56 protein-coding genes, 1 tRNA gene and 1 pseudogene (1 of these 58 running past the window's edge) are annotated in these 57,671 nt (G+C 45.6%); 42 read left to right on the top strand and 16 right to left on the bottom strand.

Annotation, left to right across the window (positions count from 1 at the left end; all coding sequences use genetic code 11):
- The 6 genes from A3GK_RS0103115 to A3GK_RS0103085 form a co-directional block, all read right to left on the bottom strand.
- Positions 1-590, bottom strand: partial view of an ABC transporter ATP-binding protein gene (locus A3GK_RS0103115; protein ID WP_018028030.1) — the 5' end (the start) only. It extends 1,195 nt beyond the left edge of the window; only the first 590 of its 1,785 coding nucleotides appear in the window; the start codon lies at positions 588-590; its stop codon lies off the left edge, out of view.
- Positions 590-2,980, bottom strand: coding sequence for an efflux RND transporter permease subunit (locus A3GK_RS0103110; RefSeq protein WP_018028029.1), 2,391 nt, complete (start codon positions 2,978-2,980; stop codon positions 590-592). Before A3GK_RS0103110 ends, A3GK_RS0103115 begins: the two co-directional genes overlap by 1 nt.
- Before the next feature lie 369 nt (positions 2,981-3,349).
- Complete coding sequence (locus A3GK_RS0103100; protein WP_026161679.1) at positions 3,350-3,982, bottom strand: TetR/AcrR family transcriptional regulator; 633 nt, start codon at positions 3,980-3,982, stop codon at positions 3,350-3,352.
- Between the two features lie 213 nt (positions 3,983-4,195).
- Positions 4,196-6,199: a conjugal transfer protein MobC gene (gene mobC / locus A3GK_RS0103095; RefSeq protein WP_018028026.1), complete on the bottom strand. Its 2,004-nt coding sequence runs from the start codon at positions 6,197-6,199 to the stop codon at positions 4,196-4,198.
- A 313-nt stretch (positions 6,200-6,512) separates the two neighbouring features.
- Positions 6,513-7,796: a conjugal transfer protein MobB gene (gene mobB, locus A3GK_RS0103090; RefSeq protein ID WP_018028025.1), complete on the bottom strand. Its 1,284-nt coding sequence runs from the start codon at positions 7,794-7,796 to the stop codon at positions 6,513-6,515.
- Positions 7,796-8,173 (bottom strand): plasmid mobilization protein, encoded by a 378-nt coding sequence (locus tag A3GK_RS0103085; RefSeq protein ID WP_018028024.1) that lies wholly within the window; start codon positions 8,171-8,173, stop codon positions 7,796-7,798. Before A3GK_RS0103085 ends, mobB begins: the two co-directional genes overlap by 1 nt.
- Positions 8,174-8,801: 628 nt before the next feature.
- Here A3GK_RS0103085 and A3GK_RS0103080 point away from each other — a divergent pair.
- The 18 genes and pseudogenes from A3GK_RS0103080 (at position 8,802) to A3GK_RS0103000 (ending at position 21,910) form a co-directional block, all read left to right on the top strand.
- A complete protein-coding gene (locus tag A3GK_RS0103080; protein WP_018028023.1) occupies positions 8,802-9,593 on the top strand; it encodes a ParA family protein in 792 nt (263 codons plus the stop codon).
- Entirely contained in the window at positions 9,590-10,117 is a 528-nt protein-coding gene (locus tag A3GK_RS0103075) for a DUF3408 domain-containing protein (protein WP_018028022.1), read from the top strand. The genes A3GK_RS0103080 and A3GK_RS0103075 overlap by 4 nt, the downstream gene beginning before the upstream one ends.
- The gene (locus A3GK_RS0103070; RefSeq protein ID WP_018028021.1) at positions 10,114-10,869 is read left to right on the top strand and encodes a hypothetical protein; all 756 of its coding nucleotides are present in this window, start codon (positions 10,114-10,116) and stop codon (positions 10,867-10,869) included. Before A3GK_RS0103075 ends, A3GK_RS0103070 begins: the two co-directional genes overlap by 4 nt.
- Before the next feature lie 66 nt (positions 10,870-10,935).
- Complete coding sequence (locus tag A3GK_RS0103065; protein ID WP_004330933.1) at positions 10,936-11,241, top strand: DUF4134 domain-containing protein; 306 nt, start codon at positions 10,936-10,938, stop codon at positions 11,239-11,241.
- Complete coding sequence (locus A3GK_RS0103060) at positions 11,241-11,567, top strand: DUF4133 domain-containing protein (protein ID WP_018028020.1); 327 nt, start codon at positions 11,241-11,243, stop codon at positions 11,565-11,567. Before A3GK_RS0103065 ends, A3GK_RS0103060 begins: the two co-directional genes overlap by 1 nt.
- Positions 11,567-14,083 carry a TraG family conjugative transposon ATPase gene (locus A3GK_RS0103055; RefSeq protein WP_026161678.1) on the top strand — a complete coding sequence of 839 codons (2,517 nt, stop codon included), beginning with the start codon at positions 11,567-11,569 and terminating at the stop codon, positions 14,081-14,083. The genes A3GK_RS0103060 and A3GK_RS0103055 overlap by 1 nt, the downstream gene beginning before the upstream one ends.
- Positions 14,084-14,109: 26 nt before the next feature.
- Positions 14,110-14,739, top strand: coding sequence for a DUF4141 domain-containing protein (locus A3GK_RS0103050; protein ID WP_004330928.1), 630 nt, complete (start codon positions 14,110-14,112; stop codon positions 14,737-14,739).
- A 32-nt stretch (positions 14,740-14,771) separates the two neighbouring features.
- Positions 14,772-15,809 (top strand): conjugative transposon protein TraJ, encoded by a 1,038-nt coding sequence (gene traJ / locus A3GK_RS0103045; RefSeq protein WP_018028018.1) that lies wholly within the window; start codon positions 14,772-14,774, stop codon positions 15,807-15,809.
- A gap of 66 nt (positions 15,810-15,875) precedes the next feature.
- Positions 15,876-16,025, top strand: a complete 150-nt coding sequence (locus A3GK_RS11405) for a hypothetical protein (protein ID WP_155799417.1) — start codon at positions 15,876-15,878, stop codon at positions 16,023-16,025.
- Positions 16,026-16,147: 122 nt separating this feature from the next.
- Positions 16,148-16,771, top strand: a complete 624-nt coding sequence (gene traK, locus A3GK_RS0103040) for a conjugative transposon protein TraK (RefSeq protein WP_018028017.1) — start codon at positions 16,148-16,150, stop codon at positions 16,769-16,771.
- A gap of 4 nt (positions 16,772-16,775) precedes the next feature.
- Positions 16,776-17,063, top strand: coding sequence for a hypothetical protein (locus A3GK_RS10335; protein ID WP_013760812.1), 288 nt, complete (start codon positions 16,776-16,778; stop codon positions 17,061-17,063).
- Positions 17,053-18,300, top strand: a complete 1,248-nt coding sequence (traM, locus tag A3GK_RS0103030; RefSeq protein ID WP_018028015.1) for a conjugative transposon protein TraM — start codon at positions 17,053-17,055, stop codon at positions 18,298-18,300. Before A3GK_RS10335 ends, traM begins: the two co-directional genes overlap by 11 nt.
- A gap of 36 nt (positions 18,301-18,336) precedes the next feature.
- Positions 18,337-19,278 carry a conjugative transposon protein TraN gene (traN, locus tag A3GK_RS0103025; RefSeq protein ID WP_026161676.1) on the top strand — a complete coding sequence of 314 codons (942 nt, stop codon included), beginning with the start codon at positions 18,337-18,339 and terminating at the stop codon, positions 19,276-19,278.
- Positions 19,278-19,859 carry a conjugal transfer protein TraO gene (locus A3GK_RS0103020; protein ID WP_018028013.1) on the top strand — a complete coding sequence of 194 codons (582 nt, stop codon included), beginning with the start codon at positions 19,278-19,280 and terminating at the stop codon, positions 19,857-19,859. The genes traN and A3GK_RS0103020 overlap by 1 nt, the downstream gene beginning before the upstream one ends.
- 12 nt (positions 19,860-19,871) lie before the next feature.
- Positions 19,872-20,333 (top strand): DUF3872 domain-containing protein, encoded by a 462-nt coding sequence (locus A3GK_RS0103015; protein ID WP_018028012.1) that lies wholly within the window; start codon positions 19,872-19,874, stop codon positions 20,331-20,333.
- Positions 20,334-20,344: 11 nt separating this feature from the next.
- A pseudogene (locus A3GK_RS10330) lies at positions 20,345-20,682 on the top strand (lysozyme); the annotation flags it as partial.
- Positions 20,683-20,811: 129 nt separating this feature from the next.
- Positions 20,812-21,537: a class I SAM-dependent methyltransferase gene (locus A3GK_RS0103005; protein WP_018028010.1), complete on the top strand. Its 726-nt coding sequence runs from the start codon at positions 20,812-20,814 to the stop codon at positions 21,535-21,537.
- A 10-nt stretch (positions 21,538-21,547) separates the two neighbouring features.
- Entirely contained in the window at positions 21,548-21,910 is a 363-nt protein-coding gene (locus A3GK_RS0103000) for a VOC family protein (protein ID WP_018028009.1), read from the top strand.
- Between the two features lie 161 nt (positions 21,911-22,071).
- On the opposite strand, the gene A3GK_RS0102995 is transcribed toward A3GK_RS0103000, so the two are convergent.
- From A3GK_RS0102995 to A3GK_RS0102955, 9 genes are all read right to left on the bottom strand, one after another.
- Complete coding sequence (locus tag A3GK_RS0102995; protein ID WP_018028008.1) at positions 22,072-22,302, bottom strand: hypothetical protein; 231 nt, start codon at positions 22,300-22,302, stop codon at positions 22,072-22,074.
- 4 nt (positions 22,303-22,306) lie between these two features.
- Positions 22,307-22,561 (bottom strand): hypothetical protein, encoded by a 255-nt coding sequence (locus A3GK_RS0102990; protein WP_018028007.1) that lies wholly within the window; start codon positions 22,559-22,561, stop codon positions 22,307-22,309.
- A 27-nt stretch (positions 22,562-22,588) separates the two neighbouring features.
- Positions 22,589-23,863 carry a PcfJ domain-containing protein gene (locus tag A3GK_RS0102985; RefSeq protein WP_018028006.1) on the bottom strand — a complete coding sequence of 425 codons (1,275 nt, stop codon included), beginning with the start codon at positions 23,861-23,863 and terminating at the stop codon, positions 22,589-22,591.
- Positions 23,860-24,300 carry a PcfK-like family protein gene (locus A3GK_RS0102980; RefSeq protein ID WP_018028005.1) on the bottom strand — a complete coding sequence of 147 codons (441 nt, stop codon included), beginning with the start codon at positions 24,298-24,300 and terminating at the stop codon, positions 23,860-23,862. Before A3GK_RS0102980 ends, A3GK_RS0102985 begins: the two co-directional genes overlap by 4 nt.
- A gap of 22 nt (positions 24,301-24,322) precedes the next feature.
- A complete protein-coding gene (locus A3GK_RS11800) occupies positions 24,323-24,991 on the bottom strand; it encodes a hypothetical protein (RefSeq protein ID WP_394358174.1) in 669 nt (222 codons plus the stop codon).
- A 127-nt stretch (positions 24,992-25,118) separates the two neighbouring features.
- On the bottom strand, positions 25,119-25,451 hold the full coding sequence (locus tag A3GK_RS11795; protein WP_018028003.1) for a hypothetical protein: 333 nt from the start codon (positions 25,449-25,451) through the stop codon (positions 25,119-25,121).
- Between the two features lie 167 nt (positions 25,452-25,618).
- Positions 25,619-26,092 (bottom strand): DUF1896 domain-containing protein, encoded by a 474-nt coding sequence (locus A3GK_RS0102965; protein ID WP_018028002.1) that lies wholly within the window; start codon positions 26,090-26,092, stop codon positions 25,619-25,621.
- Between the two features lie 27 nt (positions 26,093-26,119).
- A complete protein-coding gene (locus tag A3GK_RS0102960) occupies positions 26,120-27,364 on the bottom strand; it encodes a site-specific integrase (RefSeq protein WP_018028001.1) in 1,245 nt (414 codons plus the stop codon).
- A 355-nt stretch (positions 27,365-27,719) separates the two neighbouring features.
- Positions 27,720-27,806 (bottom strand) — tRNA-Ser (locus A3GK_RS0102955).
- A gap of 228 nt (positions 27,807-28,034) precedes the next feature.
- On the opposite strand from A3GK_RS0102955, the gene A3GK_RS0102950 reads away from it, so the two are divergent.
- The 4 genes from A3GK_RS0102950 (at position 28,035) to A3GK_RS0102935 (ending at position 33,274) form a co-directional block, all read left to right on the top strand.
- Positions 28,035-29,504, top strand: a complete 1,470-nt coding sequence (locus A3GK_RS0102950) for an MFS transporter (protein ID WP_018028000.1) — start codon at positions 28,035-28,037, stop codon at positions 29,502-29,504.
- A 25-nt stretch (positions 29,505-29,529) separates the two neighbouring features.
- Positions 29,530-30,684: a M20 aminoacylase family protein gene (locus A3GK_RS0102945; RefSeq protein WP_018027999.1), complete on the top strand. Its 1,155-nt coding sequence runs from the start codon at positions 29,530-29,532 to the stop codon at positions 30,682-30,684.
- Between the two features lie 147 nt (positions 30,685-30,831).
- Positions 30,832-32,070 (top strand): GTPase HflX, encoded by a 1,239-nt coding sequence (gene hflX, locus A3GK_RS0102940; protein WP_018027998.1) that lies wholly within the window; start codon positions 30,832-30,834, stop codon positions 32,068-32,070.
- A gap of 40 nt (positions 32,071-32,110) precedes the next feature.
- The gene (locus tag A3GK_RS0102935; RefSeq protein ID WP_018027997.1) at positions 32,111-33,274 is read left to right on the top strand and encodes a glycosyltransferase; all 1,164 of its coding nucleotides are present in this window, start codon (positions 32,111-32,113) and stop codon (positions 33,272-33,274) included.
- Positions 33,275-33,722: 448 nt separating this feature from the next.
- On the opposite strand, the gene A3GK_RS11400 is transcribed toward A3GK_RS0102935, so the two are convergent.
- Complete coding sequence (locus tag A3GK_RS11400) at positions 33,723-33,878, bottom strand: hypothetical protein (RefSeq protein WP_155799416.1); 156 nt, start codon at positions 33,876-33,878, stop codon at positions 33,723-33,725.
- Positions 33,879-34,599: 721 nt separating this feature from the next.
- On the opposite strand from A3GK_RS11400, the gene A3GK_RS0102930 reads away from it, so the two are divergent.
- The 20 genes from A3GK_RS0102930 (at position 34,600) to A3GK_RS0102835 (ending at position 57,390) form a co-directional block, all read left to right on the top strand.
- Positions 34,600-34,995 (top strand): rhodanese-like domain-containing protein, encoded by a 396-nt coding sequence (locus tag A3GK_RS0102930; RefSeq protein WP_026161675.1) that lies wholly within the window; start codon positions 34,600-34,602, stop codon positions 34,993-34,995.
- 369 nt (positions 34,996-35,364) lie between these two features.
- Positions 35,365-38,769, top strand: a complete 3,405-nt coding sequence (gene ileS / locus A3GK_RS0102925; RefSeq protein ID WP_018027995.1) for an isoleucine--tRNA ligase — start codon at positions 35,365-35,367, stop codon at positions 38,767-38,769.
- Between the two features lie 30 nt (positions 38,770-38,799).
- Complete coding sequence (locus tag A3GK_RS0102920) at positions 38,800-39,177, top strand: TraR/DksA family transcriptional regulator (RefSeq protein ID WP_018027994.1); 378 nt, start codon at positions 38,800-38,802, stop codon at positions 39,175-39,177.
- 32 nt (positions 39,178-39,209) lie between these two features.
- Positions 39,210-39,890, top strand: a complete 681-nt coding sequence (locus A3GK_RS0102915) for a lipoprotein signal peptidase (RefSeq protein ID WP_018027993.1) — start codon at positions 39,210-39,212, stop codon at positions 39,888-39,890.
- Positions 39,877-40,731, top strand: coding sequence for a DUF4296 domain-containing protein (locus A3GK_RS10960; protein ID WP_081605306.1), 855 nt, complete (start codon positions 39,877-39,879; stop codon positions 40,729-40,731). Before A3GK_RS0102915 ends, A3GK_RS10960 begins: the two co-directional genes overlap by 14 nt.
- A gap of 165 nt (positions 40,732-40,896) precedes the next feature.
- Positions 40,897-41,511 carry a hypothetical protein gene (locus A3GK_RS0102905; protein ID WP_018027991.1) on the top strand — a complete coding sequence of 205 codons (615 nt, stop codon included), beginning with the start codon at positions 40,897-40,899 and terminating at the stop codon, positions 41,509-41,511.
- A 22-nt stretch (positions 41,512-41,533) separates the two neighbouring features.
- Entirely contained in the window at positions 41,534-42,502 is a 969-nt protein-coding gene (locus A3GK_RS0102900) for a DUF2764 family protein (protein WP_040575900.1), read from the top strand.
- Positions 42,503-42,526: 24 nt separating this feature from the next.
- On the top strand, positions 42,527-44,293 hold the full coding sequence (locus A3GK_RS0102895; protein ID WP_018027989.1) for a V-type ATP synthase subunit A: 1,767 nt from the start codon (positions 42,527-42,529) through the stop codon (positions 44,291-44,293).
- A gap of 26 nt (positions 44,294-44,319) precedes the next feature.
- Complete coding sequence (locus A3GK_RS0102890; protein WP_018027988.1) at positions 44,320-45,648, top strand: V-type ATP synthase subunit B; 1,329 nt, start codon at positions 44,320-44,322, stop codon at positions 45,646-45,648.
- A gap of 22 nt (positions 45,649-45,670) precedes the next feature.
- Positions 45,671-46,288, top strand: coding sequence for a V-type ATP synthase subunit D (locus tag A3GK_RS0102885; RefSeq protein WP_018027987.1), 618 nt, complete (start codon positions 45,671-45,673; stop codon positions 46,286-46,288).
- Positions 46,285-48,144, top strand: a complete 1,860-nt coding sequence (locus A3GK_RS0102880; protein ID WP_026161673.1) for a V-type ATP synthase subunit I — start codon at positions 46,285-46,287, stop codon at positions 48,142-48,144. The genes A3GK_RS0102885 and A3GK_RS0102880 overlap by 4 nt, the downstream gene beginning before the upstream one ends.
- A 58-nt stretch (positions 48,145-48,202) precedes the next feature.
- Positions 48,203-48,652, top strand: coding sequence for an ATP synthase subunit C (locus A3GK_RS0102875; RefSeq protein WP_021903543.1), 450 nt, complete (start codon positions 48,203-48,205; stop codon positions 48,650-48,652).
- A 242-nt stretch (positions 48,653-48,894) separates the two neighbouring features.
- Positions 48,895-50,370, top strand: coding sequence for a cardiolipin synthase (gene cls, locus A3GK_RS0102870; protein WP_018027984.1), 1,476 nt, complete (start codon positions 48,895-48,897; stop codon positions 50,368-50,370).
- A 215-nt stretch (positions 50,371-50,585) separates the two neighbouring features.
- The gene (gene pstS / locus A3GK_RS0102865) at positions 50,586-51,653 is read left to right on the top strand and encodes a phosphate ABC transporter substrate-binding protein PstS (RefSeq protein ID WP_018027983.1); all 1,068 of its coding nucleotides are present in this window, start codon (positions 50,586-50,588) and stop codon (positions 51,651-51,653) included.
- 61 nt (positions 51,654-51,714) lie between these two features.
- Positions 51,715-52,566 (top strand): phosphate ABC transporter permease subunit PstC, encoded by an 852-nt coding sequence (gene pstC, locus A3GK_RS0102860; RefSeq protein WP_026161671.1) that lies wholly within the window; start codon positions 51,715-51,717, stop codon positions 52,564-52,566.
- A 14-nt stretch (positions 52,567-52,580) separates the two neighbouring features.
- A complete protein-coding gene (gene pstA, locus A3GK_RS0102855) occupies positions 52,581-53,423 on the top strand; it encodes a phosphate ABC transporter permease PstA (RefSeq protein ID WP_018027981.1) in 843 nt (280 codons plus the stop codon).
- Between the two features lie 7 nt (positions 53,424-53,430).
- The gene (gene pstB, locus A3GK_RS0102850) at positions 53,431-54,270 is read left to right on the top strand and encodes a phosphate ABC transporter ATP-binding protein PstB (protein WP_018027980.1); all 840 of its coding nucleotides are present in this window, start codon (positions 53,431-53,433) and stop codon (positions 54,268-54,270) included.
- A 14-nt stretch (positions 54,271-54,284) separates the two neighbouring features.
- On the top strand, positions 54,285-54,989 hold the full coding sequence (locus tag A3GK_RS0102845; protein ID WP_018027979.1) for a phosphate signaling complex PhoU family protein: 705 nt from the start codon (positions 54,285-54,287) through the stop codon (positions 54,987-54,989).
- Entirely contained in the window at positions 54,973-55,674 is a 702-nt protein-coding gene (locus A3GK_RS0102840) for a response regulator transcription factor (protein WP_018027978.1), read from the top strand. The genes A3GK_RS0102845 and A3GK_RS0102840 overlap by 17 nt, the downstream gene beginning before the upstream one ends.
- Positions 55,675-55,686: 12 nt before the next feature.
- Entirely contained in the window at positions 55,687-57,390 is a 1,704-nt protein-coding gene (locus tag A3GK_RS0102835; RefSeq protein ID WP_018027977.1) for a sensor histidine kinase, read from the top strand.
- The last annotated feature ends 281 nt before the right edge of the window (positions 57,391-57,671 follow it).

The raw sequence follows: 57,671 nt of genomic DNA, 5'->3' as shown, positions 1-57,671 counted from the left end.
TCCCGCAATTTCTTGCTCTTTGGGGTCGCCATAGTCGCCATCAATAGCACGGTTATGACCATCGGAACAAGGCTCACTAGACCAAGCCGCCAGTCGAAAAGGAAGAAGAAGACCAATAGCACGATGGGCGAAACAATCGTCATAGCGAGGTCGGGCAACTGATGTGCCAGCATCGTGTGGGTCTCTCCAGCCCCATCGACAATCGTCTTGCGGAGACTGCCACTTTCGCGATTGGCAAAGAAGCCCAAAGGTTTCGCCATCATCTTCTTCACGCTGAGTTTGATGATGTTGGACTCTACCTCAAAAGCGAAGAGGTGGGATACCATTAATGCACAGAAATAGAGTAGCATTCCTGCTGCAGCAAAACTCGCTGCCAGAATGGCGTAGTATCGTATGGCTTCCCCATCAACACTACCACTCAAGATAATCCCGCTGACAATCTTATGGATATAGACCATAGGCATCAGCACCAAAATACCCGAGAGGGCCGAGAAAACCATCGCCAGCGGAAGCATATACCTTTTCTTACCTGCGTAGTGGAGTGATCGCTTCAATACCGACGGCTTCTTCTGTTTGTTTGTATTACTCATTATGATTCAATTATGTTTGTTTGTTCTTTTGGTCTTTCAATAGTGTTCGTCTCCTTGCCAAACAGACGGAACTTCTGGATGAGTATAGGCGTCACAAAGAGGTCAGCAAGCAGTGCCGACAAGATTCCTAGCACAGATAGTATGCCCATATGTACAAAGGAGAGCCCCTCTGATGTGGTGTATACAGCGAAATTGGCACAGATTACTACGCTTGTTAAGACGATTGGAGTGCCAATAGTGTGGAATGAACGAAGGATCGCATTCCTATAATTGCCCTTACGGTCAAACTCAAGATGACTATGATTGATGAAGTGTATGGTATCGTCCACAGCCAAGCCGAGGATCATCGGCATAATAGTGGCCGTCATCATATCCAATGGATAGCCCAGCCACCCCATTAGTCCGCCAACGACCAGTGCCGGGGTGATATTGGGGATTAAACCGACAAGCCCTATGCGTACACTGCCGAAAACGATCATCATCAGTATACCTATAATAAGGAGAGAAATGGCGAACGAAACCATTTGCCCGCGTGCGATATACTGCATCATTACGGTAAACTGTGGGATACTTCCAACGGTAGTGACCGCTGCATTGGGGAAGAGCCTCTGTGCGTAAGCAATTATATCGTTCAACTCTCGCTCCGTTTCCCCAGAATCGTATGAATTCATCTCCACCATCAGACGAAGACGGCGGTAGTCGTAATCTATCCAATACTCAGCTTCACTACCTCCCGCATTTTCGTAAAGGAGCAACAGCTGTGCAACCTCATCAGGGTTATGGGGGATGGTATAATAAGAAGGATTACCGTCATGGAGCGTTTGATTTAGGTCTTTGAGTATATTCAATACCGAGGTCGTTCGTTTGGTCAACTTATACCCACCAGCATGCTGTGCAAGGGAGTCCAATCGTAGTAGCATTGCTGGAGACTTTGCCAATCCATCTTCTGGGAAGTCAATCATTACATCGTAGGTATAAACAGACCCAAGTTCGCTTTCTCCCACCTCCAATAGGTTGTTAACGTAATCAATCTTTCGTCCCATCGTTCGCTCTACATCAAAAGCTGTCTCTATTTTGGTGAATTGGTAGATAAGAACCACAGAGATAATCCCAGTGAGCCATAGTATCAAAGTGCCATGCCTGAGTACACTCTTACCTAAGCTTTCTAGCTTCTGATCCATCCACCTTCCACCAGTCTCCAGCACCTTGGGGTGAGGTTTTCCGTCCTTGCCAAAACTGAGGAGAATGGGCATCAAGGTGATGGAGAAAAGAAATGACAGCATCACACACGAAGAGGAGGCTATTCCGATAAAACGCATCGGCTGCATAGGAATGGCGAGGAATGAAAGCAAGGAAGCGAAAGTGGTGAGTGCACTGAAAAGCACTGGCCACCCCATTTCCCCTACCGTTTCCTCTACGGCTTGTTTCCTTATTCCATGAATGAGGAACCTACGCTTGAAATAGGTGTATACGTGAATATTGTATGCAATGGAAACGGCAAAGACCAGCAACATAGGGATCATTACCATACCGCTGTCTATGGTCATACCAACATACCCCAGCACCCCATACACCACGATGATGGAGCTGATAGCGGTGAGAAGAGGGACGACGACCCCTCTAAATGAACGTGTCACCAGTAGGAGAATAAGAATGGAGACGAGGACTGCGATACCCATTACACGTGGCATTTCCGTCCCAATCCATTTCATTTTCATCGCTGTCACATAGGGTAGCCCAGTTCCTTTGGGATGAAGTGCCTTGTACTTGTCCTTGGTAATAATATGATCTAGTTCATTGCCCGTAAGGACCTCGGGAGAAACAGGATTCTTCCCCTTATTCCAAACAGAGTCTTCGGGAAAAGTACGTAGCTTAAGTATAATCCACGAGAGCGTCCCATCTTTGGAAATTAATCGCTCTGCTACGTGAGGTTTCATATAAGCCTTGCGACGAATCTCTTCCAATTGCTTGGGATCCGTAGGGATCGTATCGGGGACTATCTGCTCAATGGCGATACCATCTTCGCCTCCCATCATAAACTCGATGTCAGTAAGAGAGGTGATTTTGTCGGCGTACGAAAGGCTGTCCACCATCTCGTTCGTTAGTTCACGAATCAGCTCCAGATTGTCTTTCGTAAACGAATTGTCACACCTAGTCAGCACGGCTGCGAAGTTGTCATTCCCGAATATCTCCTTGAATTCTTCGGTCTTGACAAGCATCGGATCGTTTTCGAGGAAGTAGTCTTCCCATGAGGCACTTACCTTGAAGTACCTAAGTCCCGATACGCCAATGGCAAGGATCAGGATAAACCCTCCCAGCACTACCCAGCGATTACGCATCATTCTTTTGCCACGTAAGGCAAACCAATTGTTAATTCTTTCTATTTTCATATCGTTTCATGTTATATTGATCTTGAAGTGTCTTTACTCCTAAGTGGCAATAGTCCAAAAGAGAACGGGAAGACGTTTTGTTCAAAAACAAAGCGAGCCGCCTCTGTAGGCGACTCGCTCGATAGGATGATTTCCTAAAATGAAATCTCTTATACTGCAGGACTCTAGAATAAATCCCCCCGCTACTTTGTATTTGGATAGTCTGTATCATTCATTTCATTCTTTATTGTCATTGACCACTCGTACCAAGCTTTAGTGCAATAGACATTGCCACGGCTTTGCCCACACTTATCAGCATCAAAGAGAGAAAGCCCATCAACGCCCTCTCCAAAATCATATTTCTTTCATTGCTAGTACTATATGTAATGCTCATAATCCGCTCTGATGATCTACCTTCATAAGTCGCTTCCACCCACCGATACTGAAGTGGATATATTCACCGATAAAGCATTCGATATCCTCGGAGGAGAGCTCCTCGTGCAATACAATCTCTCTCATCATACTGATCCACCAAGAGCTGATGAAGTGTATGAAAAAAGGGGAAACACTAGTATGTAGATCTGGATATAATTCTTTCATCCTTTCTAGATAGTCGATTCCGGTTATCGTGCTTTTATCAATCCATCGCTCCCAATAGTCTTCAAATCGTGTATCTCGAGTATCGAGAAATAGCAACCTAAGCTCCTTGCGATAACGAGTAATCACACCCATTACCTCTTGCATATATTGACGGTGATACTCTTCTGAGGTAAAGATCTCAAGTGAAAGTTTTTCATCACTATTATGGTTTTCCAGCATATTAGTCATCGCCTCCAAAAGTGGACGCAAGACGATTGCCAGCAAATCATCCTTGCAGGGATAATAATTGTATATGTTGCTTAGCCCAACACCAGACAGCTTGGAAATCTCACGCATAGACACCGCTCTGAAGCCTTTCCTTAGAAACGCATCTCGAGCTGTATCTTGCAATAGTCTGCGAGTATGTTCCTTTGTCGTCTGCATAATAACAACTTTATCCTATCTTCTGCGAGCAAAGTTCGCAAAGTTTTCCAGGACACACAATACCTAAAAATAGGGATTTTCCGATCAGCTTTCTTGTTATTTATGACACGATAGAACTGCGAGATGAATGATTATTAATACTTCCAACTAGTTCATTCCTCTCGTAATCTCTCCAATAGCAACCTTGAAGGCATTGGCATCTATCTTTACGAATCACTCTTTGATGAGGTGTGAGAGTGAGGGGTCAGCTTTGATACGAGCAGTCTCAGAGTCTACGAGGGATAGCACCTCTTGCTTGACTTGGCGATAATTGCCTTCAATAGTCTCACGCAGACTGTTGGAGCCATTTTCGTTTGTAAAGTCCTCTATGATGGGGATAGGCTGGTAAGCTTTCGTTTCAGCAGAGACCTTGGCAACATCCACAACGATCTCAGCGTGAAAGATTTTCTGATCGATGCGTTCATCGAAATTGTCTGAGACAGCCCCAACGAACATACCTTGTGTAAGATTACTAATCTTACTCGCAGGAATCAAGCTATCCATCTGCGTAGATATAGATGTGGACTTGTCGTTACGATTGATGGTCATGGACTGCCGTTGCTGAAGCACTTTGCCGAAACGCTCGGAAAGCGTCTTAGCCGTTTCTCCCACGACTTGTCCGCTAAAAACATTGCCCACCGTATTCTGTATCACCTTACTCTCCTTATCCCCATAATCACGGGTCAGCTGAGAGAAGTCCTGAAAGCCTAGACACACAGCAACCTTGTTACTACGAGCTGTGGCGATCAGGTTATCTAGACCACGAAAGTAGATGGTTGGTAGCTCATCTATAATCACCGAGCTTTTAAGTTGATGCTTCTTATTGATAAGCTTCACAATGCGACTATTGTAGAGACCGAGCGCAGCCGAATATATGTTCTGTCGGTCGGGGTTGTTCCCTACCACAAGCACTTTCGGCTCATTGGGGTTATTGATGTCGAGCGAAAAGTCATCGCCCGTCATCACCCAGTATAAGGCGGGAGAAATCATTCGTGAAAGCGGTATCTTGGCACTAGCTATCTGCCCCTGTAATTGGTCTTGTGCTCCACCCTCCCAAGCGTCCATAAAAGGCGAAAGGTAGTTCGCCAGCTCATCGTAAGAGGTGAGTATCGGGAATATCTGGGCATACGGTCTATTCAAGAATTCTATGGCATGTGGAAAGGTGCAATACTTCCCCTCCTCGTATATCTTCAAAAACCAAATGATAGCCGCAAGCAAGATAATTGGCGACTCTACGAAGAAATCACCCTGCTTCTGAATCCACGAGCGGTTCAGATTGAGCATGATGGTGTAGGCACTCTCGTAAGCATCTGATATATCCGTCATAAAGGCTGGATTGATGGGATTACAGCGGTGCGACTTACGAGGGTCATCAAAGTTTATCACAAAGAACTGTGGTTGTACCTTATAAGCATCCAAATGGGTACGTAAATGGTTATAGGCAATCTCCGATAAGTCGGGGAACTTGTAGTCGTAGATGTACATCGCAAAGCCTTTCTCAATCTGCTGCTTGATGTAGTTATTCACGATAGCGAAAGACTTGCCCGAGCCAGGCGTACCCAAGACCATTGAAGCTCGAAACGGATTGACCACATTGATCCAGCCATTGTTCCATTTCTTCTTGTAGTAAAAGCGTGTCGGCAGATTGACCGAGTACTCGTTCTCCATCAGTCTCGTCTCCTGCATAAAACTCTCATTCTCTGTATTGAACACATCGTCCATAAGGTTGTTTTTCAGCAGGCGACTCATCCATACGCCAGCCATCAGCAGGCAGATATACCCTGCAGAGAGTGTGAATATGTAGAGCGACGCTGCACCAACGACTCCAATCGGAAGTGCCAGTAGCCACCAATTGAGGAAGAAAAGTACAAACCCAATGGCTAAGACCGTCCAAATCTTCGCCCAAGTAATCTTCTCTTCCTTTACACCACGAGTCCCTAAGCAAGAAAGAGCAAGGAACAGCACACAAAAGAGCTTCGTCCAGAGAATCGAGGAGAAGAGTCCTGCTGTACGTTGAAAGTTCATCAGAATCTTATTGAGTACCGAGAGCGTCAAGCCCCAGGTGTGGAATGCTTCATAGCAAAACCAGTAACAGTTAATGAGGAGGAACAGTACAGAGATCCCTCTCATAAAGTCCATAATCTTGCCCAATGCTCTCAAATCATCTTCTTGTGCCATAGTTATCTGTTGTTTAATCGTTGTCTAATCACTATTTCGTCAAAGTCAAATGCGTAGGCTTCGCTGCTTCCCCTTTTCACCGAACTGTATCGTCACGGAGAAAATGCTAGATACCTACGTGACCATTTTCTATTTTCCACGGAGGGGCGATCTATTTCCTCGGAAGTTTCATTTCATTCTTCCGAAGTTTGATTTCATTCTTCCGAACTATTACTTTGTCCTTCCGTGGAGATTTCTTCTTTCCTCCGTCTCTATTTTCGATTTCCTCCGTGAAGAGTGCGATGCCCTCCTCCTTATCATACCCTGCCTTGACTTACCTCTTCCTTCGTCTGAGATGAACCTTGCTCTGTCTGCGAAGTTTCCGTTGCCAAGCCGCCTCTTTCCAATCATCGTTGCTACTACCGAGTGGAAGGTCACCGACAATGTCATCTACCAGCTCATCGACAAGGTTGTCTCCCTCGTCCGCATCTGACTGTAACGGTTGAATAGTTGGGATTTCTTCTTTCAATTGAGAGGAATAAGTGCCATACAATGTTTCATCCATAAACGGATTGTAGGTCGGGTTGGTGAGGTAGGCATTAAATGTATTGGCCGAGTACCCCTTGCCTAGTCTGGAGCCATTGAGTGCAATGCCATTCGCATCGTCTATGAACGTAATACCATAGATACGCCCGCTCTCATTCTTTCGGATAACCGTTCGCAAGCCTTGTTCTTCCAATCGATGTCGCAGTGCTTCCTCTGTCTGGGGCGAAGTACGCATTACTTGTAAGACTTTCTCCCTTACGGCTGGTATCAGTGGCTTGATAGCTTGCTTGGACTGTTGCATCCTATTCTGTACGGCTGCATAGCCCACACCACGACCGATCTCCGAGGCATGGATGGGTGTACTTACCTTATCGCCTTTATCATCAGTCGGTACATAGACCAGTCCATCGTACTTCTTCCCTCGAAACTCTGTCTTGACCTCTTCTACAGCAAGATTATAGTGAGAAAGAATGGCATTGAGTTCTCCCAACGAACAGAAGCGATAATGCTTCAGAACAGAACGAGCTATAGATGCTACCTGCTCTTTGATATTTCCTTTTGCCACATCCACCTTTGAGAGCTCTTGTAGTGGATTGTCTGTAACCTCTGTGCTGGGAATTAGATGGTACTTCTTCTCCAGCGCATCCGTAATTTTCTTGCTTCGTCTGCCCTCGAACTTGTCATTGATCTTTCTACCATAACCATCTACTCTTAGCGATACGATGTGTATATGCTCACGGGCGATATCATTGTGCTTGAACACAATATAGGGTTGCTTGCCATAACCCAGAGCCTCCATATACTCCTTAGCTATCTGCGAGAGCGTTTCATCGGACAACTTCTCGTCTGGATGGGGATTGAGCGAGCAATGGAAGACCGTTTTCTTTGTTCGACACTTTTCGGGTATCAATGCCTGCATATCTGCAAGCACCTCCGACATCGTATATTCGCCCGCTCTGTTTTGGTACAAGCCATGTGCCAGCAGGAGTGTCGCTTCCTTCTTATTCACCTTCTTGAAGTTGTAGCCGAGCGCACCTCCGAGGTTCTCCGTTGCTGAAATCTTGGCAATCATTACTTGCGGTAATCAATGGTCAGAGAGATAGCCTGCTCCTGCAAAGCAATTATCTGAACTGATAGTTGCTCCAGTTTCTCAAGCAGTATCTGAGCTGTCTTCACGCTATGATAGCTGTTGATGGCTCGTACAGCTTGGTTATACAGCACGCCTATCTTATGTATCTGGGCAGTCAACTCGGAGAGCTTACGATAGTACTCCACGGCAGACTTATCTACCGTTATCACCTTGAAATGCTCCCCCAATATCCTTGCCCGCACGAAGTCGGACTTTGTTGCCGCCCCTGACTTATGGAACAAGTCAATCGCCCGTTGCTGGTCTTTCGGGTTGGGAAGACGCGTATCCCATCTGTCCCATCGTTCTATCTTTCCATTCATTGTTTTTATCCTTATCTAATTACGACTTTGGAGTAATTCTCTCCCCTTCGGGGCAAGGGTCTTTGTCGGCAGAAACGGAGTTTGTCGGACAAAGACACACCTTGCCAATATCAAGAAGTGATACGATGAAGTATCCACCCCTCGGGGGTGTCTACTTCGGGGAGAAAAGCTCCACGACTTCTATCTGCTTGCAAAGTTACAGCGACCTTGTAACTAATTCACTATAAACGACATTCCTATGATTTCACTCCTTTTCCTCATGCTTCACTAGAGGTTGAGACTTAGGTTAAGAGCTAGTTATTTTGCAACCAAACTCAGTCTTGAGTTAAGTCAATCTTGAGTTAAGTCAAAACCTAACTCTTGAGCTAAGTCAATTTTGAGTTAAGTCAAAACCTAACTCTTGAACTAAGTCAATTTTGAGTTAAGTCAAAACCTAACTCTTGAGCTAAGTCAATTTTGAGTTGAGTCAAAACCTAACTCTTGAGCTAAGTCAATTTTGAGCTAAGTCAAAACCTAACTCTTGAGCTAAGTCAATTTTGAGTTGAGTCAAGACCTAACTCTTGAGTCAGATCTAGAGTGAAACAATCGCCCCATAGGCTTATAACATAAGTAGTAATCAAAGAACGATATGGACAGACCAAACAGCCGCCCGCTCTACTTAGGCTTCGCTTCACAAAAGGGAGGAGTCGGTAAGAGTACGCTAGCCGAAGTGCTAGCATCTATTTTATACTACGAGAAGGATATCCCTCTTGTCGTAGTGGACTGCGATGGCACGCAGGAGTCATTTTTCAAGCTCAGAGAGCGTGACAGAGATCTTATTGGAACCTCTCCAGACATAGGGAAGGCACTTCACGAGCGACTTGCCCAATATGGGAAGAAGTCTTACCAGATTATCCGAAGTAATCTAGAGCAGGCGATAAGCAATACAGAGCAATACTTGAGTAAAGCACCGACAGCTCCCCAACTCGTCATATTCGACTTCCCAGGTCATGTAGCTACCAGTGCTATGATGGAGCTATCCATTATGATGGACTATATCATCTCCCCCATAGAGGCTGACCCGCAATCGCTGGCATCAAGCTTTGCTTATGCCAAGACAATCCAAGAGCTAGGTGTAGGCTTTGCAGAGTCTCAAATCCAAGATCTCTTTTTGCTTTGGAACAAAGTAAATCGCAGTGCCAGCACTATGGTGATCGAACTGTTCAGTCAGCATGCCCAAGAGCAGGGCTTGAAGATCCTAGACACTCGTATCTACCATTCTGTTCGCTTCAGTCGTGAGCTAGCTCAAGGGGGTGTCAAGGGAGTCTTTCGTTGCTCTTACCTACCTCCAGCTACCACGCTACGCCCTCAGACAGGTGTGGATGAATGGGTCGAAGAGGTGATGCAGAAGCTAGGTCTACAAAAAGGTACAAGCGTATGAGCTCACTTAAAGAACAGCGAGAGCGACTGCTCCAAGCAAAGATGAGAGAGATGGCAAATATAGGGGTCACCAAGCGTACCGCAGATAATATCCCAGACTTTGATGAGCCGATAGATTTGGATGAAGAACCAACGCTTGAAGAGAATCCAACGCTTGAAGAGGAGTGTAATGCCGTCTCAGAGACCGAGGAGACAACAGCCTCTACTTCGACCACCTCTTCTCAAGCATCCCAGCGTCACAGCTCCAAAAAGAAGCCTAATCCTAGGAGTTGCTCATCAACACTAGAGTTTGCAGCGTACGAAGAGCGTTTCCTGACATCTGTACGAGATGGACGCAACAAGTCTGGCTTCAGCATTCATACCGAAGTGCTACAGCTACTTCGAAATGTGGTGAGTGACCTCCGTGTAGAGACCTCCATCACAAGCTATATTGAGAACATCATACTGGATCACTTGAAAACGCACCAGGAGCTATTAAACCAAACCGCCTCTCAGCGGAGACGGAATAAGACTATTGACCTATGATTGAAGAGACATTGAGATGCTTATTGCTCTTATTAGGGATTGTGTGGGTGATCTTTGGCATCGCATATTGGCGAAGACTCTTGAACAGCTCTAAGCAAGACCCTAAAAGAAAGGCTACAGCCAAGAAAGAGAAGACGGAAAAAGCAGACTCCAATCAAGAGCGTAAGGAGCTTGCGAGAGACGAACTGGTCGGCAAGAGCAAGCCTTTTATTTCCTCATCTTTCCCTACGGTTCCTAAGAGTTCCTCGTCTGAAAAAGCGGACGATAATCCCGCTACATTTGCAGAGTTAGATAGTGATAAGTCAACGCAAAGAGATGACGCTACAGAGCCTTTAGAAGCGGAAAGCGAAACTATCCCTGAGGCAGAAAACGAGATACAAGTTGCCTACACGATGGAGGATCCAGATGAGGAGAGCATCCTGCGGGAGGAGTTACAGATTGCCAGCGAGGCACTGCCCGAACTCTCCCCGACCGCCATCCTAGCAAGAGATTTATCTCGTATTAGCCAATGGAGTAAGCAAGAGGATTCACTGACTAATGAAAATGAAGAGGAGGTGTGCCAGACGCTCCGCACCTTGCGAGGAACGGAGCTTATGGATCGGCTCAAGGAGTATACGCTACAAGTGGAGGAAGCTCACCGCAATCTCTTTGCAGCCCTGCGGAAAGCTGAAGAGCTAGAAGAGGAACCCGCACCTTCCCAAGTAGAGTCTGAAGCGGGTGAAGAAGAAAAACCGCTCTCTTACTACTTGTAACCCAACAATAGAACAGCAAGATTATTCTTTAACAACTTGATATAACGACAGACAATGAACAGACGAATGATTAGCAAGGAACGCCTAGCGATGCTTGCCCTGACCCTGATGATGACAGGTGCGACAGCCTTTGCCCAAGGCAATGGAATGGCGGGCATCAACGAAGCGACCAAGATGGTCACTTCCTATTTTGACCCAGCCACCAAGCTCATCTATGCCATTGGGGCAGTGGTGGGCTTGATAGGCGGTGTCAAGGTGTACAATAAGTTTAGCTCAGGAGACCCCGATACGAGCAAGACAGCTGCAAGCTGGTTCGGAGCTTGTATCTTCCTCATCGTAGCTGCTACCATCCTGCGTAGCTTCTTCCTCTAATGGCTAGTTGGGAAGTAAATAAAGGAGTCGGTCGGACGGTGGAGTTCAAGGGTTTGAAGGCTCACTACCTCTTCCTATTTGCAGGAGGGTTACTGGGTATCTTCATCCTTGTAGTGGTTCTCTATCTCTGTGGCATCAGTCAGATCATCTGCTTGGGCATAGGCGTAGTGGGTGCCACCGTTGTGGTGTGGCAAACGTTCGCCATGAATCGCAAGTATGGTCAATATGGATTGATGAAGCGAGGAGCTATAAGAAGACACCCGAGGTATCTCTTGAACCGCCGTTCGGTCTATCAGCTTTTTCACCAACTCAATAGCGCTAGATGATGAGAAACAGAAGCAAGATAACCACCTTAGAGTCAAAGTTCCCCTTGCTGAGTGTAGAGCATGGGTGCATTGTCAGTAAGGATGCTGATGTGACGGTTGCTTTTCGAGTGGAGCTACCCGAGCTTTTTACTGTCACATCCGCAGAGTATGAGACGATGCACTCTACTTGGCATAAAGCCATCAAGGTGCTACCCAACTTCACGATCGTTCACAAGCAAGATTGGTTCATCAAGGAGTGCTACCATACGACTTGCAAGCGTGGTCAAGAAAAGCCTTTGAGCTTTCTCGCTCGAGCCTCTGAGAGACACTTCAATGAGCGACCCTATCTAAACCATACCGTCTACCTCTTTATCACGAAGAGCAATAGACAGCGTATGGCACAGCAGAGTAGCTTCTCAACGCTTTGTAGAGGTCATCTACTCCCTAAAGAGATTACCAACGAAGAGGAGATGGTGAAGTTTATGGAGTCGGTGGATCAGTTCGAACGCATCATCAATGACTCCGAATTGATAAAGCTGGCTCGAATGAGCGAGGCTGAGCTGGTTGGCTCTAGGGAGCAAGCTGCTCTATTAGATCGCTACTTCTCTCTATCAGATAGCAGACACGGCACATTGGAGGATATACGTTTAGGGGCAGACCTTGTACGTGTGGGAGACAATATGCTCTGCCTGCATACGCTCTCGGATACGGATGATCTACCCACTACGGTCAGTACCGATGGTCGCTATGAGCGATTATCAACAGACCGCTCGGACTGCCGCCTCTCTTTTGCTTCTCCAGTGGGGCTGATGCTCCCCTGCAACCATATCTACAATCAATACCTCTTCATTGAAGATAGCGAGGCTAACTTGCAGCGTTTTGAGAAGCAGGCTAGGAATATGCACTCTCTAGCGCGCTACAGCCGTAGTAATCAAATCAACGAAGAGTGGATACAGGAGTATCTCAACACAGCACACTCTCAGGGACTCACCTCCATCAGAGCTCACTTTAATGTCTTGGCATGGAGTGACGATGAGGAGGAGCTACGACAAGTCAAGAATGATGTGGGCTCTGCCCTGGCCTTGATGGAGTGCCGTCCTAGACACAACACCATCGATACAGCGACCCTCTATTGGGCGGCTATTCCGGGTAATGCAGGTGACTTTCCCGCAGAAGAGTCTTTCTACACCTTCATTGAGCCTGCTCTCTGCTTCTTCACGGCAGAGACCAACTACAAGGACTCGCTCTCTCCCTTTGGGATTAAGATGGCAGACAGATTATCTGGTAAGCCGATACATCTCGACATATCTGATCTGCCGATGAAGCAAGGAATCATTACCAACCGCAACAAGTTCATCCTCGGTCCCTCGGGCAGTGGCAAGAGCTTCTTTACGAACCATATGGTACGACAATATTACGAGCAGGGGGCACATGTTCTCTTGGTTGATACGGGTAATTCGTATCAAGGGTTGTGCGAACTAATCCATCGTAAGACAAAGGGAGAGGATGGAGTCTACTTCACCTACACCCATGACCATCCTATCTCCTTCAATCCTTTTTATACGGATGACAAGTTCTTTGATGTAGAGAAGCGGGAGAGTATCTGCACCCTACTGATGACGCTTTGGAAGAATGCTGATGAGCGGGTCACCAAGACTGAAGCTGGAGAGCTGGGCTCTGCTGTCAATGCCTATATCGAACTCATCTGCTCAGATGCCAGTATTGTCCCGAACTTCAATAGCTTCTACGAATACCTTAGAGATGTCTATCGTAAGGATATGGAGCAACGAGATATCAAGGTGACGCTCTCAGACTTCAATATCAATAACCTTCTGACTACGCTCAAGCAGTACTACAAAGGTGGGCGTTACGACTTCCTACTGAACTCGGATAAGAACATAGACCTGCTCTCTAAACGGTTTATCGTCTTCGAGATTGACCAAGTGAAGGACAATAAAGACCTCTTCCCCGTGGTGACCATTATCATCATGGAAGCCTTTATCAATAAGATGCGCCGACTGAAGGGTATCCGCAAGATGATCCTCATCGAGGAGGCCTGGAAGGCGATTGCTTCGGAGAATATGGCGGACTACATTAAGTATCTCTACAAGACGGTCAGAAAGTATTTCGGAGAGGCTATTGTGGTGACGCAGGAGGTAGACGATATCATCTCTTCACCCGTAGTGAAGGAGAGTATCATCAATAACTCTGACTGCAAGATCCTCCTAGACCAGCGTAAGTACATGACCAAGTTTGATGGCATCCAGTCGATGCTGGGTCTCTCCGAAAAGGAGAAGAGCCAAATCCTCTCAATCAACCAGAACAATGATCCTCACCGACTCTACAAAGAGGTGTGGGTCGGTTTGGGAGGTATGCAGAGTGCCGTCTATGCTACAGAGGTGAGTATGGAGGAGTATCTCACCTATACGACAGAGGAGCGAGAGAAGCTGGAAGTAATGCAACGTGCGGAGCAGCTGGGAGGAGACATTGAGTCGGCCATCCGACAACTCGCCATAGAGAAAAGAGATAAGCAATAATAGTAACAATCAAATACCTAGTGACAATGAAAAAGTATCTGCTGATGGCTCTCTTTGCAATGAGCCTATTTATCCCTCAAGCTCACGCTCAGTGGGTGGTTACCGACCCTGGGAACTTTGCTGGCAACATAGCCAACTCCATTAAGGAGATTGCCACCGCCTCGAAGACGGTCAAAAACACGCTAAGTGGTTTTAAGGAGGTGGAGAAACTGTACAACGACACCAAGAAGTACTACGATGCACTCAAGCAGGTGAACAACCTTATAGGCGATGCTTACAAGGTGAAGGAGTGCATCCTAATGGTGGGAGACATATCAGAGATCTATGTAACCTCCTACAAGAAGATGCTAGCGGACCCGAACTTCCGCCCCACAGAGCTAGCTGCTATGGCTGCTGGCTATGCCAAGCTTTTGGAACTGAGTGGCGAGAGTCTTAAAGAGCTCAAGTCTGTAGCTAAGAGCAAGGTGTTCTCGATGAATGATAGCGAGCGTATGCAGATGATAGACCGCATCTATACGACACTACGTGAGTATCGATCGATTGTTTCTTACTACACCCGAAAGAATATCTCCGTGAGTTATGTACGTGCTCACGAGAAGAATGATCTGGCATCGGTCAAAGCGCTTTATGGAAATCCAGAGAGCCGATATTGGTAAGACCATCTACGTAAAGATAGCCGTTAGGATCTATGGACTTTGCATCACTACATGAATTACTCCGCTCCACCTATCAGGAGATGATGCCTCTCTGTGGAGAGATGACGGGCATTGCCAAAGGGTTTGCGGGATTAGGAGCGCTCTTCTATGTAGCCGTAAGGGTGTGGTCTTCGTTGTCTCGTGCCGAGCCGATTGACCTTTTTCCCTTACTGCGACCTTTTGTGCTGGGCTTCTGTATTATGTTCTTCCCAACGATTGTGCTGGGTACAATGAATACGATTCTCTCTCCTGTGGTACAAGGTACAGAGCGAATGGTCAATAAGCAGACGGTACAACTAGACAAGTTGGTTGCTAAGCGAGACAAACTACAAGAGGCTGCCTATCTCCGTAACCCCGAGACGGCTTACTTGGTTTCCAATGAAGCTTTTGACCAAAAGATAGAGGAGATGGGGATCATCGGGCCGAGCGATGCGGTGACCATCGCTGGAATGTATGCCGAGCGTGCTGCTTACAAAACGAAGCAATGGCTGATGAAGCAACTCCATGACCTCATAGAGTTGCTATACCATGCAGCTGCTCTGATTATTGATACGCTCCGGACCTTCTTTCTTATCGTGCTGAGCATACTGGGACCAATCGTCTTTGGTATTGCCGTTTGGGATGGCTTGTCGGGGTCGCTTACGGCTTGGTTCTCCCGCTACATATCGGTCTATCTGTGGCTACCCGTGAGCTCTGTCCTCTCGGCTCTCCTCACAAAGATACAGGTGTTGATGGTGCAGAAGGATATTGCAGCATTGAGTGACCCTAACTATCTGCCTGACTCGGGAAGCTGGTACTACATTGTCTTCTTCCTGATTGGTATCGTAGGGTACTTCTGTGTTCCTACGGTCGCGGGCTGGATTATAGAGGCTGGTGGTGGTATCGGGGCATACGGACGCAATGTCAATCAGACGGCGCAACGAGGTGCCCAGGGTGCCTATACGGGAGGTAAGGCGGTCGCTGGTGCCACCGGATCTATAGCTGGCAACGTAGGCGGACGTATCAAAGGGGCACTTATCAAGGGCAAATAGCGTCCCTTCAGCCGAAGGGTGGCTATGACACGCTTGATGAGGATGCGATGACCACGTGACGGTCGTATGACGGTCAGGTGGGTAGGATTAGCTCCTCCTATGTGTGTCAATGTAGTAGCTGGGGAGGTAAGCGTAGTGCCTGCCGTGTGGCACTACAGTTTCCTACCCATGGCACTGGAGTTTCCTGCCTATGAAACTAGAGTTTCTTACCTATGAAACTGCAGTTTCCTCCGTATGAAACTGCAGTGCCAAGTGGGGTTGGCACTAGAGTTTCACCCGTATGGCACTAGACTACCCCTCAGAAGTTTTTAGATATAAGACAATTAGAATAATGGAATATGGAATTCAAATCACTCACAAACATAGAGACCTCTTTCAAGCAGATTAGGCTCTACGCTATCATCTTTGCGATAGTCTGCATAGCGGTCAGTAGCTATGCGGTCTATGCTTCGTACAGCTTTGCTAAGAAGCAGCGTGAGAAGGTGTACGTACTAGACCAAGGGAAGTCTCTGATGCTGGCTCTGAGCCAAGACGCTTCGATGAACCGTCCGGTGGAGGCTCGAGAGCATGTAAGACGCTTTCACGAGCTTTTCTTCACGATTGCACCCGACAAGGATGCTATCGAGAAGAATATGGAGCGTGCTTTCCAACTATGCGACAAGTCCGCTTTTAACTACTACAAGGACCTAGCGGAGAAGGGGTACTACAATCGAGCTATCTCGGGCAATGTCAACCAACGTATAGAGATTGACTCCATACGGTGTGACTTTGCCTCATACCCCTACGAAGTAACCACCTTCGCTCGGCAGTTTATTATCCGACAGAGCAATGTCACGGAGCGGAGCTTGGTGACTAGTTGCTCGCTACAAAACTCGGTTCGCTCGGACAACAATCCACAAGGGTTTCTGATGGAGCACTTCCTCGTACGAGAGAATCGTGACATCCAAACTTACAAGCGATAAGACTATGAAACGGAGAAGTAGACCTACCCTCAGAAGAAGCTATTTGAGAGGGCAGGTACGGCTAAGAGAGCGATGTAATATGCTAACGAACAGACAGCGACAGATTATTGTCTACGGACTGAGTTTCGTCTACCTAGTCTGCTCAATCTGGATGGTGGCACAGTTCTTCCTCCCGCACCGTGAGGAGATGCCACCTATCCCTATGGGAGAGCTGGTGGACAGCCCGATACAGAGGGATACAACCTACATCAAGAGAATGGAACATTTAGCGATTAGTAACTATGGAGCATAAACAGAAAGAACAATTGAAGAAGGTGTTAGTCTTCGCAGGGCTGGGGATTATCTTTGCCCTTGCTATGTGGTTTATATTTGCACCCGCCACAAAGAAACAAACGGACGCTGGTGAGGGGTTGAATGACAACATACCACAAGCTACGACCGAAAAGCTTACGGAGAATAAACTCAAAGCCTATGAACTAGTTGACCATACAACTCAAGAGGAGCAAGCACGTGAGGAAGTGGGGAGACTGGCGGAGTACTTTCAGCAGGAGGGTAACTCGTCTGAGAGCGAGCCGCAGGAGGCGGTCGTTGGAAATAAGATTGAGTCTTCGATGCAACGCTACGAGGAGAACAACCGTTTGCTAGCAGACTTCTACGGCTCTGACCCTTATGAGGAGGAGCGAGAAGCTATGCAACAGGAGATTGATGACCTCAGACGTGAACTGCACGAGCTTAGCCAACAAGACGATGACGAGGAAGCTAAGCAACTAGCTCTTATGGAGAAGAGCTACCAAATGGCGGCTAAGTACTTGCCCGCAGCTGGTGCCTCTTCTGCCCATGGAGCTATGCCTATGGGTGAGCAGTCTCAGATGGTCTCTCCGCCTAGCGGTGGAGCTGCCAAGGACGAGGCTCCAATGGAGATAATAGCTGACCACAAGCCGTTGGTCTCAGCACTGGACCAGCCAATGAGTGACGAGGAGTTTATGGAGATGTACGGAGCCAAGGAGCGGAATATGAGCTTTCACTCGCTCTCTAATAGCTCCGCACGCTCTAGCGAGCGCAATACCCTTTGCGTAGTGGTGGACAAAACAACGACCCTCAAAGAGGGAGACTACGTTGCTCTTCGCCTGCTGGAGACCGCTCGTGTGCAGCAAATATCAATTCCGAAGCATAGTATCTTAATGGCACAAGCAAAGATAGATGGCAACCGAATGCAGCTACTGATTAAGAGCATAGAGGTGAATGGTCGCATTCTGCCGGTCAAACTATCTGCCTATGATACAGACGGACAGATGGGAGTCTATATTCCTGGCTCTGAAGAGGTGTCAGCACTCAAGGAGATGGGGGCAAATGTTGGGGGATCGATGGGGACCTCTTTCACCTTTTCCTCTTCGGCTAAAGACCAAATCATCTCAGAGGTGACTAGAGGAGTAATGCAGGGAGCTGGACAACTACTACAGAAGAAGCTCCGCACGATTAAGGTGACGCTCAAAGGAGGATATAGACTATTCCTTGTACAGACGAAGTAAGCTTTTAGAACTCTAACAATAACAACTGATATACCTATGAAGAAATGGATTTTATCTATCGTAGTTTGTGCTACGATAACGCTCCCCGCTATGGCACAACAAGTAGATGGAAACAATCAACTACTGAGTAGCGGAGACCTTTACCAAGGGATGAGCCGATCGATACCGAATGGGCGGGTCGTATTGCCCTACGGGCTGGAGGTCACGTTTGAAAAGACGGTGCATCTCATCTTTCCTGCAGCTATACGCTATGTAGACCTCGGGTCGCAAAACATTATTGCAGGGAAGGCTGACGATGCGGAGAATGTGCTGCGTGTAAAGGCTGCCGTCCGTGAGTTTGAGACGGAGACCAATATGAGCGTTATCTGTGAGGATGGCTCATTCTACGCATTCAATGTGAAGTATGCGGATGAACCAGAGAAGCTCAGCATGGAGATGAAGGACTTTCTATCTCCTACGGAGGGAAGACTGCCGAGCAATCGTGCGGACATCTACTTCAAAGAGCTGGGAAGTGAGTCGCCCATATTGGTTAAGCTGATTATGAAGAGCATCTACCAAAATGATAAGCGAACCATCAAGCATGTTGGAGCAAAGCAATTCGGGATGCGCTTCTTACTTCGTGGATTATATGCCCACAATGGGTTGCTTTACTTCCACGTCCGTATGGATAATGAGTCTAATATGCCGTATGCGGTGGACTTTATCACGTTCAAGGTGGTGGACAAGAAGGTGGCGAAGCATACAGCTATACAGGAGCGAATGCTACAGCCACTACGTGCCTTTCATCAGGTGATGTGGATTGGAGCGGGACGCTCTGAGAGAATAGTCTTTGCCTTGGAGCAGTTCACACTATCAGAGGATAAGCAGCTTGAAGTGACGCTTTACGAGCGAAACGGCAGTCGCACGCTCACTTTCTATGTGGAGCCTGAAGACCTTTTGCTCACTAAGAAGATTGACAACCTTAAACTGAAGTGGTGATGAAGAGATGGTTATCTATGATGGTCTGCGTGATGGTGGCTATGACTGCTGCTATGCCATCGTACGCACAGAGACTAATCCCTAGGCAAAATAGCGTTGAGCTGGTCGGCTCTATTCCGATTATCAAGGGGGAGAGACTATTCGCAAAGGAGAGTTTTGGGGTAGGTCTAGCGTTCGCACACTACTTCAAGCGGGCGAACTACGCTTTTCTCTTGGCGGAATATGAGCAGCAAGGGTTGACTTATCGCTCTTACAATGTTCCACTGCGTGATGCACTCCTGCATTTCGGCTATATGCACCCGATACTCTCGGATCGGGGGAAGAATGTCTTTGGCTACTTGGGACTATCCGCTCTCTGCGGTTATGAAGAGCTGAACGAGGATAAACGGTTGCTACCCGATGGGGCTACACTCCTGGACCGATCTCGCTTTACTTATGGTGGAGCGATACATAGCTCGGTGGAACTGTTCCTTACTGACAATCTGCTCTTCGTCCTCAAAGCTCAAGGGAGACTGCTCTTCGGCTCTGACCTGCATCGTTTTCGGCCTGCTATCTCAGCAGGACTCAAGTTCAATATCTAACTACCAACAACAATGAAAAAGTTCCTAGTGAATACGATATGGGCTGTGGGAGGGGTTGCCCTCGCCCTCTTTTGTCTATCTGCTTGTACTCGTGAGCTGGATGTGCAGCAGGCTTACGACTTCTCGCTTGAAGTGATGCTGGTGCAGAACTCCATAGCTAAGGGGGAAACGGCTGAAATACGCTGTAGTTTCAAAAGAAGTGGTCGCTTTGCCAATACGCGCTACACGATCCGTTACTTCCAGCCGGATGGCAAGGGTTGCTTGAAGATGGATGATGGCACTGTATTCAAACCGAATGACCGATATCCGCTCACAAGAGATGCCTTCCGTCTCTATTACACTTCACTCTCCACTGACCGCCAAACGATTGACATCTACGTGGAGGACAACTTCGGACAGCTTCAGCAACGGACTTTCAACTTCAACAATGAGCGGGAAGATGACATTGATAAGCCGGGATCTTCTCGCCCTTAAGAACGGAATAAATTCGAACGATAAATTCTTTCATTTTACTTTGTGTATTCTGCCTGTTCTGTCAGCCGACCCTTGCTCAGCGCAGGGTGCGGTTGGCAGACTTGCCACCTTTTGAGCGTACGGTAGTTGTTGTGAAATACTTTGAGGGCATGCACGGCTGGCAGAATTATCCGTATGTTGGATATGGGCATCAGCTGCAACGGGGCGGGGAGAGCATTTTACGGCAGATATGACAGAACGACAGGCGGACTCCCTGCTCCGTACCGACCTTTGGAAATGCTTTGAACACGCGGAGGGATTTGGCAAGGATGCGCTGCTGCTGACCTTGCTTGCCTACAATGTGGGTGTGGCGATTGCTTGCCGTTTTATTCGCCTTTTCCGCTATAAATGAGTAACTTTGCAGAGTTATATAATAACAATTCTATGAATTGTGAGGAAACCCACAAAAATGGTTTCGTGAGATAATAAATCATTTCATATGGAAAAGAATTGGGAGAGGAACTTATCCGTATATATCAACAGAACAATTAGTCCTGACGGTAGAGATACTTTTGAGTCCACACAAGCATTGAGCGAACGGATGTTTGAATTTGCGAGTGTCAAGAATGGAGATAAAGTGTTGGATTTGGGGTGTGGTTGGGGAAAATCCCTGGATCTGTTCGTTCCTCATTTTCTATCCGCTCTCGGAATAGATACGAGCCAAGAGAATATTGCACAGGCAAAGGATGCTTATAAACGCTATGATAATGTTTCGTTTCAGTGTGGTAGCATTCAAAATTTAGAACTGTCGGCAGAAAGTGTGGATTTAATCATTTCCTCGCTTGTTCTGCATCAAGTGGAATGGAATGAGCAGGAAAGACTGTTTGAAGCTGTGAAGCAGGTGCTGAAAACAGATGGCGAAATGATAATGGCAGATGAAATCATCTTGTTCAATCCAGACGCATCTCCCGAAAAGTTTAATGAAGTCTATCGCTATCTGTTGGAACATACTACCCCGAAAGAAGTGTATGAAAATCATATCAAACCATATCTGCAAGAGGGACATATCTATACTTGGCAGGACATGAAAGAGAACACTCCTCCCGAATATTGGTTCCACTCTATCGAAGATTTGAAAACGACATTGCAGAAAGTTTGTCTGAAACTTGTGGAGGTTCAAGAAATAACCCCGTTTTTCGGTCTGCTCAAAATCAAACATCAATAATATCAAAAGAATGAAACCGAGGAAGATATACGCCTGTTGGATTTATGTAAGTGATTTGCAAAAGTCAAAGCAATTTTATAAGGACATGGGCTTTGAGGTTAAACTAACAGATGGAGATTGGATAGAGTTTGATTTAGGTGAAACTTCATTCGCCATTCTTCAAAGACCAGCACATAAAGGTGATGTGATTGCCAGCAAAACAAGGATTATGTTTGAAACCGACAACATAGAACTTGTATATGAGGAATTGAAGAACAAAGGAGTAAAGACGATTGGAGAAATAAGAACAGAATCCTACGGAAAGTTGCTGACTTTTGAAGACCCTGACGGACACTGGCTGGAATTTTACCAAAGACTTTCTTTTAGTGATTAAAAGGAATATGAGTATTTGGTAATGGCTTTTTGTTACTTTTGAGCCGTCTCAACTCACTGTCAAAAGTAACGAGGTGCTTTTTATCGGGGTTTCTTTGCTCCTTTCTTTTTCTGCCCAAAGCTCACGAAAGAAAGGAGCAGTCGGCAAATCTGCCAGCTGCATTACTCTATCTGTTTGTCTTGAGCGATTATCCGTCCCGTCCTTACTTCGGGATGAGTGGGGAGAGCCCAATTTATTTCATCATCGGGCAAAGTGCTGTGAATGCTGCCACCCATAACCAACCCACAATTCTGCAGGACTTTCTCTCGTGCTTCTTCCTTGCTCTCCGCAACAACCTCGAACACTCCTTCAAATATGTATTGCGTCCGTACTCTATAAACTTTCTCCTTCATAATCTTAAAATTCAACTTTTAATAATCTGAATTCCTTTGGTTCTCCATTGGATAATCTGCGGTGGGTAAGCCAAAAGTGATGTGCGCCATAGCCGTATGCAAAGAACTTGTCAAGTTCTGTTTCTCCGGCTATTTTGTTGATAGCCGACCTTAACTCCTCTTTGTTGTCAGATAGGGTTATTGCGTTGATAACCCTAATGAGAATATGCGGTATCTCATCTGCCAAGTTGTAGATAATATTTTCAATCTCAGTTTTCATATTTCTAATAATTTAATGGTTCATACTTTATGCTGTCGCTTTCATTCTTCGACTTATAAGACCTCGATTGGCATTCACAAGGTTTACTATCTGCTCGTGATATTCCGTATTCTTGTTGCATTTTCCACGACTTTGCACCACTTCCAAAGTTCGTAATGATACTTCAATAGTCTCTATTCGCTTGCCTTCAATGGTAGCCGATAGGATAAGCGAGTCTTCTTTGAGATAGTACTCGTTAGAGAATACGCAATGGTGCATTGATACACCTTCTTCCAAATGTTCCTGCACGCTCTCCAATACGTGGACTTGGATTGTGCCGTCCGTGAAATGGATACCGAAAAACTTGGATTTAAGTTCTTTGAAACGCTTTTCATCTTCCATTGCCTTTTCCCGTTTTCGCTCCATCGCCTCCCGCTCACGCTGTCTGCGAAGCTCCACTTCTCGTTTGTTATGCTCTCCTCTGAGGTCGGAGGGGCAGATGTATTTCGGGTTGTGGATGTCCTTACCCAATCGTTTGAGCATATCTACATAGTCACACCACAAGGCAATGTCGCTTATTATGTAGTGGTGACGAAGTGTCAACTTGTATGAGCTCCAATAGTTGTCAAGCCCTTTGCCCCTTGATAGGAGGTATCTTAAATCCTTATATCGTCCTGCTTTCATCATTGTTTCTGCACGACTATCAGTAAGTAAAGCTGAGATGAGTCGAGTAGGAGCTATGCCGTGAAACTCTCGATTGAAGCCATTTCTATAAAGCGTATTCGTGACCTTTAGCTTAGGATATATCTGAAAAGAGGCTACATATCGGTAAGCTTCGCTATCGTTACGGATAGCCATCGGGGAGCAAAAAGAAAAGCTATCAATGTAATGTCCAAAAGTACGCTGTATGGCTACTAATGCTTGTCTCCCTGCATCGTTCCACCAATAATGCCCAATCTCAATGACAGAGCTCTGTGCTCTGCAACCTTTCTCCATACCTACAACAAGGAGAAACATTCGCAACACTTGATACTCTCCACAAGTGGTTAGTAGCGTGAAGTACTGCTTCTGTTGTAGCTTCCGCATTCTTGTTGTCTTGACTTGCAGCCTTGCCCTACATTGAGGGCAAGTGCAAGTATCTATAGGTTGCTCTAAAGTCCAACTATAACCACAATCCATACAAGTCGTACGACCTTTAGGTAAGCGGAAGGCAAAGTGGTCTATGCACTCTCGGAATGCCCACTGATGCTGCGCTTTTGTTATCGGGCATAGTTTCGTACTCAGAGCCAATACGGCTTTCTCAAACTTGTTCCTAGGTTTCATAAGGCAAGGGTGTCAAATAGTGTGGGTTGCGGTTGTGTAGAAGATGTTGTCTCGGTTCTTTCAGCTCTCTTGGGTCGCTCGTATCTCTTCTGCAATTTGACAAGTTCCTCTTGTTGGTATTGCTTGATAGCTTCCTGCCGTGCTTGCTTTTTCTCTTCTTCGGAGAGCTCTACAACGTGATTGACCACAACATTGCAACCAGATACTTTGTCCACCTCTATATTATCTTCGTCATAATAGTGAACTGCCATTGAGTATATCTCCTCATCGGCAAAGCCATTACAACCACTTCTTTGCACCTCACTCAAGATGTAGAGAATGCACTCCTCTATGTTCTTATGGGGCTTCTGTAGATTGGGCGCAAACAAAGGGTCTGTCATCGCACGTCCATTAAGATACTCGGCTATCGTTCGGGTAAATTGTTCTGTTCCTTTCATTGTCTTATCTCTATTAGTGCTGTTACTGCTTGGGTATCTCTACGATTTGGTTGATAGGTCCATAGAGGTAGTTGAGTAGGCTGGTGCGGTCGGGAGCATAGTACTCTGCCCACTGTCCATATTGATTGACGAGGTACTTCTTCAATACATCGATGAAGTCAAATCGCCATCCTTGTAGCGGTACGGCAGAGCGGAAGTAGGTATTGTTATTCACCGCTTCACAGAGCCAATCCTTATCCTCATGGCTCATTCGCTCGCCACGATTAAGCTTTGCTCTCAGGAGATATACAGAGCTGTCACAAAGGCTTTCCAATGGGGGTACGTCCCAATGGACGAACTTGGTAGCCAACGCCTGCTCACTTTGTTCAAACTCAGAACTTATGCGGTAATGAGAGGAGGAGCTATATCCTTTTTCTTTCGTTGATGATGTCATGTTTACTTTCTGCTTATTCATAAGAGACCTTTTTTTTATGCGTTCAAAGATCGGAGTATGCTGATTCCTTTTTTCAAGCAAAAACAAGGTAGCGGGGCGAGACTTACACATGGTTTTGGCGGGAAATACTACCCGAAGCAAATAGCATAGGTGTGGAGATTTTCCAGACAAACCGAATGGCCTGACCTTGGGAAAGTCTTTAAGCCCCGTACTACCTTTGCGATGAAAAAGAATCAGCGTCCGATTTGACCCCTGCATAACTGGGGAGCTATGACTGAAAAGCAGAAGTGCAATGCCTAAACAGAAGAAGCAAAAAGGGTGACCAGCCTCGCAAGAGAGCCAGTCACCCAAAGAGTTGTTTCTCTGAAGTGAGAGAGGTGCTATATCATAGCACGCAAAGCAGTATTACGGCTAGTACAACAATCCAAAAGAGGTAGCGTAAAAGCGTAAATGTGATTTGTAGAACGGTACGAACGATAAATCGTAGTACCACAAAACCAATCAGTATCAATAGAGCTGTTACGACCTGTGCTGTGACTAACTTAGAGAGTAAGTACACTCCACCCGATAGGATACCCATAAGTAAGGTAAGTCGGAAGATGCGAGACCATTTGATCTCGTTGCTCGGAGTAGTTTTGGACGCAACTTGTAGTGGTTCCTCTTTATCTGCAGGAACACTTGCCCGTATGAAGGCTGGACTGTGCAGGTCTTTGTTCATGAGAGATCTATTCATATTCGGAGTCTTTTAGAGTTTTCAAGAGCAGAGCCAAGAGACTATGCGACATAAAGACAAGAGATAGACTATGCTCTTGACGTATGGAGCAGAGAGACTATCTTGGCTCTTGAAGCTCAAAAGGCGCACGAGATAGGGATAATCTACATTGTCTACTCTAATGCACTCACATCGCCTATCGCGAGAAGTTGATTAGCTTCGATAAGAAGTACAACTGTTCCTGTCAGTTCTGTGTAGAGCGTGTCATACTCAGGTGTTGCAACAAATTCATCCGTAAGGTTATACTTGTCAAATAGGTTCTGTATCGCCTTGTTCCCGAGAAGTATCTGAGAGAGCCGTTCGGGGAGTGGGGAGGGGAGCTCCTTTTCAAATTCATTCTCCAAGACAGACACAAGCGTGTCGTATTTGGAGAAATGCAGGTCACGATACAGCACTTCACTAGCCATACTCTCTGCTTCGGGATACGAGAATCCTTCTTCCACAGCATCACAGTAGGTAGTAAGAGCTTCATCAGCTCGTGCCTTGATAAATGGTTTGTCTTCCACCTTTTCAGGGAAATGCTCACTAAGGTAGCTCTCTAGCTTTAAGCGGAAGTAGGATAGTTCTTTCTTATTCGTTGTCTTCATCTTCTTATTTGGTTTTAATGGTTGCACTTATTGCCAGCTATTCTCTCCGATACCCATTGCCGTATTGAACTTGCCTAGCTTGTCAGCAAACTGCTCCATGTCATGTTCAATCTTCTTATTGGTGATACGGGCATAGATTTGCGTTGTTCGGATATTGGTATGCCCCAGCATTTTAGAGACACTTTCCATAGGAACGCCTTTACTGAGACAGAGAGTAGCAAAGGTATGTCGAGCTAAGTGAAAGGTCAAGTTCTTGCTGATACCACAAATGTCTGCAATCTCCTTCAAATACGAATTCATCTTCTGATTGCTAAGGATAGGGAAGAGCTTGCCATCTCTATATGTATCATGGTTGTACTTAGAAATAATGGCTTTGGGAAGATCAAGGAGTAGGACATTAAATGCAATGTTAGTCTTTTTCCTTTTTGACATAACCCATTCTTTGTCATCCATAACTACTATATCCTCGGGCGTTAGGTTGCGTACATCAATGTAAGCCAAACCAGTAAAGCAAGAGAATATGAATATATCTCTTACAAGCTCCAACCGTGGCAGTCTTGTTAAATCTTTGGCAACAATAAGGGATACCTCATCTTCCGTTAAAAACCCTCTGTCAACAGGTTTCGTGTGGAATTTGATGTCAAGGAAAGGGTCATGCATGATTATGCCCCTCTTTTGTGCGAATATTGTCATTGTCTTAAGAAGTTTGAGCTTCTTCTGTGCCGTGTTATGAGCTAAATTAGCTTTTGTCTTAAGGTAGAGTTCAAAGTCCATAACCACTGAGGGTGTAAACTCTAAGAGACCTATATCCTCTCGGTTGTAGGTGGATTTTAAGAATCGCACGAAGTGTGTCTTAACCACGGTGTATTTCTGCAAGCTGTCTTTACTGAGAGACTTTCCCACTTGTTGTGCTACATGGTCTAGATATCTATCTATGACTGGGAGTAAAGTAGTAAACTCCTTGTCTCTGCCAAGATATACTTGCTTTAGTCTTTCGACTGTTAAGTCCTCCTCTTCTTTCATTTTCCCAAACATCTCATATAGAGAGGTGGAAAGTGAGTCTAAGGAGGCGTTAAGGGTTAGTGCTTCAGCCGTACGTCCTTTCATCCGACTGGTGGAGTTATTCCACATACTCTTCTTTACAAAGAGCTTTGTAGTGCCAAGGTTTGCCATTTCTCGATTGAGAAAGATCCTAAGCATGATTGGAGATTTCCCTTCTTTATTCTCGTAGTTAGAGCGTAGGTAGAAGGATACCTTAAACTGTCTTCTCATGTCACTTAGTTTTGTGTAGCAGAAGCACACTAATTCTGTAGCAAAATGCGCCAAAACTAATGTAGCATAACTGCCACAAAGTTCGTAAATATCTTTCTGAAAACAAGCGACTTACAGTGGTCAATTTAGTGGTCATTTAGTAGTCACTGCTACATTTTTCGGTTGTCCAAAATTAGTGTAGCAGAAAATGTAGCAGAAAATGACCTTTTGGCGAATACCTAACACCACCTATAGGTATTCATCGGTAGTCAGTGTATACGAGAAAAGTCGCTGTAGAAGCTTGTTCTACAACGACTTTTCCTTGATTTGAAGCCTTATTTGAATACCTTGTTGAAACTCTAAATAAGACCTCTTGCGGAAGCGGGGGGATTCGAACCCCCGGTACGGTTGCCCGTACGTCAGTTTAGCAAACTGGTGGTTTCAGCCACTCACCCACACTTCCAATCGAGTGCAAAGATAACAATTATTTCGTTATAGCCAAAGGATTTGAGAACAAAAGTGGTTTCAAAGTTTGTTTTTTATCTTTAAGGGTAGGGCAGTCACCTGAAAAATCAGGTGGTAGTTATTCGCTGTTTATAGTTATTTTCTTATCTTGTCAATGTGATTTAAGTGATTTCTAAGATAGAGTATGATCAAAGGATATATTTAACGTATTTAATCAAGAGATATTATGACAGAATCTAGTACATCAACTACTTATCGTGGAAATGATAAGGTACTTATCGGTATTATATTAGGTCTGCTTTCATTTTGGTTATTTGGCATGACCATGCTGAGTATTCAAGATGTTGTGCAAAAAGATCTTCAGATTGATAGAGGTGCCTTAGGGCTTGCCGTAACGATTACCTCCCTTGTCTCGGGTGTGACCGTTGTGATGTTTGGTAATATTGCCGATCGCTACGGACGTGCTAAGACATTGCGTTGGGGCTTTTATGCTGCCATTGTAGGAGGTATTCTTATTGCTACTACCCCTGCTAGTAGTATTTGGACCCTCCCATTTATGCTGACGGGTCGTACCCTGCAAGGGGTGTCAGCAGCCTGTATCATGCCTGCTTCACTGGCGATAATTGCTCAGTTTTGGGAGGAAAAAGAGCGTCAAAGAGCCATCAGTCTTTGGAGTATGGGCACTTGGGGTGGCACAAGCTTCGCCACTTTCGTCGGTACCAATATGACCTCCTTTTTGGGCTGGCGCTCTATTTTTGTCTTGGCAGCTGTAACCGCCTTTATCGGACTTTTACTGGTGCGAGAGATTCCTCGCAACTATGTGGAGGGTGCCAAAGATGTAACGTTTGACTTCAAGGGGATGGTCATCTTTATGATCTCCGTCATCTGCTTGATGATAGTGATCAACTATGGTAGCAGTTGGGGATGGAACAACCCTATTACTATGGTCTTAACGGCAGTGGCAATTATAGGACTTATCCTATTCGTAAGTATCGAATCAGGAGTGGAGCTACCTTTCGTCAATATTCGGCTCTTTCAGAATAAAACCTTTACAGGAGCCACCATCTCCAATTTTATTCTCAATAGCACTGCCGGCGCACTAGTCGTTATCCCTGCACTAATGTCTGCCGCGACCGATTACGATGGCAGTGTCATTGGCTTCCTATCTATTGGTTATGGCGTGGTGATCATTGCTTTTATTCGGATTGGAGAGCGCCTGTTGCAGAAGTACGGACCACGGAGACCGATGCTACTAGGAAGCTTTATCGTTATGCTCGCTTTCCTAGTGATGTTGCCTACCAACGTGATGCGAGAAACCTATCTTATCTTGATGGGAGTCGGGTACGCACTCTTCGGACTTGGCCTAGCTTGCTATGCCACCCCTTCTACCGACGCTGCCCTCTCCACCCTTCCTCCAAAGGAATCTGCAGCTGGGTCAGGTATTTACAAGATGGCTTCATCACTTGGTTCCGCCTTTGGTATTGCAGTTTCTAGTGCCATTTACTACGGTTTGCTCTCTGGGAGTGGACAACAACTGGCACCTGAAAATAGTTTTTTCAATCAAATATTCATCGGTGAACAGTCCAACCTCGTCTTTAGACAGTCTGCAATGATAGCTATGGCCTACAATATCTGTATGGTGCTGCTTGCGATTTTGGTAATCTCCATCACCGTTCCCAAACAAAGTAAAAAGTAACCCCTATTCATTTTGAATAAAGTATATGAAAGTTAGAAAAGAGATAGAAGCCCTCGCACCAAAGATGAGGGAGTGGCAAGAGCATTTGCACAAGCACCCCGAGGTAGCACTCGAAGAGGTTAACTCCGCCAAATACATCGCATCAGAGCTTCGTGCAATGGGCTATGAGGTAGAAGAGGGCATCGGCACAACGGGGTTGGTCGCTACCCTCAAAGTGGGAAATGGTGCCAAGAACCTTGGTATCAGGGCTGAGTTTGATGCACTTCCCATAGAAGAGGTTAATGAGCTTTCCTATCGAAGCGTTATTGAGGGCAAGTCACACCTCTGTGGACACGATGGCCATACCGCCATGTTGCTAGGGGCAGCTAAGTATCTTATGGAGACCAAGAATTTTAATGGCACCCTGACACTTATCTTCCAGCCAGCTGAAGAGACCATGCAAGGTAGTCCTGGCATGATTGCGGATGGGTTATTCGAAAAGTACCCAGTAGATGCCGTCTACGCTATGCACAATATTCCTGGACTTGAAAAGGGCAAACTCTACTTCCGTGAGGGTGCCACTATGTCGGCTGTGGATAATTGGGAGATAGAATTGGTGGGCAAGGGGTCGCACGGCTCTATGCCAGAATTGAGTATTGATCCCGTGGTAGCAGGGGCTTCACTTGTGATGGCACTCCAGACAATTGTCTCACGCAACCTCAGTCCTTGGCACAATGCCGTCGTCACCATCGGAGCCTTTATCGCTGGAAATGCTGGCAATGTGATTGCCAATAGTGCCATCCTACGTCTATCGGTGCGCAATATGATTGCCGAGGATCGGGAGTTGGTGCTACGTCGTATCCGTGAAATCACCAAAGCCCAAGCAGAGTGTTATGGCTGTACCTACGAGATTAGGGAGGGCCAGCCTGGGGCTGTACTCGTCAATACTCCCGAGGAGACTGCCTTTGCCACTCAGGTGGCGATAGATACTTATGGAGCGGAAAATGTGGTCAATCCAGCTGCCTCCTTTATGAGTAGCGAGGATTTTGCCTTTATGCTCCAGAAGAAGCCAGGTACCTACTTGATGATTGGCAATGGAGATACCCCAATGGTGCACCACCCCAAGTATATCTTGGATCAAGATATTTTCCCTATCGGAGCCAATTATTGGGTTTCACTTGCTGAGGCCTATCTGAAGTAACGGTCTGTCACATATAAAGAGAGAAGTCCCTTGTGCCAAAGGTGCAAGGGACTTCTCTTCTTAATGCTATTTGTGCCCCATTGTGTTTACTTCAAGTGTATCTATTCTTTTTTGTACCTTTGTGAATAAGCCATATAGAGAATAATAATGAGAGACTTTATAAAGACAGATGCAGCTACTGATCGCGCCTACCTTGTGGGCCTCGTGACCCCCGATGTTTCGGAGCAAGAGGTCAATGAGTACCTAGAGGAGTTGGCCTTTTTAGCGCATACCGCACAGATACAGGCAGTGGAGAGCTTTACGCAGAGACTAGAGCACCCCAACGGAGCTACATTTATAGGAAGTGGCAAGCTCCAGGAGATTGCCGATAAAATAGAGGAGGACGAGATCGGTACTGTGATATTCGACGACGAACTATCCCCCAATCAGATGCGTAATATAGAGCAAAAGCTCAAGGTGCGTGTGCTAGACCGCACCTCCCTTATCCTAGATATCTTCGCCTCCAGAGCACGCACAGCTCACGCCAAGACACAGGTGGAGCTGGCCCAATACAATTATCTCCTTCCACGACTAACGAGATTGTGGAGCCACTTGGATAGACAGCGAGGCGGAGGTGCCTTGATGCGGGGACCTGGTGAAACTCAGCTAGAGACCGACCGCCGAATAGTATTGGATAAGATTGCCAAGCTCAAAGAGGAGCTAGATAAGATCGCCAAGCAGAAAGTGGTGCAACGCAAGAATAGAGGTAAGATGGTGCGAGTGGCACTAGTCGGCTATACGAATGTGGGGAAGTCTACCATCCTCAATCTCCTAGCCAAGAGCGAAGTATTTGCCGAGAACAAACTCTTCGCCACCCTCGATACCACCGTCCGCAAGGTGGTGGTAAAGAATCTACCATTCCTTCTCTCCGATACGGTTGGGTTTATCCGAAAGCTACCGACCGAGCTGATAGAGTCCTTCAAGTCGACACTCGACGAGGTCAAGGAGTCCGATATCCTTATCCACGTAGTTGATGTGTCGCATCCCGCCTTTGAGGAGCAGATAGCAGTGGTCAATCAAACCCTCAGTGAGATACTCGACGGAGAGAAAAAGCCCACAATCCTTATCTTTAATAAGGTTGATGCCTTTACCTTTGAACCCAAAGATGAGGACGACCTCACGCCAGCCACCAAAGAAAATATCTCGTTGGAGGAGCTGAAAAAGACCTGGATGGCCAAGCAGGGTGAGGAGGACGTACTATTCATTTCGGCCAAAGAGGGGCTAGGGATTGAAGAGCTAAAAGAGCGTCTCTACGATCGTGTGAAGGAGATCCACGTTACACGCTTCCCTTACGACGACTTCCTCTTTAGCTATTACGATGAGACCGGTGAGGAGGTGACTCACTAGTCCATCTTGTTTTATTGATTTGAAAACGATGTAAGTAACTATGTTGGGTATTTTTGTAGATAGTTTTCCACCCGCAATAGATGGGGTAGGGGTTGGGCAGTATTATACGGCACTAGAGTTACATAAAGCCGGTGTAGATCTGTCGGTGGTGACTGCCAATGCGGAGGGCGAGCCCTTTCAGGAGCCCTTTGACGTAAAGCGATTGCCCACTATATTATTGCGTAATCGCAAGCCCTATGGCTATGCTTTTTCCACACTTCCTAGCCCTGTGCTCTCGGAGGTGAAGGGAATGGACTTTGATATTGTCCACTGTCATAGCCCATTCTCTGTAGGTCTACTGGGCAGAAAGATAGCCCGAAAGAATAAGGTCCCCTTCATCGCTACATTTCACTCCAAGTATTGGGATGATATCTACCAAGCCACCAAGAGCGAAGGGATTACCGAGCTTGTGGTAGAGAAGATCGTAAAGTTTTATACCAGTGCCGATGAGGTGTGGATCGCCGACCCTTCTATCGAAAAGACACTGATTGAGTATGGTTACTACGGCCCAGTTGAGATCGTGCCAATGGGCATTGAGACCGCTGGAGTGGATTGGAAGTCGGCAAGGGTTTCATGTCGCCATGAGCTAGGCCTGGCAGATGATATGCCCCTTTTCCTATTCGTAGGCCAGCACATTGTACATAAGAATATCGACCTCATTTTGGATAGCTTGGCTCTGCTTGATGACCTCCCATTTCGAATGCTCTTTGTGGGGACAGGCAATGCCAAAGAACAGTTTGAGGAGAAGACAATCGCCCTCGGGCTAGGGGAGAAGGTGAAGTTTGCTGGTTTGGTATCAGACCGCGTACAGTTGATGAGCTACTACGCTGCTGCCGACCTCTTCCTTTTCCCCTCACTCTATGATACCTTTGGCAATGTGATTCGAGAAGCAGCTGCCATGCACACCCCCTCATTACTGCTACGAGAGAGTACCTGTGCCACCTTTGTGGAGGAGGGCGTGAATGGATTTACCTCTGAGAGTACCCCACAAGCCTACGCCGATAAGATTCGTGAACTTGTGAATAACCGCCAACACCTTGATAAGGTTGCCGACCACGTCTCCCAACAGCTTGGCTCCTCCTGGGCAGAAGTGGTACGAGACGAGATTATCCCCCGCTATGAAGTACTAAGGGAGAAAAAGCTCATTGGCCATAACGGAAAATAACCCTTGCCCCCCCCCTTTGAGAGTATTGCACGACATGCAATTCTCACACAGTTTCTTCAAATCGGCTAAGACGTCGTAGGACGATTTTGTCATACCGAATTCTGGTGAAATGTGGGCTGTTGGGAGAGTGTTTGTAAGTGGTTGATAATCAGTAGTCTATTTTGGAGTTTGCCGAGTTGCAACTAAGCGATCGGTTAGTTGCAACAAAGCAAATGCTTAGTTGCAACTCGGCAATTGCTTAGTTGCATCTCGGCAATTGCTCTACTAACTAGGGCGTAAAACTTCTTGCAACGATCTCTATTTTTTTCCTCGTGTACTCTCCTACCTACCACCACAAAAACACTGAACGGAATGCCATAAAAACACCGAATGACTTTTAGAGGTCAATGATTTCAGTGGTTTTAATAAGTGCTATGGATGTCCTACCAAATATCTATTTCAGATCCTATTAAGAGGGGTGATGATAGAAGCCCGAAGGGCTTCCATGGCCTATTAACCCAGCCTTCCCCTTCGCTGGTATGCGAAGCGTACCTGCGAGGAGAAGGTTGGGAAGAGGAATAGACCGCAAACTACTACCCCGAAGGGGTTGCACTTTGGTATCCATAGGTTATTGTGGATATGCAACCCCTTCGGGGTAGTGTGATATTATAGTGACATCGCTACCCAAGCTTCACCCTCAGGCTCGCTGACGCTCGCCTTCAGGGGGAAGCTTGGGTTATTAGTCCATGAAACCCCTCCGGGGTTTTACTTTAATCGTTGATAAATGGGCTCTTGTGATAATCTCCTTTTTGGGGTGCCTTCTCTTTAATTAATAACCTACAATATACTCGAGACAATTCCTTCTAGGTAGTAGGTACCGTCAGGAGTTACGCATTAGGAAGGTCTTGCCGTATTGCATTCATAGGTGCGTCTATAGGGGAGGACCTCGGCAGAGGTCCGTGCTAAATAGGCACAGGTCAAGTCACGCAGTGCCGAAGACCTGTGTATAACGATGTGCAAAACACCCCTACGACCCCGGCTGAGGGGTCGGACAACCTTATCTAGGTCTGACCTCTCAGCCGGGGTCATTGAGGTAGGAAATATGCTCTTACACACAGGTCGTTCGGGGGCTACGCCCCTCCGACCTGTGCCTATTTAACACGGACCTCTACCGAGGTCCTTACGCCATTATTCAACAACTTGTATTTGACCATTCATACAACAGTCTCTTCTAATGCGTTGCCCTAGCGGGGTGGGGCGGTAATTGTCTGTTGTCTGTGCAATTATTGGTATGTTTGTGTAGTTAGGTGTACACCATGCAAATGATAATAACGTTAGAGATATAAATGAAACGAATACTTTACTACAGTATCATTATGGGGATATTTGCAATGCTTTTTGGATCGTGCCAAGCATCACAAAAGATAGTGACGGTGGACTCTGCTACATTCAAAGAACGAATTAGCGGGGCTTCAGAGGTACAGCTTCTTGATGTCCGTACTGCGGAAGAATTTGCCGAGGGGCATCTAGAGTCTGCGATCAATATTGATGTGCAGGGCCCAAGCTTTACGAAAAAGGTAAGTGAGCGACTAGACAAGAGTCAGCCAATTTATCTCTACTGTCGTTCGGGCAAGAGGAGTATGATGGCCGCCAAGGAACTAGAAAAGGAGGGCTACAGCATCGTCAATCTCAAGGACGGTATACTTGGGTGGTTAGATGCAGGCTATCCGGTTTTGAAGTAGCTCTATTATTGTGTGTACCCTCAAGATGGAGCTAGGGTTACGCCATTAGAAAGGCCTTACCGTATGGTATTCGTAGGGGGGAGGCTATGGGGTAAGGACCTTTGAGGTCCTTACTAGAGGGCGATTAATTGGGGGGTGCCTTATCGGACAAGTCGGACAGATCGGACAAGTCGGACAGATCGGATAAGTCGGACGGTCAGACAAGTCGGACGTGGTGGACGAGCGAAAAGTTTATTTGCAACTCTAATGCGTACCCATAAGTTCTCGGAATGTACTAAGGCTATCTAATTGAAAAGAGGTATATTTGCACATTAATTAAATCAAGAGTAAAAAGATGGCGAGAGCCATCTATAAATAACGATAACTTGTATGGGTAGCAACAAACGATTTGCCGAACATAGCGGACTGAACTTATCAGATATCAATAAAGATATGCTTGCGAAGTGGCAGGCTGAAGATCTTTTCAAGGCTTCCCTAGCTGAGAGAGCAGGGGCACCTAGGTTTATCTTTTACGAAGGACCTCCTTCCGCCAATGGTATGCCGGGAATCCATCACGTCATGGCACGTACTATCAAGGATCTATTTTGTCGGTACAAGACTATGAAGGGGTACCTAGTAGAGCGTAAAGCTGGCTGGGATACCCATGGGCTACCTGTGGAGCTTGGTGTGGAGAAACGTCTGCACATTACCAAGGCCGATATCGGAAGTAAAATCAGTGTAGAGGAGTACAATCAGGCTTGCCGTGAGGAGGTGATGAAGTACACTGCTGAGTGGCGTAGCCTCACGGAGAAGATGGGCTATTGGGTGGATATGGATCACCCCTACATCACCTACGACAATCGCTATATTGAGACCCTCTGGTACCTACTAAAGCAACTCTACGAGAAGGGATTGCTCTACAAGGGGTACACCATTCAGCCCTATTCGCCGGCTGCAGGTACTGGACTTAGTTCTCACGAGCTGAATCAGCCAGGCACTTACCGAGATGTCAAGGATACGATGGCGACGGTGATGTTTGAGATCAAAGAGCCTGCAAAAGAGCTGACTGCACACGGCACGGCTTACTTTATCGCTTGGACCACCACCCCTTGGACTTTGCCAAGTAATACAGCGCTTGCTGTAGGACCAAAGATTGAATATGTGGCTGTACAGACCTACAACCCCTATTCATTAGAGCCGATGACTGCTATTTTGGCGAAGCCACTACTCTCGGCATACTTCAACCCAGAAGGGGCGGAGCTACCTATGGAGATGCCCGAAAAGGGGGCGAAAGTGATGCCTTATCGAGTAATCAAAACCTATACTGGCAGTGACCTAGAGGGAATGATGTACCAGCCACTTTTCTCTTGGGTAAACCCTGGGAAGGGCGCTTATCGAGTGATTACTGGTGACTTCGTATCGACAGAAGATGGTACGGGTATTGTACACATTGCACCTACGTTTGGTGCTGATGACCAAAAGGTGGCGAATGCCCATGGGGTGCCAGCTCTGATGCTACTTGATAAGGAGGGTAAAGAGCGTCCAATGGTGGACCTACAAGGTAAGTACTTCCTCCTTGAGGAACTAGACCCTGACTTCGTAAGTGAGAAGATGGATGCCAAGGCCTATCAAGAGTTTGAGGGTAGATTTGTAAAGAATAGCTACGATGAGCAGCTCACCGATAAGGATGAGACGCTCGACATATCTATCTGTATGCAGCTGAAGCAGCGTGGGCTTGCCTTTAAGATTGAAAAGCAGAGCCACAGCTACCCTCATTGCTGGCGTACCGATAAGCCAATTCTTTACTACCCATTGGATAGTTGGTTTATCCGCAGTACCGCCCTTAAGGAGCGTATGCAGGAGCTCAATAATACGATTTATTGGAAGCCTGCAAGTACGGGGGCTGGCCGCTTTGGTATGTGGCTCCAGAATCTTCAGGATTGGAACCTAAGCCGCTCCCGCTACTGGGGCACCCCGCTCCCAATTTGGAGGACAGAAGATGGGCGTGAGGAGCTCTGTATTGGCTCGGTAGAGGAGCTCAAAAAAGAGATAGATAAATCGGTTGCTAAGGGGCTGATGAAGCAGAACCCTTATGCTGGATTTGTGGTGGGCGATAATAGTAGCGACAATTATGGAAGTATTGAGCTACACCGCCCTTATGTAGATGAGATTGTACTGGTGAGTGCCTCAGGGCAGCCTATGTACCGTGAGAAGGATCTCATTGACGTTTGGTTTGACTCTGGTGCGATGCCTTATGCTCAATTGCACTACCCATTTGAAAATAAGGAGCTGATTGATGACCACGGCTTCTATCCGGCCGACTTTATTGCCGAAGGAGTGGATCAGACTCGTGGGTGGTTCTTTACGCTCCACGCCATCAGCACGATGATTTTTGATAGTGTCGCCTTTAAGAATGTCATCTCCAATGGATTGGTATTGGATAAGAATGGCAATAAGATGAGTAAGCGCCTAGGCAATGGCGTTGACCCATTTGGGGCGATTGAGGAGAAGGGATCTGACCCGCTCCGATGGTATATGATTAGTAACTCATCTCCATGGGATAACCTCCGCTTTGATATGGATGGGGTGGACGAGGTACAGCGTAAGTTCTTCGGGACTCTATTCAATACCTATTCATTCTTTGCACTCTATGCCAATATTGACCATTTTGACCCAGAGAGTGAGGCTATTCCTTACGAAAAGAGACCGGAGCTAGACCGCTGGATCATCTCGGCTCTCAATAGTTTGATTAAGGAGGTAACTACTGACTTGGACGACTATGAACCAACTAAGGCAGCACGTGCGATCTCGGACTTTGTAAATGATCAATTGAGCAATTGGTATGTGCGACTAGCACGTAAGCGCTTCTGGGGTGGGGGTATGAGCGAGGATAAAGTCTCTGCTTACCAAACTTTATACCACTGTCTGGTGACCGTTGCGAAGCTTATCGCTCCAGTGTCGCCTTTCTATGCAGATCGCCTATATCGTGACCTTACCAATGGTGATAGATCGGTTCATCTCACGGCCTTCCCCGAAGCGAATGAAACACTGATCCACAAGGGACTAGAGGAGTCGATGGACTATGCACAGCGAATCAGCAGTATGGTGCTCGCACTTCGCCGTCGTATGGATATCAAGGTACGCCAGCCACTCTCTAAGTTTTTAGTGCTTACCGACGATGCGGTAGCACGCGAAGCAATTGACAGGGTGAAGGAGCTGATCCTTAATGAGGTGAATGTAAAGGAACTGGTGTTTGCCGATACTTCGGCCGATGTGGTTCAGCGTAAGATTAAGCCCAACTTCAAGGCTCTTGGCCCTGTCTTTGGTAAGGAGATGAAGCAGGTGGCTGCCTATCTCGGAGGGTTGTCGAATAAAGATATTATTGACTTCCAGAATAATGGGAAGTTGGAGTACCTTGGCAAGGAGATTCTCCTAGACCAAGTAGAGGTGATCTCTGATGATGTGCCAGGTTGGCTGGTACAGAATGAGGGAGCCATTACAGTGGCACTTGATGAGACGATCACTCCCGAACTACGACTTGAGGGATTGGCAAGGGAGCTGGTGAATAGAATTCAGAATATCCGTAAGGCGAAGGACTTCAACGTATCGGATAAGATAAATATTGTACTCGAGAATAATAGTCAGATCGAGGAGGTGCTCAAAGCTCATCACGACTATATCGCCACCCAAGTGCAAGCTTTGGAGATCACGATGAGAGATCTCCATAATGAGGGTGAGCCACTAGACCTAGATGAGGAGGTGAGCCTCTCCATCCTGATTAATAAAGCTGAGTAAGTTAAGAACGTTTTGAATAGAGATAGAGATATGGAAAAGAATAGCTACAGTCCGGAGGAACTACAAGAATTCCGCGAGATAATAGAGAAGAAGCTAGCTAAGGCACGTCGCAACTATGACCTACTAGTCTCTACGCTGGATACGAATGATGGTAACGATATTACCGATACCACTCCTACGTATAAAAACCTTACAGAGAGTGCGATGCTCCTCTCAAAGCAGGAGACTGCAAGCCAAGCAGCAAGGCAGCAGAAGTTTATTAAAAACCTTGAGGCGGCACTTGTGAGAATTGAGAATGGCACTTACGGGATCTGTAGAGCCACAGGAAAGCTTATCCCCAAGGAGCGGCTTCGTGCTGTGCCTCACGCTACACTAAGTATAGAGGCCAAGGAGTCGGGACATAAGTAATAGGGAAGTCTTTTATGGTTCGTTCAACCACTATGGCTTTAGATCCACGCTACACTACAAAGTCGCGTGCGTGGATAGCTATTCTATTTGCTCTCGCACTGCTACTTATAGACCAGGCTATCAAGATATGGATCAAAACCCACTTGATGCTTGGCGAGAGCATTCATGTGACCGATTGGTTTTACCTCTATTTTACTGAAAACCCAGGGATGGCTTTTGGTTGGGAGGTGATAGATAAGCTATTCCTCACGATATTCCGCATAGTGGCGAGTGTAGCCATTGCGTGGTTGGTAGCTAAAATCATCAAGGGTCGATACTCTATTGGTTTCCTACTCTGTATGGTAGCTATCTTTTCAGGTGCAGTCGGTAATATCATTGACTCCATTTTCTATGGAAAGATATTCTCACATAGTTATGGACAGATAGCTACTCTCTTTCCCGAGGAAGGAGGATATGCCAATTGGCTTCACGGCAAAGTGGTTGATATGTTTTACTTCCCTATCATCAATACCACTTGGCCAGAGTGGATGCCTTTTTGGGGCGGAGAGGAATTGGTATTCTTCAGACCGATATTCAACTTTGCGGATGCTTGCATCTCTGTAGGGGTTGTCTGTCTCATCCTTTTTTATGCCCACTCATTTAGCCATCTGCTAGGCGGTTCGAAGAGTGTGGAAGAGGATAAAGTTGCCGCTAAAGAAGATGAAGAGGCTTAGACTGGGCACCATATTTCTTTTACTGATGCTCCTAATGACTCAGTGCCAAAAGCCATTTGGTGTCTTAGGAGAGAAGAAAATGAGAGCCATCACTAAGGATCTGATTCTCACTGAGGCTTACTTACAGCAGAATAATTACTCGGACTCTATTGCAATTTCATCCTACGAAGGGGTGTTTAAGAAGCATGGGGTGACTCGTGCCGAGTACGACTCTTCATTCGTCTGGTACTCTGCCAATGCCCACAAATTATCCGACATCTATACGCAAATCAATGCCGAATTGGAGGCTTCAAAAGCCGTGGTGGATACTTTTCTTACCGACTCTATACATAAATATAGAGTGCGGTTTGAGCCGGGGGAGAGCTTTTGGTCCACAGACAAACGGCTCTACATTCCTGCTAAGGAGAGACTGTTTATTTATACTCAGTCTATATACAATAGTGAGGATCTACAGCCCTCAGACTCACTGCTCTGGAGTGCAATAGGGGTGGGGGAGTTACCTGATACGCTTGATATAGAAGTGCAGTTGCTGATCGTAAATCAAGATGGGTATCGGTTTCACAAAATAAAAGGTACGCAAATATCAACCTCATTGTTAACTAATTCGCTTCGTCTGGAGAGCAGATTACTTCTACCCGATAGTCTGCCCCCAAATCCTCGCTTTACCCTCTTTTTACGTTTGCAAAAAAGCAAACAACCACTCTATCTTCAGCAACTATCCTTAGTAAAGAAGAGGGAAGAGCCATCCAGTGAAGAGTCAGATGAGGCAAAGGATGAGGAGCCTTTGTACGATGAGGCTCTTCCTGCAGAGACGATGGAAGAACTGGAGTCGTCTGAGTAATTAATAGCACTGGTTCGATCTACCTTTCTATTGATGATATGACAAAATATACCTTTTAATGGCAAATATCGTTGGTAGTAAAAGATTTTATTTGTAGCTTTGAAAATCGCAGAGTTTATAGCTCTGATAACCTATAATAGCGACGGAAGAGATAATAAGTAGTTTATGGACAATAAAATTCAAGAGTTAGCCGAGAAGATTTACAAGGATGGCGTAGCTAAAGCTGATGCCGAAGCAGGTCAAATCGTAGCTAATGCTGAGCGTTCGAGCAAAGCAGTGGTGGAGAAGGCGGAAGAAAAAGCCAAAGCCATTATAGCCAATGCCACAGCAGAAGCAGAGCAAATCAGGAAACAATCTGTTACTGAGGTGAAGAATATGGTTAATGGCGCAGAGGAGTCTCTTCTCCTCAAGATTACCGACCTAGTTAATAGTAAGGCGGTCAAAGCAGCCATTGATGAGACTTTTGCTAAGCCTGAGTCTCTATATCAGGTGGTATTGGAAATGGCTAAGCAGACCCTTAATGATAACTCAAAGGGGGTAGAGATCACCACTAGCGATGCAGAGGCATTGGAGAGCTATATCCGATCTAAGGCCAAAGAGGTGCTTGATAATGGAGTAACGATTAAGGAGGTGGCTGGTAAGGTAGCTAACTTTGATATCTCTCCAGAGGGGGCAGACTACAAGATAAATGTAAGCAAAGAGGCATTTACGAAGTACTTCACAGAATTTATGCGTCCACGTATGCGTGAAATCTTATTTGGGGGAGAGAAGAACGCGTAACCTGATTGAAGAAGGACAGACCATGAGTGAATACTATACACTAGGGGCTCAACTTCCGATGCTCAAAAAGGGCGACTATCGCAATCATGCCCTCACCAGTAAAGACTTTGTAGATATCCTCCTAAAGCAGGCAACCAAGCGAGATCGCCGACAGGTGGAGTTGCTCCTCTTAAGAGAAGACAACGCCCTCCTTTTGCAACTCCTTCGTGATAGTTCCGCAACTGAAGAGGAGGGTAAACTGTATGTACTTGGTGAGGAGAAATTGAGGACTTTGATTGACTCGATAAGTAAGCGATTAGAGGCAGAGCGTAATGCAGTGACCATTTACCAAGAGCTTGAGTACCCTCGACTACCTAAAGGCGTCTATCCCCAATATATGATTGACTTCGTTACTACCTACCTTAAGGAGCAGATGGAGGGGGTCAATCAGTCCTATTTTTATAGCGATCTACTTTTGATGGGATATGCCGACTATATTCAGAAGCATGGCAATAGTTTTTTACGCAAGTGGTTTGCTTTGGAATATGATATCGCAGCCATATTTGCGGCAATAACTGCTGACCAATTCAAGCTAAAAAGGGAGCAATATATTCTTGGTACGCGTCCGCTTCATCAGCTCTTACGAGAGGGCAATTGGCATGAAATTGCCTACTTGCCAGAGGTAGAGATGGTTGATGCAATGCGTAGGATCGCCGATGAGAAGGACTTGGCTATCAGAGAAGAGAGAATTGATGAATACAAGTGGGGCCTGCTAGATGAGGTAACCTTTACAGACATTTTCTCAATCAATGCAATGCTCACCTATCTGCTGAAGCTTCAGATACTTGAGCGTTGGGAGAAGCTTGATAAGGTTCAAGGCGAGCAACGCTTCAAGACTATTGTAGCCACTCTTAATGGTGAATTTAGAGAGGAGATGCAGGACTTCAAAAGGGAACTTAAGCAGGTAGCTAAGGCGAAGAGAATAGATGTAAAGCACACACACGAAAGTTGATAGATAAATAAACACAAGATACAAATGAAAACAACCGGCAAGGTGATAGGAGTGGTCTCCAACCTCGTGACCATCCTCGCAGACGGCCCAGTAGCACAAAATGAGATCTGCTACGTGACAGTGAAAGGGCGTGACCTGATGGCAGAGGTAATTAAGGTGGAGGGAAATCATGCCATTGTGCAAGTATTTGAGAGCACGCGTGGTATGCGTGTGGGTGATATAGCTACTTTCGAGCAACATATGTTGGAAGTACAGCTAGGTCCAGGTATGCTATCTAAGAATTATGATGGTCTTCAAAATGACCTCGATAAGATGGAAGGAGTCTTCCTGAGTCGTGGTCAGTATACCGACCCTCTGGATCGGGTGAAGCTTTGGGCTTTTAAGCCACTTGCCAAAGTGGGAGATAGTGTGGAAGCCGCTAGTTGGTTAGGGGAGGTAGATGAGAACTTCCAGCCCCACAAGATTATGGTGCCTTTCGTTTTTGAAGGGAGCTACACTGTGAAGAGCATTGTCCCCGAAGGGGAGTACAATGTAGATCACGTGATTGCTGTACTTCAGGATGCTGATGGCAACGACCATGATGTGACGATGGTACAGCGTTGGCCAGTAAAGAAAGCCAATAATGCCTATCAAGAGAAGCCAAGACCTTTTAGGCTGCTCGAGACTGGGGTGCGTGTGATCGATACTATGAATCCAATTGTGGAGGGAGGTACAGGATTTATCCCTGGTGCATTTGGTACAGGAAAGACGGTGCTTCAGCACGCAATCTCTAAACAGGCCGAGGCAGATATCGTGATTATGGCAGCCTGTGGTGAGCGTGCCAATGAGGTGGTGGAGATATTTAAGGAGTTCCCTGAGCTAGAGGATCCTCATACAGGTCGTAAGTTGATGGAGCGTACCATCATCGTCGCCAATACCTCCAATATGCCTGTGGCTGCACGTGAGGCTTCAGTATACACCGCTATGACCATGGCAGAGTATTATAGAAGCATGGGGCTGAAAGTACTTCTTATGGCTGACTCTACTTCACGATGGGCACAAGCACTCCGTGAGATGTCCAATCGACTAGAGGAGCTTCCGGGACCTGATGGATTCCCTATGGACCTTTCGGCTATCATCGCCAACTTCTACGCACGTGCCGGCTTTGTTTACCTTAATAATGGCAAGACTGGATCCATCACCTTTATTGGTACTGTTTCCCCTGCGGGTGGTAACCTAAAGGAGCCTGTGACGGAGAATACCCAAAAGGTGGCTCGTTGCTTCTATGCTCTTGAGCAGGACCGTGCCGACCGTAAGCGTTACCCTGCTGTCAATCCTATTGAGAGTTACTCTAAGTACATAGAGTATCCAGAGTTTAGAGAGGATATATCTAAGCGTGCTGGTGAGGGTTGGCTTGACCTTGTAGAAGAGGCAAAACGACGTATGCTGAGAGGTCGTGAAGTGGCTGAGCAAATCAATATCTTGGGCGATGATGGTGTGCCATTAGACCACCACGAGACCTTCTGGAAGTCGGAGTTGATTGACTTTATCATCTACCAGCAAGATGCATTCGACGATATCGACCAGATTACTCCCCTTGAGCGTCAGGGATTTATGATGAGGCTAGTGATGGGCATCTGTGCTAAGAACTTTGCCTTTGACAACTTTGAAGAGGTCTCTGACTTCTTTAAGCGATTAATCAACCTGCTGAAGCAGATGAACTACTCTGAGTATAAGAGTGAGCAATTTGAGAAGTACTTGGCGGAGGCGAACCAATTGGTAGCCAACCAAAGTGAAGAGGGAGCAGAGTAAAACTTTTTGAAAGAGATAGTAAAAGTATGGCAACAACAGCTTTTCAGAAGATATATACCAAGGTGACTAAAATCACCAAAGCAACCTGTACCCTCAATGCTAAGGATGTCGGATTTGATGAGTTGGCTCTTGTTAATGGCAAGCTAGCTCAGGTGGTACGAATATATGGTGATGAGGTAACCCTTCAGATATTTAGAGGAACAGAAGATATCCCTACCAATGCTGAGGTGATATTTCTAGGTCACGCTCCTGCTCTAAAAGTGAGTGAGCAGCTTGCTGGGCGTTTCTTCAATGCCTATGGCGAGCCCATCGATGGCGGACCTGAGGTGGAGGGGCGTGAAGTAGAGATTGGTGGCCCATCTGTCAACCCTGTTAGACGTGAGCAACCTTCGGAGTTAATCGCTACTGGTATTTCAGGTATCGACCTCAACAACTCCCTTGTGACGGGTCAAAAGATTCCATTCTTTGCCGACCCCGACCAGCCTTACAACCAAGTTATGGCTACGGTGGCGATGCGTGCGGAGTCTGATAAGATCATCCTCGGAGGTATGGGTCTGACCAATGATGACTACCTCTACTTCCGTAATACGTTCCAGAATGCTGGTGCCCTTGACCGTATCGTGAGTTTCGTCAATACCACTGAGGATCCATCAGTTGAGCGACTATTGATCCCTGATATGGCTCTGACTGCTGCTGAGTACTTTGCAGTAGAGAAAAAAGAAAAAGTACTGGTGCTTCTTACTGATATGAGTAACTACGCCGATGCCTTGGCAATCGTCTCTAATAAGATGGACCAGATCCCATCCAAGGACTCTATGCCAGGCTCTCTCTATTCTGACCTTGCTAAGATCTACGAGAAAGCGGTGCAATTCCCCGACGGTGGTTCTATCACTATTATTGCTGTCACTACTCTATCAGGTGGAGATATTACCCATGCTGTGCCAGATAACACTGGATATATCACTGAGGGTCAGCTCTATCTAAGACATGATAGCGATGTAGGTAAGGTGATTGTGGACCCATTCAGAAGCTTGTCGCGACTTAAGCAATTGGTGATTGGAAAAAAGACAAGAGAGGATCATCCACAAGTGATGAATGCCTCTGTGCGACTATATGCTGATGCGGCCAATGCACAGACAAAGCAGGAGAATGGATTTGACCTTACCGATTATGACCAGCGGGCTCTAGCCTTTGCTCGAGAGTACTCAAGAAATTTGCTTTCTATCGATGTCAATATTGATACTACAGAGATGCTTGATACTGCTTGGTCACTCTTTGCAGAGCACTTTACACCTGCCGAGGTGAATATCCGCCAAGAGTTTGTAGATAAGTATTGGCCTAATAGTGCTCAATAAGGGCTCTTAGGAGATAGAGATAATGGCTATAAAATTTCAATACAATAAGACCTCACTGCAAGAGCAACGCAAGCAACTTAAGGTTCGTGAAAGAGCTCTCCCTACCATTAAGAGTAAGGAGAGTGCCCTCCGAATGGAGGTGAAGCGAACCAAAGACCATGTGGAAGCGATGGAGCGGAAACTGGAGGAGAGTATGCAGAGCTTTGATAGTATGGTAGCCCTTTGGAATGAGTTCGATCCCTCTATAGTCCAAGTGAATGATGTGGAAATCCATATCAAGCGATTTGCGGGCGTGCAGATACCAGAGCTTGGAGAGATTGACTTTGAAGTGCACCCATTTAGTCTGTTGACTACTCCATCGTGGTTTATGGAGGGGACACAGCTCATTAAATCCATGGCGACTATTGGGATAGAAGCAGAGGTCGGACGCATCAAGCTAGACTTGCTGGATCATGCTCGTAGGAAGACCACTCAAAAGGTTAATCTCTTTGAGAAGGTGCAGATACCTGGATACCAAGATGCTATTCGCAAAATCAAGCGCTACTTAGAGGATGAGGAGTCACTCTCTAAGGCGTCACAAAAGATAATGCGAGCCAATATAGAGGAAAAAGCTAAAGAAAGGAAAGGAGAAGAGCTATGATTGAAACAATGAAGCGGTATTCCTACTTTGTTTACGAGCCAGAATACCAATCTTTTCTGAAGCAACTACGTGCACTTGGAGTGGTACACATTAAGGAGCGTACCAATCCAAAGGAGATAGCCTCTTTTGCTCAAAATCTACAGAAGCAGGAGGATATCAAGCAACTCAAGCAACGGCTCACTACCTTCCGCAATGGTCATCCATTAGCAGAAGGGGAGACGAGAGATGATATTGCTCACGACCAGCTCCCTAAGGAGGTGCTAGAGGAATATACCCTCTATACTGAGAGCTATAAGGAGACCCTTGACAAGCTACAGGAGCTGTCCGATCAGTTGATAGTAGTTGAGCAAAAACAGAAAGAGTTAGAGGTCTGGGGCGACTTTGATCTTAAGCTCATTGCCAAGCTACGTGAGTCAGGTCATCACCTCCACTTTTGGGTGGCTCAGCAAAATAGCTATGACCCAGCGTGGGAAGAAGCATATCAAGCTATTAAAATAGCTGACCAAGGGCGATATATATACTTCGTTACGGTTTCTCCTACAGAGGCACCTCCTACATTAGAGGGTGCAGATCTTCAGAAGCTACCAAAGGAGAGTCTCAGCCATCTGAGGCATGATGAGGAATTGCTACACGAAAAGAAGCAGTTACTGGAGAATACCCAAAAGTATTTAGCTTATCATCCAGAGGTCCTTGACGAGGAGATGGCAACGCTGCTTAACACTTACAATCTGAGCAATGCCAATCTTCAAGGAGAGCGGCTTTATGGCGATAAGTTGGTGATCCTTGAAGGGTGGGTGCCTGAAAGAATTGCTAAGGAGATGGAGCAAAACCTTCAGGATAGTGGCGTTGCCTTTACTGAACTGGAGGTAGGTGATGAGAGCGAAGTGCCAATCAAGTTGCATAATAATCGCTTTGCTCAAGCTTTTGAGCCAATAGTGGAGCTATTTTCTCTGCCTAATTATGGAGAGCTCGACCCAACTCCCTATATTGCTCCATTCTTTATGATCTTTTTTGGTATCTGCTTTGGAGATGCCGGCTATGGTTTGCTCACCTTTATTGTGGCTACCATCTTGAAGCGTAAGGCTAAGGAGTCCAAGAAGATGCTTCTAGAACTGATTCAATGGCTAGGAATTGGTGGACTAGTAATGGGATTTTTGAGTGGCTCTTTCTTCGGCATTGAGCTGGTCAAAGTACCTTTCCTCGCCTCTATTAAGGAGTACTTCATCTCGTCCGAGAATATGATGGTGATCTCACTGGCACTCGGTGTGATACAGATTATCTTTGCTAAGTATATCGGAGCACTCAAGCGTACTAAGCAAGTGGGATTTAAGCGTGCCCTCTCTTCGTATGCATGGCCTACGCTGATTATTGCTGCAGGGTTGCTCTTTGGGTTGCCTATGGTCGATATTACCCTACCTCAGTGGCTAGAGTATGTATTGTATGGCTTTGTAGGGATCTGTGTACTGCTTGTCCTCTTCTATAATAGCCCTGGCAAAAACATATTCGTCAACTTTGGGGCTGGATTGTGGGATACGTACAATGCGGCAACTGGTCTATTGGGAGATACCCTCTCCTATATCCGCCTATTTGCTATCGGACTTACGGGAGCTGTGCTAGGTGGCGTCTTTAACCAACTAGCTGGGATGGCCACTGCTGGGTTGCCAATATTCCTAGCAATACCTATTGGAGCTGTTATTCTCCTGATTGGTCATGGCATCAACTTTGCACTGACTACGATTGGAGCACTGGTACACCCTATACGATTGATATTTGTGGAGTATTTTAATAACTCCCAATACGAAGGAGGCGGAAAAGCTTATAATCCTCTTCGAGAGATCAAATCAAATGAAGAGTAAGTGGGATAATTGAGAAACAACAAAAGAATTTATATACAACTAAGACAAACAACTTCTTATGGAATTAAACTTAATCTTAGCATACCTCGGCATCTTTATGATGGTAGGTGTCAGCGGTATTGGTAGTGCGTACGGACTTTTTTACACAGGTCAAGCGGTGATCGGAGCAATGCGTAAAGACCCTACCCAAATGGGTAAGTATATCGGTCTTTCTGCTCTTCCCTCTTCACAGGGTCTTTATGGATTTATCGGCTACTTCTTTGCAGTTAGTAAGATTACTCCTGAGATGACGTTCCAAACCGCTATTGGAATACTCATCCTTGGACTGCTTCTTGGTATTGTAGGAGTCGCTTCTGCCAATAGACAGGGACGTATCCTTGCCAATGGTATCGCAGCAACAGCTGATGGTCACGATGTATTCGCCGCAACTATGGTGATGGCTGTGTTCCCTGAGCTATACTCCATCCTATCACTCTTGGTGAGCATATTGGTTCTAGGTACAATCTAATCTTAGAGCATCACAATAATTATAGATCCCTCACTTGCCTTTTGACAAGTGAGGGATCTTATTTTTCCCACGCTCTCCCCCCTTCATCGTAAATCTTCTTTGTTCATCTATTAAAGAGTATCTATTGTAGAGAGTTCATATATTGAGTTGAAAATGGAAAGCCTTTGTATAGTTTTTTACATCATAAAATATTGGTACCTTTAGGAAACCTTATAAAACAACTAAAATCGAGAGCTGGTATTATGATTTCATGGGGCTACATATTTAGTGGAATACTGGTCCTTATCATTATAGGATTGATTTGTGTCATTCTATTAGAGAATCGCAACCCTCATAAAGCGCTCAGCTGGGTGCTGGTCTTGACCTTATTGCCAGGACTTGGGGTGGTATTGTATCTACTCTTTGGTCGTGAGCAGTGGCATCTAAAGAAAATCCAAAAGCATGCGTATGATAGCTTTGATCTAAGTAGTACTCCTACCTCATCTAATATCTCTGAAGAGCTACCCGCTGAGCAAAGTGAGTATCGACTCCTTAGGGATATGGTTGAGTATGAAACTAGTGCTCGAATTTTGAGAGCGGATGAGGTAGCGATCTTTAGAAGTGGGGTGGATAAGGTGGATTCGCTACTTGAGGATATTCGAAATGCCCGCCGATTTATTCACGTGGAGTACTATATCTTTCTTGATGATCACACTGGCACACGTGTGGCTGATGCCTTGATTGAAAAGGCTAGGGCGGGAGTAAAGGTACGTGTGATGTGTGATTACGTGGGAAGTTTTAGGGCTAGAAGGTCATTCTATAGGCGGATGACGGATGCTGGGATTGAGTTTCGGCAGTTTCTGAAGGTTGTGATGCCTTCTCTTCGTAGCGACATCAACTACCGTAATCACCGTAAGGTAGTCGTGATTGATGGTAATATAGGGTATATAGGGGGGATGAATATTGCGGATCACTACACGATAGGTAATAAGAAAGGGCGATGGCTGGATACTCATTTTAGAGTAACTGGTATGGCTGTGAATGGTCTGGCATCGGCCTTTATGAGTGATTGGAGATTTGCAAGTAAGATCGCTCTTAGTAGAGATTACTACCTTAATCCTACTGAAGAGCTTCAGATCCCGAGTGTTAATCTTTCTGTAGCGTATCAGTCGGCGATTAAAGTCCGCAATGTGGGGATGCAGACTTTTTCGAGTGGCCCGACCAATAAGTTTAGAACGCTCTTGCAAGCATGGAGTAGAAGTATCTATGAGGCTAAGAAGCACATATATATTGAAACACCTTACTTTTTGCCTACTGATAGCCTTAATAAAGCGTTGATCGGTGCTGCACTGAGTGGGGTGGAGGTGCACTTGGTGCTACCTTGGAATAGTGATGCTCTGCTAGTGAAGTATGCCTCACAATCTTATTATGCTAATCTACTAGAAGCGGGGGTGAAGATTCATCGTTTCAATGGGGAGTTCAACCACTCTAAGCTGATGACAGTGGATGGTAGGATTTCTTATATTGGTTCTGCTAATATGGACTTTAGAAGCATGGAGTTCAACTTTGAGCTGACATCTATTATCTATAATGAGCAATTTACCCAATTGCTGGAGCAATCGATTAAAAGCAATCTTGAAACTCATTGCGTACCTATTGATTCGTATCAGTGGAGGAAGCGCAAGATAGGTTTAAGATTTTTGCAGTCGATATTTAGACTGTTTTCTCCTCTGCTTTAATCTCTTAGTGAGAGCATTCTTTTTTATCGTCAGTTTATCTATGTGAGAATGCCAATTCGTGCAATATTCTCTTCTCTCCTATTGTCGTAACAAGAATGTAACACGCTCGTAATTTCTCTGCAATTACTATATGCTACCTTTGCGGTGAAATAGGTGGTAGGGTTAGGCAGTTAGTCCACTCGCCCTTGTATAACAATTGTTTTTAGAAAAATGGTATGAAGCTAAAGAGATGTGTAGAGACTAGTGTACTCCTAATACTTGTGATGTTACTAGCAAGTTCGTGTGGCAATAAAGAGGTAACACTGAGTGGAGCAGGCGCCACATTCCCTGAGTTTTTTTATAAAGACATCACTAAGCAATTTGGTGATGAGTATGGCATACGTGTAAGCTATGGTGCTACTGGTAGTGGTGCGGGTATCCGAAATCTGCAGGACTTGACTGTAGACTTTGGCGGGACCGATGTATTTCTGAGTGATAAGGAGATGGGTGCTATGCCTGAGATACTGCATATCCCTACTTGTATTGGTGGGGTGGTGATGGGGTATAATCTACCACAAGTTGATCAACTTAATATGACTCCTGAATTGGTGACTAAAATATACACTGGTGAAGTGACCAATTGGAATGATCCTCTGATTGCATCAATAAATCCTGGCATTAACTTGCCCGACCAAGCTATTACCCCTGTGTATCGTAGTGAAGGTAGTGGCACGACTGCTGTATTCACTGGATTTATGAGCGAAGTAGATGAGACTTGGCGAACCACTATCGGAGCGGGAAAATCGGTGGACTTTAGTAAAGGTATTGCTGCAAAGGGTAATCCTGGGGTAGCAGGGGTGATTTCTCAAACTGTGGGTGCTATTGGTTATCTAGGGTCTGAGTATGCATTGGCACAAGATATCCCTTCTGCCAAGATGCTTAACTCACAAGGTGAATATGTGGAGGCCAATATGGAGACGATTTCTATCAGTGCCAATACCACTGATATGCCTGCTGATACGCGTATGGTTATCTCCAATTCTCCACAAGCAGGTGCTTACCCGATCAGCACATTTACCTGGATTATAGTTTATAAAGAGCAAGCTTACAATAATAGAACTATTGAGCAGGCTAAAGCACTTCAAAATTTCTTGCTTTACATTGTAGGGGATAATGGTGCAGCAAGTGCTAGAAAAAACTACTTCTCTCCTCTGCCTGAAGTGGCTCGTATGAATGCTATCAATGTAATCAATAGCATGACTTACGATGGTCAATTGGTAAAGAATATTACTATAAAGCAGTAAAATAAAGTGGTCAGTGTATTAGTCTTTTCTAATTACTGACCACTTGGCATTAATGGCTAATATGAGAGATAAGCTATTTGATCTTCTGCTACTAGTATCTGGAGTAGGGGTGATACTCATTGCAGGAGGAATCCTCTATGCACTTACCTCTGAGAGCTTACCTGCTATTAAGGAGTTTGGTCTGATTGATTTTATGACCTCTACTGAATGGTCGGATCGATCACGGTCGTTTGGAGCCCTTCCTTTTATTACTGGCACATTGCTTACTTCATTGCTAGCGCTATTATTCTGCATCCCTTTCTCTCTTAGTGTGGCACTATTTACAGGTGAATACTTTAGGGGCAAGACGGTGGCTACCATAGTAAGTGCAATAGTAGATTTGCTTGCTGGTATTCCCTCAATTGTGTATGGACTATGGGGCTTTTATACTGTTCGCCCAATTCTGATCATACTGAATGTCAATGCACAAGGGTTTGGTGTACTTCTCGCCTCAATTGTATTAGCTATCATGATCATCCCTTATGCCTCTTCACTAAGTGCCGAATTTATTGGTATGATACCTAGGGATTTGAAGGAAGGAGCTTATAGCTTGGGGGCCACTAGGCTAGAGGTTATTAGAAACATTAGTGTACCTGTAGCGGGTAGTGGTATATTCGCTGCTTACATTTTAGCTTTTGGGCGTGCCTTAGGCGAGACTATGGCGGTCACCATGTTGATCGGTAACACGAGTGGAGTACCGCTAAGTCTTAGGGATACAGGTGATACGATGGCTAGTGTAATCGCCAATCAATTTGGAGAAGCGTCGGGAGTAAAGCTGAGTGCTCTCTTTGCCATCGGTTTTCTGCTCTTTTTGATTACAGCGCTGATTAATCTCATCGCAAAGGGAATCGTGAATCGTATTAATAGAAAATAGCAAGGGATCCATAAATGAAAAGCATTGACGTCATTTCAAAGCGAACAGGAAGTCCAAAGCGGCGACAGACACTTAGCCGAACAGCTTATGTAGTAGTGATTGTCTTTAGCCTACTCACTGCTATTCCGCTTCTCTCTATCTTGATTGACTTGGTGGTGAAGGGTTGGAGCCATTTCAATATTGACCTATTTACTCAGTCTACTCCTTCAGGCATTTTGAATGGTATTATAGGGACCTTTGTGATGCTTTTGATTGCGACAGTCCTTTCCATTCCTTTAGGCCTCTTTACTGGTATCTTTTTATCCGAAAAGCAGGATGCTAAGCTTGCCAATGTAGTTCGTACTCTGACCGATATTTTACAAGGTGTTCCGAGTATCGTTTGGGGAATTGTGGTCTATATGCTAGTGGTTAAAACTATGCATACTTATAGTGCTGTGGCTGGAGGGGTTGCCTTAGGGTTTATGATGATCCCGATGATTATTCGCAGTACAGAGGAGGGGTTGAGGATGGTGCCAGGAACATTAAAAGAGGCGGGTCTGGCTTTGGGTGGCTCTTATACGAAGGTCATGTTTACCGTTGTGGTCCCTAGTGCGTTTGGCAGTATTTTTACTGGGATCCTTTTGGCAATATCTCGTGTAATGGGCGAGACAGCTCCTCTGATGGTGACCGCTCTTGGTGCCACCTATGTCCACTTTGATTTAACTCGTCCGATGAGTGCAATAAGCTTACTTATTTGGGAGTTTTACAGTAACCCTATTTTGGCTGACTTAGTTTGGTCGTCGTCGCTCTTGCTATTGCTTTTGATCTTAGGAATGAACCTTCTCGCGAAGTCTGTGGCAGCAAAATGGAGGATATAAGTTTTTGATGAATATGAATGAAATAAAAGTAACCAATAGACCGGTCTCCCCTGAGGTGCTTTCAAGAGATGGTGCCACAGGTAAAGAGCTGTCCCCAATCATAGAAGTAAAGGACCTATCAGTATCATATTGTCCAGAGAAAAAAGCGATTAAGAATGTCAACTTGACGATTTACAAAAACCTCGTAACTGCTATAATGGGACCAAGTGGCTGTGGAAAGAGTACCTTGCTACGGGCTATTAATAGAATGCATGATCTGTATCCCGATATTAAGGTGGAGGGTGAAATCCTTATCGAGGGTGAAGATATGCTTGCTATGGATCCGATGATTGCACGCCGTAGAGCTGGTATGGTATTTCAGCGCCCCAATCCATTCCCAACGATGTCTATTGAGGATAATGTATTGGCTGGATATAAGCTGAATGGGATCAAGCTCTCTAAAGAGGAGAAGGAGGAGATCGTACAGACAAGCCTTGAGAGTGTAGCTCTTTGGGATGAGGTGAAGGACTCTATGAAGAAGCGTGGCTCTTTTCTCTCTGGAGGTCAGCAGCAGAGACTCTGTATCGCTAGAGCTCTTGCTCTAAGGCCTGAAGTGCTCTTAATGGATGAGCCGACATCTGCTTTGGATCCAATCTCTACTAATAGAGTTGAGGAGCTAATTATGGAGCTAAAAGAACAATATACGATTGTCATTGTGACTCACAATATGAGTCAGGCTGCTAGATTGTCGGATAAGTCAGTATTTATGTATTTAGGGGAGCTAATTGAGTATGGAAATACTGACCAAATGTTTACGAATCCGAAGCACAAGGAGACGGAGGCGTATCTAACAGGTGTATTTAGTTAATATCATTGCCATTTATGATGATGAATAATCTTTATTCTAATAGAATTAAGGAGTTGCAGCTGCAGATCCTACGTAATCAATTTGAGCTGATCTCAAAAAACACAATACTGCAGCTGACTATCTTGAAGCAGCTATTTGATGAACCGAAAACTCAGGCACTTTATGAAGAGGCTCTATCTAATGAAATCATTATTGATCGCCTGGAGGTGAAAATTAGGGAGGAGGTAGCCTTTTCGATATTCAAGTTTTCGCCTGTAGCTGAGGACCTAAGGCGGATTATTGCTTATCAGGATCTGACTACTAACCTTGAACGAATTGGGGATATGACACTTAATATCATTAGATTTGTGAGAGAATTACCGATGAGTGATACTCGCCTTTATGAGGTGAGAGGTTTGATTATTCAGATGACGGATCATGTCACTCAGATGGTGCGAAATGCAGTGATGTCTTTTACAAATGAATCGTATGAAACTGCTGTGGAGGTGATTGGTAGTGATGAAGTAATGGATGAGATGTACCATAGCTTGAGAGCACTGCTATGTAAGCTTTTTTCTCACGTCGAACTACAAGAAAACGATGTGCAGGTATTGCTAAACCTAGAGGGAGTGGGGCATAATCTGGAGCGATGCGGAGATAGTGCTACCAACATAGCTGAGTCGACTATTTATCTGGTGAAGGGAAGTGATATAAGACATGTTAATGATGGAGAAAGCTAAGAAAATTCTTGTCGTTGATGACGAGGTGGATATTACCGATATTCTACAATTTAATCTAGAGTATGAGGGGTATGAGGTGGTCACCGCTTCCTCAGCAGAGGAGGCTATGGAGATGCTAGACGAGACCTTTTGCTTGATTATCCTAGATGTGATGATGGGAGGAATGTCGGGCTTTAAGATGGCTGACTATATTCGCAAGCAGGGAAATCAGATCCCAATCATATTCCTCACTGCCAAGGATACTGAAAATGACATGCTGACAGGCTTTTCGATAGGAGGAGATGATTATATCAAAAAGCCTTTTTCAATTAAGGAGTTGATTGCTAGAGTACATAGCGTTCTTAGCAGGACCTATAGCCACCGGCAAGATAATCCAAGTGAAAAGAACCACGGCATTTTGCATAAAGGGGCAATTACTATTGATTTGAATGCAATGGAAGTCTCTACGCCTGAAGGTGTCATTGAAGTGACAAAAACGGAATATGATATCCTCAAGTTGCTCGTGACAAGTGAAGGGAGGATCTTTTCAAGAGCTGAAATCTTGGATAGTGTATGGCCAGATAATAGCCTTGTACTAGAGCGTACTGTGGATGTGCATATTGCCAGATTACGCAAGAAGCTCGGAGAATATGCGGGATGTATCGTGAATAGAGTAGGCTTTGGCTATACCTTTAGTGCAAATTAATGACCTATAATTATGAAGTTACAAACTAAATTTACACGGCGATTATTTGGGTGGATTATCTTAGTCACTGCTCTTTTCGCTACTTCTTTGGTGGTAGTACAGCAGCGGAGTGAGGCACAGTATAGACTTAATCTACTTACCTCAAAGTTGGATAGCTATAATGAGCTGATCAGTAAATCCTTTGACCTTGGTCACCTGGACTCACTCGTATCGGACCTCCCAGATGAGTTAAGGATCACTATTATTGCCAATGACGGGAAAGTCCTAATGGATAATGAAGCTGGCAATGTATCGGGGATGGAAAATCATGATAAACGACCAGAGCTAAGAGAAGCGCGCTTTAATAAGCATGGTGTAGCTAAGCGAAAGTCAGCTACAATGGATAGAGATTTTTTGTACTATGCCACTTATTATGACGATCACTATGTCCGCACAGCGCTTCCTTATGATTTAGAGCTACAGCAAAAACTCAAGTCGAGCCGAGTATTTATCTATGTCTCTATCACTTTCTTTTTGTTGATGGCCCTCTTTGTATATCTACTTACAAAGCGATATGATCGGATGCTGACGCAGCTCAATAAGCTGACTAAGCAGATAGCTGATGGCGATTATGAGCAAGATATAGATGTGGGGGAGACTGAGTTGGACGATGTGTCGGAGCAACTCTTGAGGATACTAAGACAAAAAGAGGATGCAAGGCATAAGATTGAAAATGCTAAAGAAAGACTCATTCAACACTTTAAGCTCTCGCATATCGGGATCGCTCTCTTTAATATGGCGCACAGTGTAGAATATGCCAATGCTCACTTTATTCAATATGCCAATTTGCTGGCTAGTAACCCTATTACTGATGCAGGCGAACTGATCGAAGACCCTTTGATGCTACCGATAAAGCATTTTATTGAGGATAAGTCTGAGGAGCAGCACATATCAATTCTGATCCCTAAAGGGGGGAAGACTTACGAGGTGAAGGCTCTTAAATCGGAGTATGGTAGTTTTGAAATTACTATTGAGGATATTACTGAACAGGAAAAGAATCGGCAGCTGAAGCAGGAGATGACCAGTAATATTATGCATGAGATACGTACGCCATTAACCTCTATAAGAGGGTACCTTGAGACGCTTAACTTTATGGAGCTTCCCGAAGATAAGCAAAAGCACTTTATTGAAAAGGCGTACGACCAAACTCTTAGACTTAGTGATTTGATGAAGGATATCGGATTGCTGACTAAGCTAGATGAGCCTACTAGGGCATTTGAATTCAGTACAGTTTCGCTTCACCAGATTGTGGAGGAGGTAAGAGTTGCTTTCCTCACTAAGATCAATGAGAAAGGTGATAAATTGCAAAACAATCTGCCTGAGGATCTTCAGGTAAAGGGAAATGAATCACTCCTCTATTCAATATTCCAAAACTTGGTGGAGAACTCCTTGAGATATGCCGGAGAGGGGATTGAAATGGTGATTAATTGCTATCATCAAGATGAAAATCATCTCTTCTTTAGCTACTACGATACTGGTAAGGGAGTAGATGAAAAGCAACTTAGCCGCATCTTTGAGCGATTCTATCGTGTGGATGAGGGACGAACTCGAGAAAGCGGAGGTACTGGCCTAGGATTGAGTATCGTAAAGAATTCTATCCTACTACATGGTGGAGAGGTAGAAGCGCGTATTCATTCATCTGGAGGACTGGAGATCTTATTCAATCTCCATAAATAGGAATCGAGTAGGTCGGGAAACGAAAGTTTTCTGACCTACTTTCGTTTCCTTCCCTCTCACACCACCGTACGTGCCGTTCGGCATACGGCGGTTTAATTCGTTTTCAAAGAGTGTCTAATCGCATAGTAGTCCAAACAACTTACAAGGCCTCTGCGGGCAAGTACATCTTTCGATATAGCTCGTACCACGCATGTACGTCTCACCACCCATTCGTAGCGGTCTCCGCAGTAGGATGTAAGCTTGGCTAAGTCGTTGCAGACACCAAGTTTGCGTAGTCCCCA

The sequence above is a fragment of the Porphyromonas somerae DSM 23386 genome (genome assembly GCF_000372405.1).
Taxonomy (GTDB): Bacteria; Bacteroidota; Bacteroidia; order Bacteroidales; family Porphyromonadaceae; genus Porphyromonas_A; species Porphyromonas_A somerae.
This window is presented reverse-complemented; position numbering and strand designations above follow the sequence as displayed.

Excerpts from the sequence above, each read along its gene's own strand:
- A3GK_RS11795 (WP_018028003.1), bottom strand. The coding sequence starts at position 25,451 with ATGAACAAAGACCTGCACAGTCCAGCCTTCATACGGGCAAGTGTTCCT.
- A3GK_RS0103100 (WP_026161679.1), bottom strand. The coding sequence starts at position 3,982 with ATGCAGACGACAAAGGAACATACTCGCAGACTATTGCAAGATACAGCT.
- A3GK_RS0102895 (WP_018027989.1), top strand. The coding sequence starts at position 42,527 with ATGAAAACAACCGGCAAGGTGATAGGAGTGGTCTCCAACCTCGTGACC.
- A3GK_RS0102875 (WP_021903543.1), top strand. The coding sequence starts at position 48,203 with ATGGAATTAAACTTAATCTTAGCATACCTCGGCATCTTTATGATGGTA.
- A3GK_RS0102890 (WP_018027988.1), top strand. The coding sequence starts at position 44,320 with ATGGCAACAACAGCTTTTCAGAAGATATATACCAAGGTGACTAAAATC.
- A3GK_RS0102945 (WP_018027999.1), top strand. The coding sequence starts at position 29,530 with ATGAAAGTTAGAAAAGAGATAGAAGCCCTCGCACCAAAGATGAGGGAG.
- A3GK_RS0102990 (WP_018028007.1), bottom strand. The coding sequence starts at position 22,561 with ATGAAAACTGAGATTGAAAATATTATCTACAACTTGGCAGATGAGATA.
- A3GK_RS0103075 (WP_018028022.1), top strand. The coding sequence starts at position 9,590 with ATGAGCTCACTTAAAGAACAGCGAGAGCGACTGCTCCAAGCAAAGATG.
- A3GK_RS0102915 (WP_018027993.1), top strand. The coding sequence starts at position 39,210 with ATGGCTTTAGATCCACGCTACACTACAAAGTCGCGTGCGTGGATAGCT.
- A3GK_RS0103000 (WP_018028009.1), top strand. The coding sequence starts at position 21,548 with ATGAAACCGAGGAAGATATACGCCTGTTGGATTTATGTAAGTGATTTG.
- A3GK_RS0102900 (WP_040575900.1), top strand. The coding sequence starts at position 41,534 with ATGAGTGAATACTATACACTAGGGGCTCAACTTCCGATGCTCAAAAAG.
- A3GK_RS0103005 (WP_018028010.1), top strand. The coding sequence starts at position 20,812 with ATGGAAAAGAATTGGGAGAGGAACTTATCCGTATATATCAACAGAACA.
- traJ (WP_018028018.1), top strand. The coding sequence starts at position 14,772 with ATGGACTTTGCATCACTACATGAATTACTCCGCTCCACCTATCAGGAG.
- A3GK_RS0103055 (WP_026161678.1), top strand. The coding sequence starts at position 11,567 with ATGAGAAACAGAAGCAAGATAACCACCTTAGAGTCAAAGTTCCCCTTG.
- mobB (WP_018028025.1), bottom strand. The coding sequence starts at position 7,796 with ATGATTGCCAAGATTTCAGCAACGGAGAACCTCGGAGGTGCGCTCGGC.
- A3GK_RS0102935 (WP_018027997.1), top strand. The coding sequence starts at position 32,111 with ATGTTGGGTATTTTTGTAGATAGTTTTCCACCCGCAATAGATGGGGTA.
- traN (WP_026161676.1), top strand. The coding sequence starts at position 18,337 with ATGAAGAAATGGATTTTATCTATCGTAGTTTGTGCTACGATAACGCTC.
- A3GK_RS0102995 (WP_018028008.1), bottom strand. The coding sequence starts at position 22,302 with ATGAAGGAGAAAGTTTATAGAGTACGGACGCAATACATATTTGAAGGA.
- hflX (WP_018027998.1), top strand. The coding sequence starts at position 30,832 with ATGAGAGACTTTATAAAGACAGATGCAGCTACTGATCGCGCCTACCTT.
- A3GK_RS0102960 (WP_018028001.1), bottom strand. The coding sequence starts at position 27,364 with ATGAGAAGACAGTTTAAGGTATCCTTCTACCTACGCTCTAACTACGAG.
- A3GK_RS0102845 (WP_018027979.1), top strand. The coding sequence starts at position 54,285 with ATGATGATGAATAATCTTTATTCTAATAGAATTAAGGAGTTGCAGCTG.
- A3GK_RS0102980 (WP_018028005.1), bottom strand. The coding sequence starts at position 24,300 with ATGAAAGGAACAGAACAATTTACCCGAACGATAGCCGAGTATCTTAAT.
- A3GK_RS0103065 (WP_004330933.1), top strand. The coding sequence starts at position 10,936 with ATGATTAGCAAGGAACGCCTAGCGATGCTTGCCCTGACCCTGATGATG.
- A3GK_RS0102905 (WP_018027991.1), top strand. The coding sequence starts at position 40,897 with ATGGACAATAAAATTCAAGAGTTAGCCGAGAAGATTTACAAGGATGGC.
- A3GK_RS10335 (WP_013760812.1), top strand. The coding sequence starts at position 16,776 with ATGAAACGGAGAAGTAGACCTACCCTCAGAAGAAGCTATTTGAGAGGG.
- A3GK_RS0103050 (WP_004330928.1), top strand. The coding sequence starts at position 14,110 with ATGAAAAAGTATCTGCTGATGGCTCTCTTTGCAATGAGCCTATTTATC.
- pstS (WP_018027983.1), top strand. The coding sequence starts at position 50,586 with ATGAAGCTAAAGAGATGTGTAGAGACTAGTGTACTCCTAATACTTGTG.
- A3GK_RS11800 (WP_394358174.1), bottom strand. The coding sequence starts at position 24,991 with ATGCAGGGGTCAAATCGGACGCTGATTCTTTTTCATCGCAAAGGTAGT.
- cls (WP_018027984.1), top strand. The coding sequence starts at position 48,895 with ATGATTTCATGGGGCTACATATTTAGTGGAATACTGGTCCTTATCATT.
- pstB (WP_018027980.1), top strand. The coding sequence starts at position 53,431 with ATGAATATGAATGAAATAAAAGTAACCAATAGACCGGTCTCCCCTGAG.
- pstA (WP_018027981.1), top strand. The coding sequence starts at position 52,581 with ATGAAAAGCATTGACGTCATTTCAAAGCGAACAGGAAGTCCAAAGCGG.
- A3GK_RS11405 (WP_155799417.1), top strand. The coding sequence starts at position 15,876 with ATGACGGTCAGGTGGGTAGGATTAGCTCCTCCTATGTGTGTCAATGTA.
- A3GK_RS10960 (WP_081605306.1), top strand. The coding sequence starts at position 39,877 with ATGAAGAGGCTTAGACTGGGCACCATATTTCTTTTACTGATGCTCCTA.
- A3GK_RS0102930 (WP_026161675.1), top strand. The coding sequence starts at position 34,600 with ATGAAACGAATACTTTACTACAGTATCATTATGGGGATATTTGCAATG.
- A3GK_RS0103070 (WP_018028021.1), top strand. The coding sequence starts at position 10,114 with ATGATTGAAGAGACATTGAGATGCTTATTGCTCTTATTAGGGATTGTG.
- A3GK_RS0102880 (WP_026161673.1), top strand. The coding sequence starts at position 46,285 with ATGATTGAAACAATGAAGCGGTATTCCTACTTTGTTTACGAGCCAGAA.
- traM (WP_018028015.1), top strand. The coding sequence starts at position 17,053 with ATGGAGCATAAACAGAAAGAACAATTGAAGAAGGTGTTAGTCTTCGCA.
- A3GK_RS0103020 (WP_018028013.1), top strand. The coding sequence starts at position 19,278 with ATGAAGAGATGGTTATCTATGATGGTCTGCGTGATGGTGGCTATGACT.
- A3GK_RS0103060 (WP_018028020.1), top strand. The coding sequence starts at position 11,241 with ATGGCTAGTTGGGAAGTAAATAAAGGAGTCGGTCGGACGGTGGAGTTC.
- mobC (WP_018028026.1), bottom strand. The coding sequence starts at position 6,199 with ATGGCACAAGAAGATGATTTGAGAGCATTGGGCAAGATTATGGACTTT.
- pstC (WP_026161671.1), top strand. The coding sequence starts at position 51,715 with ATGAGAGATAAGCTATTTGATCTTCTGCTACTAGTATCTGGAGTAGGG.
- A3GK_RS11400 (WP_155799416.1), bottom strand. The coding sequence starts at position 33,878 with ATGGATACCAAAGTGCAACCCCTTCGGGGTAGTAGTTTGCGGTCTATT.
- ileS (WP_018027995.1), top strand. The coding sequence starts at position 35,365 with ATGGGTAGCAACAAACGATTTGCCGAACATAGCGGACTGAACTTATCA.
- traK (WP_018028017.1), top strand. The coding sequence starts at position 16,148 with ATGGAATTCAAATCACTCACAAACATAGAGACCTCTTTCAAGCAGATT.
- A3GK_RS0103110 (WP_018028029.1), bottom strand. The coding sequence starts at position 2,980 with ATGAAAATAGAAAGAATTAACAATTGGTTTGCCTTACGTGGCAAAAGA.
- A3GK_RS0102840 (WP_018027978.1), top strand. The coding sequence starts at position 54,973 with ATGATGGAGAAAGCTAAGAAAATTCTTGTCGTTGATGACGAGGTGGAT.
- A3GK_RS0103085 (WP_018028024.1), bottom strand. The coding sequence starts at position 8,173 with ATGAATGGAAAGATAGAACGATGGGACAGATGGGATACGCGTCTTCCC.
- A3GK_RS0102885 (WP_018027987.1), top strand. The coding sequence starts at position 45,671 with ATGGCTATAAAATTTCAATACAATAAGACCTCACTGCAAGAGCAACGC.
- A3GK_RS0102835 (WP_018027977.1), top strand. The coding sequence starts at position 55,687 with ATGAAGTTACAAACTAAATTTACACGGCGATTATTTGGGTGGATTATC.
- A3GK_RS0103015 (WP_018028012.1), top strand. The coding sequence starts at position 19,872 with ATGAAAAAGTTCCTAGTGAATACGATATGGGCTGTGGGAGGGGTTGCC.
- A3GK_RS0102950 (WP_018028000.1), top strand. The coding sequence starts at position 28,035 with ATGACAGAATCTAGTACATCAACTACTTATCGTGGAAATGATAAGGTA.
- A3GK_RS0102965 (WP_018028002.1), bottom strand. The coding sequence starts at position 26,092 with ATGAAGACAACGAATAAGAAAGAACTATCCTACTTCCGCTTAAAGCTA.
- A3GK_RS0102920 (WP_018027994.1), top strand. The coding sequence starts at position 38,800 with ATGGAAAAGAATAGCTACAGTCCGGAGGAACTACAAGAATTCCGCGAG.
- A3GK_RS0103080 (WP_018028023.1), top strand. The coding sequence starts at position 8,802 with ATGGACAGACCAAACAGCCGCCCGCTCTACTTAGGCTTCGCTTCACAA.
- A3GK_RS0102985 (WP_018028006.1), bottom strand. The coding sequence starts at position 23,863 with ATGAAACCTAGGAACAAGTTTGAGAAAGCCGTATTGGCTCTGAGTACG.